The sequence below is a fragment of the Bacillus fungorum genome (genome assembly GCF_002746455.1).
Lineage (GTDB): Bacteria > Bacillota > Bacilli > Bacillales > Bacillaceae_G > Bacillus_A > Bacillus_A fungorum.
The window spans coordinates 1-51,777 of sequence record NZ_NWUW01000027.1; the positions used below are offsets into that span (position 1 = coordinate 1).

The following is a 51,777-nucleotide window of genomic DNA, read 5'->3' on the forward strand; positions in this document are numbered from 1 at the left end:
ACATGTACCAAAATGGAAAGGAAAAGCGGGAGAGAAACTGGTAAAACGTATACTAAGTAAATTAGATCCAAAAAGTTACTTTGTGTTACATAATGTGACGGTTTATACGGAGTTCGGTGATACAACGAAAATTGACCATATTGTTATCGCTGAAACTGGTGTATTTGTTATAGAGACAAAAAACTACGAGGGCTGGATCTATGGAAATGAGAAGTCTGCAAGATGGACACAGGGTATTTTTAGAAAAAAATCCTCTTTTCAAAATCCATTTAGACAAAACTATAAACATATAAAAGCAATCGAATGGGTAATGGAACAACAGCTGCCGTCCATCTCTATTGCAGCGTTCCATCCAAAATGCAGTCTAAAAAGAGTACATGTTCAATCTAAAGATAAACATGTCTTATATTATAACGACTTAAAAAGTTGTATTGAATCATATACTGAGGTGCAACTAACAAATGATGAGGTCCAGCATATCTACCAAACAATATTGCGAGCGAACATTATCGATAAGGATATTGAAAAGAAACATGTGAAGTATTTACACAATAAGTTCGCTAAACAATAAGAAATGGAGAAAAACACATGATATATGTAATAGGTTTTTTGGTAATTTGCGTAGTAACTATTCGTCTTAACATGAAGTATTATAAGTTAAAAGGAAATCCAAAAGACTTTGTGATAAAAAAGAATGAATAATAAAATATTTTGGAAATATAAGATGTATTTTTGGTTGTCTGATGGAGTAAATATTATCCGTGATGATATAAATTAAATTGAGTGAGAATATAAAAAGTGTTATAATTAAAGTAAGTTAATATAATGATATTACATTGCAAAAGGACACACCTACGCAGACCACTGCCATAGGTGTGTCCTTTTTTAATGAAATATTATTTGAAGAAGCAATGTATAAGTGATTCTAATTATACATTTTGAATTTTGTAGAAATTGAGGTATAACCTTTAAGCCCAAAAAGGTTATATATTGGGAGGACTGAGTTGTGCAAGGAGTTAAAAAGTGGATTAAGGATTGGGTAGTGGATAATATACGTTGGATAATGATAACTGTACTTTGTATAGAAATCATAGGTCTAATAGTATTAAAGGCCAGTTGGTGGTGGCAAGTGTACCGGGATATAAGTGACTTGTTCCAATAACCAATCCAACATTCTTTGATTTCTTATTATGAAGGGTTTTGAAGCCTACATAATAAGAAAGTAGGGTTTAATCAAATTTGCATTTTGTATAGAAAGGTGTGGAAATATGGAAGCAAAAGATAAATTAGAAAATATTATTTGGCACATTAAAACAAATAGATTGGTTTTGGGTGAAGAAAGAACATTAAATGATGTATTAAAAGCGCTAGAAAACATGGTAGAGGAAAACTAGACAATAGGGTTATATAAATAACGTGTTATAATAGAAATAATCCAATACTAATAAACATATTGCAAAAGGACACACCTACGCATAACCATAGCGTAGGTGTGTCCCTTTTTGCTTAAGGAGGAAAAATTTATGGGGAAAACGTTGTTTATTGCAGAAAAACCAAAAGTGGCCAATGAAATTATGAAATCACTTTGATTCTAACTTTTAAATGGAACAGACACCCTAAGATACCTGTTTACCCTGTAACAAATATAAATACATAGTACATGAGAAATAATAGAGATAGACTTGCAATTCTGCCAGCAATCGACTCTTTCATAAATTTCATAAGTATAACTTTGACAATTAATGCTAGGAATAACGGTATAAATAGTACCATGGCAAGTTTGATTGCTATGTCATTCATAACTGGACTTAATGGCTCGAAATTAATTATGATATACACCTCATTTACTTATAATTACTATATATTTATAATATAATTTATATTACTTTGTCCATAAGAAAAGACACTCATTTGAGTGCCTTTTCTTCGACTTGATAACCACTTTAAATTTAATAAGATGTATACGAGCTACCATCCAAATATAATCATATCATATTTTCTGAGAAATGAAAGCGGATTCTTTGACTTGCTTAATTACTTTGTCCATTACTTCTTTATATTTTTTAAATTGGGCATCTTCCATGTCACCATTCATTTGTAAAAGAAAATTACCCTTTGCGTAAGTATGAGAGAATAACATTTGATTACCGTTACCTAAATCGTCATAGTACTTTTTCGCTTGTTCAAGATCCTCTTTGTTTTTAAACTTAAATATTCTACCGCCACTATCTTCTCCTAGTGCTGTAACAAGAATACGTTTCGCTTCTTTTCTAGTATTCCCAAATTCTTTTTCCGGTAGATCACTAGGCTGTTCTGCTTCAAGCCCTGCAGCCTTAAATTCTTCAATTACTTTTCCTACTGTAACATTGCTATTCACTGATTTTATGCTATCACAGGATGCTAAACCAAATAATAGAAAAGTATCAATAAGAAATACTGATAATTTTTTAACATATCTATGCATTCCTCCTACTGTAGATAAATCCATCGATATCATAACAAAATGTTAATTTGTAAAATATTATATATTGTCAAATGGATGTTTATATGGCATTTTTTTTCGAATTAGAAGAATGTCCTTACATTTATGATAAATAATCGTCTTTTTTTAATATTAAAACATTAGTTCAGTTACGAGTGGGACATGGTACTACATTTTGGTTTATATGTTTCTGCAGCGCAAATAAGGATAAAAGCTAAAAAGAAACGTACTCTTTTGCTTAGTATATTTTTTAATAAAAAGGTTATATTGATGTAATGATTAATATAACGGTGAGGTGAAATATTTGAGTACAGTTGTAAAAGTAATGAAATACCAAATAATTTGTCCTGTAAATATAGAGTGGAAGGCGTTTGAAACGTATTTACGTACACTATCGTATCAAGTTAGGACAATTGGAAATCGAACTATACAAAAACTTTGGGATTTTGACAATCAGTCGTTGAATCATTTTAGAGAAAATGGTGTATATCCGAGTGCCCAACAATTATATGGATGTACCCAAAAAACGATAAGCGGATATATCTATGATCAGTTAAAAGAGGAATATCAGGATATGAATAAAGCTAATATGTCCACAACTCTACAAAAGACGATTAAGACTTGGAATAGTAGAAAAAAAGAAATTCGAAGTGGTGAAATGTCCATTCCTTCTTTTCGAAACAATTTACCAATCGATATCCATGGGAACTCTATACAGATAACAAAAGAAAAAAGTGGGGATTATATCGCAAGCTTATCTCTATTTTCATCAAACTTCATAATAGAAAATAATTTGCCTAACGGTAAAATACAGGTGAAATTATCAACGAGAAAACAAAATAGTATGAAGGTCATTTTAGATAGAATAATTGAAAATACATATGCTAAAGGTGCTTGCATGCTTCATAAGCACAAAAATAAATGGTATTTGTCTATTATTTATAAGCCGACTGTAAAGGAAGAACATAAATTTGAAGAAGATTTAGTCATGGGTATTGATATGGGGAAAATAAACGTACTTTATTTTGCTTTTAATAAAGGATGGATAAGAGGGGCAATTAGTGGAGAGGAAATTGAGGCTTTTCGGAAAAAAATTGAACATAGACGTATAAGTTTGTTGCGTCAAGGTAAATATTGTAGTGGAAACAGGGTGGGGAAAGGGCGAGAAAAGCGAATTAAACCCATTGATGTATTGAATAATAAAATAGCTAAGTTTAGAAATGCAACGAATCATAAATACGCAAATTATATAGTACAACAGTGTCTGAAATATAATTGTGGCACTATACAGTTAGAGAATTTACAAGGAATAAGCAAGGAACAAACATTCTTGAAAAATTGGACGTATTTTGATTTGCAGGAGAAAATCAAGCAGCAAGCTCATCAATACGGTATGAAAGTAGTTACAATTGATCCCTCATATACAAGTAAACGTTGTAGTGAATGTGGGTATATCCATAAAAATAATCGGAAAAGTCAATCTACTTTTGAGTGTCAGCAATGTAATCTAAAAGTACATGCAGACTATAATGCGGCAAAAAATATATCTATATACAATATTGAAAAAGTGATACAAAAACAGTTGAAGTTACAGGAGAAGTTGAATTCTAAGAAGTTTACAGAACAGTATATAGAACAGGTAGAAAATATTAATTAGTTTAGAATTGTTATATGAAATAATTTGGTGGATTTCCACACCATAAATGGAGAAGTGACACACGGTAAATGTACCAAGTGTAAACGCTCCATAAGGTAGTATCGAATGTTTAAAAACATTGATACGTAGGCGTTATGAATGCCTTGAAGGGTGTAACACAAAGACCGTTGCACAATACATAAATTTGCTGGTAAAAAGGCAGGATATTATTGATTTACAAGGGATATTCGCAATCTTTATTGTTACATATCCCAATGTTCTTGGGAGTTTAAACCAAACAATAGATGTATTGAAATCAAGATACTAAAACTTTGCTTGTAGTCCCTATTTTAGTTTAAACCAAACAATAGATGTATTGAAATACTAAATCCACAGCTGGTAAAGATTCGATTAAAATTGTTTAAACCAAACAATAGATGTATTGAAATTCGTAGTTATGACGCTTATTCACGTCACTTAGGCTTGTGTTTAAACCAAACAATAGATGTATTGAAATTGGGGAGAGTGCGCGAAAGGACATTTGAACTGATAAAAAAACTTGGATGAAAGATTGTAAATCCTAAAATGTTTGGTGGATTTCCACACCATAAATGGAGAAGTAATACATGGTAAATTTACCAAGTGTAAACGCTCCATAAGGTAGTATCGAATGTTAAAAAACATTGATACATAGGCATTCTGAATGCTTTGAAGGGTGTAACACAAAGACCGTTACACAATACATAAATTTGCTGGTAAAAAAGAAGGATATTGTTGATATACAAGGGATTGTTGTAATAATCATTGTTAATCATCCATATATTATCGGGGTTTAAACATAACAATAGATGTATTGAAATTCTATAAGAGTAGGTGGAGATTGATATGGGCTTGAAGTTTAAACATAACAATAGATGTATTGAAATTTTACGCCTGCTGGCTTCGTTTCAACCTTAAATGGTTTAAACATAACAATAGATGTATTGAAATTCTGTAGCGTCAGTGCGTCCAGTAAGCACGTCTAAGTTTAAACATAACAATAGATGTATTGAAATAAAAATCAACGTTGTAGCTGATTTAGAAAAACAAGAGGTTTAAACATAACAATAGATGTATTGAAATGTGGCTAGGAGAGAAGCAAAAGCTCCTCCAGGAATTGTTTAAACCAAACAATAGATGTATTGAAATTCTTACGCCAAGTCGATAGACCGAAAAGCAGGGTTGTTTAAACCAAACAATAGAAGTTTAGGATTCCAGTGGTGTCTCATTTCTATGTGTATATAGATAAAGGCAATGTTATGATATAAGTAATCTAATATTAAAAAATCATATTGCAAAAGGACACACCTACGCATAACCATAGCGTAGGTGTGTCCTTTTTTTGTTTAAGGAGGAAAAAGTTATGGGGAAAACGTTATTTATTGCAGAAAAACCAAAAGTGGCCAATGAAATTATGAAATCGCCACGATTCCGTCACTCACAAAAGTACATTGGTAGCAAACCATATTATGGTTATTATGAAAATGAACATTATATTGTCAGTTGGTGCAGTGGGCATCTGCTGGAACTAAAAAATCCGGAAGAGATGGATCCAATGTATAAAGTGTTTAAATTAGAACATTTACCATTAATTTATCAGCCAGCTTATAAAGTGAAACAAGAAAATGATGAACAATTGCAAATCCTTGTTAAACTGCTGCAACGTCATGGTGTTGATCACGTGGTTAACATATGTGACGCGGATTTATCTCTATAAAATATAATTGCACGTAAATCCTAAAATACCTTTCATCCTTGATTTAACAATGATATCTAATCCTTTATACAATTGCACATAAAAAGAAGCACATAATTTTTCTTTAAATTATGTGCTTTTTATTTATTAAATGAAGTATTTTACATTTAAATATTATAAAATTAAACTGGATATAATAGGAATTATCGAGGAGGATTTTATGTATATTTCAGAGTTAACAATAAGCAATTTTAGATCGTTTAACAAAAAAACAACGTTAAATTTTAATGATGGAATTAATGTAATTATTGGACAAAATAATGCTGGTAAAACAACTGTAATAAAAGCATTAGATATCCTTTTTAACAATTCTTCTAGTAAGAGATTGAACATTAACGATTTTAATCGTAGTGCCTCGATTGAAGAACTAAAAGTATGCCCACCTAAAATATATATATCTGCTAAACTACAAGAATCTGAAAATGAAGGTGAATACTCAGATGAATTAGTGACAGTAGCTACCTGGTTAACAAGCCTTAATAAACCGTATGAAGCTACAATTACCTATGAATATTTCTTACCTGAAAAAGAAGTAGCTGAATATACAAATTTAATGAAAAAAATATCGACTGAAGATATTAATCACTATTGGAAAGCTATTGAACATAATTTCTTAAAAAAGTATGTTCATAGAGTATACGTTGGAAATCCTGAATTCAAAAATTCTGTGCAGAATGATGAAATAAATCGTTTTGATTTTCAATTTTTAACTGCAATTCGTGATGTCGAAAGAGATTTATTCAAAGGAAATAACAGTCTTTTAAGAGAAGTAATAGACTTTTTTATGGACTACGATATTAAAAGTAACAGTGAGTTAGAAAAAAAGGAAAAAATAGAACAAATTCAAAAGAAAAAAAGAGACTTTTCAGTTGAATCAAAGAAGATAATTGAATCAATTCAGCAACGTATGAGAAACGGTGAAGAACAAATTTTAAAGTATGTCAATAATACTGGGGCTGGAATTGATGAATCTAAACCTTCATTTGATGGAGAAATTTTGGACACCGAATTATATTCAGCATTAAGACTCATTGTCGAAAAAGAATCTGGAATTAAGCTACCTGCCATTAGCAATGGGCTAGGCTATAATAATTTAATTTATATCTCCCTTTTGCTATCAAAAATGCAAAAAGATGCTTCTGGAGAATATTTAGGGTCAAATGCTAAAGTGTTCTCCATATTAGCTATTGAGGAACCAGAAGCACATTTACATCCAAGTATGCAATATAAGTTTTTACAATTTCTAAAAGAAAATAAAGATTCAGATGTTAACCAAATATTTATTACTTCACATTCTCCAAATATAACTGCTGCAGTTGATTTAGAAGATATTTTAGTTATTCAAAAAATTAATGAAGAAATTAAAATAGCTTATCCAAGTAAAGTATTCAATGATTCAAACGAGGAAGATATCATATCTCGAAATTATGTGAAAAGATTTTTAGATGTAACAAAAGCAGATTTATTTTTTGCGCAAAATGTAATTCTAGTAGAGGGTATTGCTGAACAGCTTGTACTTCCTGAATTCGCAGCCTCAATGGATTTGAATTTAGCGGACAGCCATACCACAATATTGAATATTGGTGGAAGATATTTTAATCATTTCTTAAAATTATTTGATACTAACCGCTGCAAATTTGCCTTAACAAAAAAAGTAGCATGCATAACTGATTTAGATCCAGTTAGAAAACTAAAAGACGCTGCAGATGAGGATAGCAATTGGAAAAAGTGTCTTCCCATATTTTTGAACTTACAACCAGAAGACTATGAATATAAAAAAACTTCTAATTCACTCGTGGGGACATATAGCCATAGTGATTCAAAAATTAAAGTTTTTACCCAGACACACGGACAAAGCTCTACATTTGAATATGATTTGATTTTGAAGAATCCGAGTTGCGAAAAATTAGTAACCCCTTCAGTTTCTAATGCTCAAGAGATTAAAGAGTTAATGGACCTTGTTGCAAGAGATAAACCTATAAAGGAAATAGTTGCAAGAATAAGAAAGAATGCCTTTAAAGACGAGCTTTTAAACTTGCTTACTCTTGGATTGTTAAAAGATGAGTTAAGCGTAAAGAAAGGCATAATTGCTAGTCGATACCTATTATCTATCTCTAAAGGAGAAGCGGCTCAGGAGATTGCTTATGTCATAAGTACAGCTGAGCAGGGCTTAATTGAGCCACCAGATTATATAAGCGAGGCGATAAAATGGATTTGTCAGTAGCCACGGAATTAGAAAATAGTAACAGTATAATACCAATTGATGAGCATTTTAAATTATATGCTGGACCGGGTGCAGGAAAAACCACTTTTTTAACCAATCATATTAAAAGAATTCTACATCAATCAACTAAACTTGGAAAAGCAAAAAAAATTGCTTGTATTACTTATACAAATACTGCCGTTAATACTCTTGTCAATAAACTCGAAGATTCTATTGAATCATTAGAAATATGCACAATACATAGCTTCTGCTATAAGCACATTGTCAAACCATACATTTGGATTTTAGAAGATTCACCTTTACCTATTGATAAAATAGATGGGCATGAACAAATTAAACTACGGCACAGTCAAATCAATCAATTAAAAATTGAAATTGGACAAAATTATTTAAATGATGTGAAATTATGTGAGGCGCTAAATAAACTTCAATGGGTTTTAGATGATGAAATACCAACATTAAAATTTTTAAATGCTTATGATGGTAAGATAGAAGGTTATTTCCTAAAAAAAAGTGCTTATTATAAATATAAACAATTATATTGGTCCGAAGGAAAATTAAGTCATGATGATGTCCTTTATTTTGCGTATAAAATTTTACAAGAAAACATACGAATAATAGATATTATTAGAGCTAAATTCCCCTATATTTTAATTGATGAGTTTCAAGACACTAGTCCATTACAAACAGCCATTATTGAATTAATTGGGCAAAAAGAAGTTAATATAGGAGTAATAGGTGACTTATGCCAATCAATTTATTCTTTTCAAGGGGCAAACGTAGAATCATTTGAGATGTTTTCAATTGAAAATATGAAATTATATATTTTAAAGGATAATCATAGATCAAGTAACGAGATTATAAATGTACTTAATCATATGCGTAAAAATAAAGACTTTGAGCAATCCTCTCCCACTCATAAATCTGGTAACCTTCCTACTATACTGGTAGGATCTAAGAAAAGTGCTTATCATTACTTGAATGATAAATCAATAAATCCAGTTGTACTATCATATAAAAGTGAAAACTCAAAGTCCGTTGAATATGAAACAGATTTAATTGAAGATATGGATTTCAATATTATTCTTCAAGATTCAAATAATGAAAGAGGCTGGAGAATTTTTCATATAATCCAATCTATCGAATTAGCTAAACAGTTTCAATTAAAAGAGGCTTTAAGATTAATGAAAATTGCTTATCGAAAAGATGAGCCTTTTACTGATAAAGAGGCTTTTGTTAACTTAAAAAGATTTTTAAATATGTACAATGAATTTGAAACCAAAAGCATTACTTACTTCCACAACGAGTTAATTGTAGGGCAATACAATGTTAAGGGACGTATTTCCAGAGGAGCAGCAAAAACATTATATGATGGTTTAACTTATAGAAAAGTTGCCCTCCAAATGAAAATTTTAGATGACTTAAGTGATTTTAAAACAATCCACCAATCTAAAGGAGATGAATTTGAAAATATTTTAGTAATAATTCCTCCCCAAAAACAAGGAACAGAGCTAAACTTTCTGCTTTCACCTAATATGAATATAGAAGTGCATAGAGTTTATTATGTTGCATTAAGTAGGGCAATCTCGGGACTCTATATTAATGTTGAGAGCTTAAAAGAACAAGAAAAAGCAGCACTCATAGAAATTGGTTTTGAAGTAATACAGGTAGACCAATCAAATGAATTAAATATTACTACTAAGGAGCTAGTTAAATCCTTATAAGTCCTAGATATTTTAACTAAGAATAAAATTTAAAAGCATATTTATGAAATATCAGCAGTCCCTGGTTTTATTTGTAAAATAAAACCAGGGACTTTAATGCTATAAAATACAATCAATTTAGTACGCAGAGGAATTTGTATATTTTTTCCTAGAATAATAAATCTTATATAATTTAAATATAGAACCCGTTTGAATTAAATAGATGCATCTTGACTCTATATTAAATATCTTGTAATCAAACTAGTTTATAGTTAATAGGAGAAGTAAGGTAAGTGATAATGATGGAAGATGTACTTTTGGAAAAGAGGGACTTAATAAGTGAGGTAATCTTTGGGGTATATGGAAATTACCGATAAAATTAATTTTTCAATAGGTGCAGTTATCAAATATTTAAACGAAGAAGGAGATACTCTATATATAATGCTTAAATCTGTAACAGATTTTCCTTCGATGTGTAAATTTACAATTTCTTTTTTTTAATGATCATCACTTTTTTGATGACTATAGTCGGTCGATTGAAATGTCATGAGAATCCCAAAAGCTTTCGGTGAAGAGCATAAAAAAAGGCTGATTTTTCTCAAGAACTATTAGTTCTTTAATGTGATATAGATAGAACTTATATTAGATTACTTGAGTGTACTCAAAGACAATTAAGCATATCTGCCGTATTCGTCATATGTAAGGTATTAAATATTGCTCCACATGAATTAATTAAAGAAGTGGAAGAACCTATAAATTCCTAATAATGAATCTGTCTAAAGAAACAATCTAACATTCTGGTTATTTAATGCTTCTTTTTGTTTTTTGGTATAAGATATATTATATAAAGACCATCCGTATATCTAATTAATTAGATGAAGAATTTCCACCAAGGACTTACAACATTTTAAAAGTATTTTAAGGAGTGAGGGAATTATTTTGAAAATCTATGTCCCAGCAGTTCAAAAATGTATTTTAAAAGAAACAGGTTGTAAAAATTCTATATACCACCTTCTTGAAAACGAAAAGGAGATTACTGGTGAAATTATCAGAATTGAAAAGCACTTTTTTAATTTTAAATGTGGAGAAGATTTATATTGCTTTACAACTGACAAAAAGAAGAGCGATTTGTCCGCTACATATGTATTACTAATTGAGAAAATAACAATTGAACAGAACATAAATGTTAATGAAATTGTGATAAAGCATTGGCTTAAGCACCCTTTACTATCTAGAAATTTTACTAATGAAGAAATTTTAAATAGCTGGAGTAGAGCATTCAATTTTATTGAGGAAAATATAGAGACAGATGAGAAGGGGCTACGTAGACCACAAATTGGTGCTCTATATTCTATTTTAAGCCATTTAAAAGTTCCAAATAATGTGGCTACAGTGGTGATGCCTACTGGTACTGGAAAAACCGAAACGATGCTTTCAACATTAATAGCAGCTAAGTGTGAGAAGTTATTAATCACTGTTCCAAGTGATGCTTTAAGAACGCAAGTCGCTAATAAATTTCTTAAATTGGGCTTGCTCAAAGAATTTGGGATTGTTAATTCAAGTGCGCTATTCCCAAAGGTGGGACTGATTTTTGAGAAGTTTCCTTCTGCAGAATCTTTTGAAGGATTTCTAGAAAACTCTAATGTAGTTGTTACTACCATGAATATTTTATCTCGGATGGATAAAGGTAACAGAGCTTTACTCTCAAAATATTGTTCCAATGTATTTATAGATGAAGCACATCATGTAAGAGCAACTTCATGGGAAGATGTTAGAAAGACATTTGATGATAGTAAGGTAATTCAGTTTACTGCTACTCCATTCAGAAATGATGGTAAAAACTTAGATGGTAAAATTATATTTAATTATCCCTTAGAAGAAGCACAAAAAGAAGGATATTTTACTGAGATAGAGTTTATACCTGTTAAAGAGTATGATGGTCACAAGGTAGATAGGGTAGTTGCAGCAACCGCCATTGAAAGACTAATTAAGGATAGGGATGATAATGATTTCCCTCACATTCTAATGGCTCGATGCTCTAATAAAAATAGAGCACTACAAGTTTTCAAAATATATCAAGAGCTAACAGAAAACACGAATCTTATCCCTGTTTTAATATATTCAGGAATTGAAAATCAAAAAAATATTTATCAAGAAATTATAAACAAGAAATATAACATTATTGTATGTGTGGATATGTTAGGAGAAGGATTTGATTTACCAGAATTAAAAGTTGCAGCACTTCATGATATAAGGAAGAGCTTACCAATAACATTACAATTTATTGGGAGATTTACTCGTACTAAACATGATGAAAGTTTAGGTAAAGCTGCATTTATTGCTAATATTGCTGAATTAGAAGTAACAGGTGTTCTTGAAGATTTATATAGTAATGACGCAAACTGGAATAATTTGATTAGCAACATAAGTTCCACTAGTGTTGAATCCGAAATAGAATACAAAGATTTTTTAGAGGGATTTAAGAATATAACTCAATCTAACTTTGCATTCAAAAATATACATCCCAAATTAAGCACAGTCGTATACAAAGGTAAAAGCATGTTTTGGTCACCTTTAGTATTAAAAGAATACTTTACAAAAAACACTAATTATGAATATGTGTTTTTTGATATAAACCAAAATGAAAATATGGTTGTTATTGCTTATGCAAAGAAAAATTCCTTGGATTGGTTAAACGATAAAAACACATTTAATTTATCATGGACATTGATAATTTTAATTTGGGATTCTGAAAAAAAATTACTATACATTAACAGTTCGGATAATTCTAGCCTATATAAAGAATTAGCAACTCAAGTAATAGATCAACCCATACTAATTAACGGAATGGAAGTCTTTAAGTCACTTTATAATATTAACAGATTAAAACTTCAAAATGTTGGTATGAAACTTTTCTTAGCAAAAGATATCAGATATCGTATGAGCGTAGGTAGTGACCTTAGTGAAGCTATCCCCTTAATGGAAAAACAGCGAAGCCAAAAATCATATGTGGTTGGGACTGGATTTGAAAATGGAGAACCAGTTAATATAGGCTGCTCGTACAAGGGAAGAATTTGGACTAAGTTACAAGGGAATTTGATGAATTTAAAAAAATGGTGTACTAATGTTGGGGATAAATTATCAAATTATTCAATTGATCCTAATCAAGTATTAGTTGAATGTCTAGTTCCCACAAGAATATGCCAGCTTCCTAATGAAGTCCCAATAGGCATTGATTGGGATTACGAAGTGTATATGGAAAATGAGACCAAATTCCGTTTTAAGGTTGGACATATAGAAAAAAACTTAAGTGCAGTAGAATTAAATATTAAAAACTTTGAAATTAGGGGTTATTTAGAAATAGAGTTAAAAATTGACGAGATATGTATACCTATTAAATTTACAGTTTTTAATGATCTTTCTCATGGTTACGAAGAAGGTTTACCCAACTATAAATTTGAAGTCTTGAGCGAAGACAAAGTACTCGTGGAATTCGGTTCTAAAAGGATGCCACTTATTGACTTTCTAGATTACTATACACCTACTATTTGGTTTGCAGATGGATCTTCTTTAACTGGGAATGATCATATTATTCTAAAACATCATATTAATTTATATAATAGGGAATTATTGATGCCATTTGATTGGACTGGTACTGATATTTCGAAAGAATCTCAGCATGTCAATCCAAAAATTGAAGATTCTATACAATATAGAATGATTCAATATTTAAAAGAAAAAGATTATAGCGTTATTTATGATGATGACGGCAGTGGTGAAATAGCCGATATTGTTACAATTAAAGAAACTGAAGATGAATTAAAAATACAACTATACCATTTAAAATACGCTAAAAACGGAAGAGTTTCCGAATCTATAGCAAATCTTTATGAAGTGTGTGGACAAGCACAAAAGTCTACACAGTGGAAATATAAATCTGGAAAAGAATTTTTCAGTCATTTACTAAGAAGACATACCAAAACCTATTCGGGTCAACAATGTAGCCGATTAGAAAAAGGTAATCTAGAATTATTGGCAACGCTACAAGATAAAGCAAAAAAGAAAATTCCGATGTCTTATGAGATTTTTATTGTTCAGCCAAGTATTTCAAAGAAAAGTGTGCGAGATGATATTTTAACTTTATTAGGAGTTACAGAAAACTTTATTAAAGAGACAACAGGTATAGAGTTAAAAGTTATTTGTAGTTATTAAAATACGTAGGAGTCTTACTCTAGCGTTTCGTAAGACTCCTAATATTATTTATAAATTTAATCTAGCTATCTTCCAAATCTAAATTGAATAACTCATTAAGTTTTTCTATTTTTTTATCGTTTACATCAATAGTATTTGAAATTGCTGATTCATTTTGCAAAACCTTATTAGGGTTATTTAATTCTAAAACTTGTGAAGCCTGATTTGGTAAAGTAATAATTGCTGCCTTCACATTAGCTTGTCTTAATTTTTCTGATTGTCCGTATAAATGAGGAAAATAACTTTCAGCAACAATTTGATTATACAGTGTTTCGTAGTGAGTTCTCTGGACAGTTACTTTAGATAGCTGTTGTTTCAATTGCTGAATTTCTAACTGCAGTTTTGGTACAGATTCTTCAAGTGTTGCTAATTTTTTAAATCGAAAAAAAAAGGAAAATCGTTTGGTGCAAAATTAACATATGACTCCGCACAGAAGAGAATCACTTTTGTGTATGAAAAAAAGAAATAATATTATTAAATCTTAAATTTCATATATAAAATTAATAAGAACTATGATATGATGAAAGTAACAAAATAATCTAAATCTATCTTGCAAAAGGACACACCTACGCATACATATGCCGTAGGTGTGTCCTTTTTTTGATATTTATTCATATAAAGGAGATGTTGATATGTTTCAGCGCTTTGCAGGTGGAGTGGTAACACTATCTATACCTTCATCAATTGAAGACAAGTTCCGGAAATATAGAAAAATGAACAATATGAAAGAGATAGAAACAATATGGTCAGGTCAAGATTCAGCTGGTTCTTTGTTAGATAGTGAAATATTACGCAATATACGAAAAAAGTTAGAAATGGGTAAATTGCAATTGCTCAGTAGAGAGAAAGTTGAGATATTGCAACTCATAAATACTATCTTACTGCTTTCGCAATCGATAAAAGTAGAGTATTGGAATATAGGATATTTTTGTATGGTATCTGCTGATGAAGAACGGTTGCATAAGGAAGAGAAGACAACGATTTTAGAAATGCTTATCAACTACGAAGGGGTATTATATCCTACATTATCTGAAGAATATAGGTATCAGGAACTCACTGCACTTGAGTATTATACAGAGAAAGAGCAAATGGAATACGAAAATTTTATAACTAATTATTGGAAAGTAAAATACGTAGGAAAAATGGAGATGGGTAATCTATGAAAATCAAAGTAGAGTGCTTATTATGATTAAGTTTTTAATAAAAGTAAGTATAGTTCCTTCCTGCATTGTGATGTTAACAGCATGTAGCAGTACCGCACAAACAAATGATTCGAGACCTGTACAAACCGTACAAAAAGGAATACAACAGCATGCAGAAGGGAAAAGTATTGTCGATATTCCAGAAGCGTATAAGGATAAATTAAAAGGCTTAGAGACCGTAAAAGGGAAGGTATTACATATAAAAGACGGCGATACGATAGACGTGAACGTAAAGGGGCAGAAACAGACGGTTAGGTTACTGTTATTGGATACCCCGGAATCCGTATCACAAAAGATTCCACCACAAAAGATGGGAAAGGAAGCCTCTTCCTTTTTAAAGAAACAGCTAGAAGGGAAAAGTGTAACCTTGGTTTATGATCGGGGACCAAAAGAAGACAAATACGGCAGGAAATTGGCATATGTATTTTGCGATGGAATACACATCAACGAATTAATGGTCAAGTCAGGTTATGGCATTGTAGCTTATATCTCAAAGCCAAACACTACGCTGTTTCCACAAATGCTAGAAGCAGAGAAAGAAGCCAGGGCATCAAGAATTGGCGTGTGGAGCATAAAAGGTTTTGTAGATGAAAAGCAACGACATTATAACCGTAATGATGCAGCCTAATAAAAAAATGGAGGTTTCATGATTGAACGAGAACAAAAGAAATATGCTCTTATCCTTTATCATTTCAATTTTATTTATTTTCGTGAGCCTATTGCCATTTAGTAATAACGAATATGTGTATGTTATCTCCAAAATTGGTGCTGTAGCTGGAGTAATAAATATTGTCATGATGAGCGTATTCTTATACTTTCAAAGAAAAAAAACGAGACATCTCTTGAATTAATACGGAAAGAGCGCTTGTTTTCCTTACTCGTATACAAAAGAAAAGGGTAAGGAAAACCGAAAGGAGAATATTTTAGATGAGTCAAATACCAGGGTTCTTGAAGTTTGTTTTAGCAAAGGAAAGAAGATATGTATATTTGGCTGTAGCAGAAAAGAAAAACAAAAAAGTACATACACACATGGTATATGGATTTGGTCCGCTTGAAAAAGCATTAGAAACCATGTACGAAATGCGTGATGATTTTGAAAATCTTTTTCCTCTAGAATTAAAAGAGAGGGGATACGACTGGGAAGATATTAATAATTGGATACTTTCTATTGAAACAGGGTACTCGAAACACGGAAATAAACTAGTCATATATTAGCAAATGTTTTGCATTAAAAAAACAGGTGAGGCGAAAATAAGATGTCGATCATTCAAAAGTATCACATTGCAATTGCTTGGACGATAGCTACTAGTGCAATGCTCATAAGTTTGATTTTTAGTGAATGGATGAAGTTGCCTCCATGTGATTTGTGCTGGTATCAAAGAATGGCCATGTATCCGTTAGTATTAATATTGGGGATAGGAATGTATAGAAGAGATCCGAACGTCAGCACGTATGCATTCCCATTTGCGTGTATCGGCTCAATGTTATCTGTATATCAAATTACAATTCAAACGTTTCCAGCTAGTGAACTGAAGATATGTACAGTAGGTGTTTCTTGTACAGAAGATCATTTGAATTTGTTTGGTTTCATCTCGATTCCTATGCTATCTTTTGTTGGGTTTTTAGCCATCATAATACTTCTATATATTAAATCTGATAGGGAGACAAAAGAACAAACAACATAGTGGTTATGAAAAATGTATTCAAGCAAACAAAACATATTTAAAAATAGATAATTAAAATAAAATATAATTATAAAAGGAGAAATTAAAATGACAACAATGCAAGTAAGTAATGAAATGTACAAAATCCCAGAGGCGGATGTAGAATTATTAAAGATTATGGCCCATCCAGTTAGGTTACAAATTGTGAAGGAGCTAGAACATCGTAAAGTTTGTAATGTAACAGAGTTAACAGATCTATTAAAAGTACCGCAATCAACCGTATCTCAGCATTTATCCAAGATGCGTGGCAAGATTCTACGCTCGGAAAGAAAAGGGTTAGAGATGTACTATCATATTGCAAATTCCAAAGCATGCCAGATTGTTAGTGTACTAGGTTTATAATTAGCTCAAACTAAATAGCAGATTATAAGATTAAAGATAAAATAAGGGCAGCCTGATATGGCAGCCCTTATTTAATTTGTGATTTTGCATATATTTTTGCACATTTAGTATAGCAAACATTATTCTTTCCTATCAAACTTCAATCTAATTTTTTTTCTCAATATGTTTCGTTTACTTTTATATTATAATAAAATTAATTCTTTTTATTTACGTATATTTCCTGGGGTGAATCCTTATTATAAGGATTCCTTTTTTGTTTTATAATCAATTAACAATATTTAAATGAAATTTTCAGCTGATATATATTTATAAAGCTACTGTTGAAATAGCATGTTTATAAATGAATTGTTGCTTTCCGTGACTGGAAACTAGCACTGAAAATTTATCAACAGCGATAATAATTCCAGGTACTCTAACGCCGTTTATTAAGAATATCGTTACTAATCTTTTTTCCTCTATTAATTTGTTGTAAAAATCTTCTTGTGTATGCATGAATAGTTTCTTCCTCTCTTTAAATGTTTTAATCTTTTTAAATCCTTCTTATGGATGCAAAAGAAATAGTTTAATTATATCACTGTTATTGTATATAAAGATTTTAAAATAATATTTTTATGATTTTTATAAGGAGCAACTTCATATAAAAACAAAAGCCCTCACCATAAAGTGAAGACTTTTGTTTGTTTATTATCCACCATGATTTCCGTGTGCATATTGAACAATATCAATAGCTTTTTGTGTTTTTGTAGGGGATTGGGCACCAAACATTAAAGTAAAAATAGTAATTACACCAACTAAACCGAGAATTGTCTTTTTCATTTTAATGCCTCCTTCTCAAAACCTTCAATCTAGGGGTACTTTCTCATCCGTTCTTTTTAATTTTATATATGTTCTCCATGATCCATGTAAATATCACCGTATTCGTATGCTGGTGCAGGTGGTCGTCCGTGGTCAAAAGCAACCAATCCAGTGTTTCCATCAGCAGTATTGTCAGATACATTTACGTTTTCATAACTAGAAATATAATCTGGTCTTTGTGGTGCAGGTGGTCTGCCATGATCTGCTTGCGATGTATAAGATTCTGTAAAGCTTCCAATAATCAAAACAGCTGCAAAACTAACAAATCCCATTAATACTTTTTTCATTTTAATGCACTTCCTTTCTGAAGTAATTGCTTGGCATCATGAGATATATTAAAGTATTTGCTAGCTTTCTCATGATTACCTTCTTGATAAAATTTTTTCGCTAAAACTCCAGAATATTCTTCGACAAAGCCATATGATTTTTGGGATTCAAAATAACTAAGCCCATCTGTAACAGCTGCTTCTAAACTTTGTTTGCAACTTTCATCGTACTGTGCTTGAAGTATTCGGAAGTGATGTGTATATTCAACATCTGCTAATTCAAAACCTTGAAGTAAGAATTCATACGCTTTCTCGATTTCATTTACTTTAAAATATTCTCGTGCTAATAAGAATACAGTTTTATGATAAGGTCTCTCAGATGAATAAACCTCCATTAAATGCCGAATCGCAGTTGCAGATATGCCTTGTTTCGCATAAAGAAAACCTAAGTTGTATTGAATTAAGGTAACTAATCGAGCACAGTTATGCTTTTTAGCCATATCTAAGCACTTAACAAAAAGTTCTTCTCCTTGTTCGAACTGACTTAAAGTAACACTTGCCAATCCTAGGATAGTATCGCATTCAATTTGATGTATTATATAATCTTCATGTTTTTTGTATATGTCTTTTGCTTTCATTACATGCTTAATTGTCAATAAAGGTTGTTGCAGATGGTAATATAGTTCACCAAGTTTATAATTAAATTCAGCTCTTTCAATATCGCTAGGAATATACTCTAAAAGTCGTGCTGCTTCTTCAAACTGTTCCATTGCTTCCATATAGTTAGCAATCATAGTGTTATGTACAGCTTTATAGAAATGATAGTAGTATTTTAAATAATCATCGATAGCCTTTGTTGTAAGTTTTTCAACAGCATCAAAATCACCATGAGATATATATGATTTATTTATTAACACTTTATAACTATAATCCAATAAAGAATAGTACAATAAAAGATTTTGGTCTTGTGAGTCGCGATTCTGTTCTACCATTAATACACTAATTTTTTCGTCGATTTCTTCTTTCATCTTCGTTGCTTTCGTAATTTGCTTTGATAGTATGACTTTGTACCAGTCATTTAATAATTTCGTAACTTCTTCGTTATTCAGAATTACTTGCATATAAATCCCCCTTATCTTTTTTATCTTTATACTAAATGATAGCAGAGTTCAATTGTAATAAGTTGTAAAAGGAAAATTTATAAATATTATTCATAATAATGAAAAAACTTTATATCAATTGACAGAAAACACCTATGAAGAAGAAACGGAACTTTGGTAAAACCCCCTATAAAAATACGTCCGTAATCCCAGTAACCATCTAGTTTAACAGCTATTTGTCGAATTGTTTTTTTATCAATTTAGTCAGAAAAGTGTTTATTTTTAGTGTTTTATGGCGTAACATCTGAACCATGCTAACAAATACCGGTATAAAAGCATAAAAATAGGTTTTTTGTAAGAATAAGGGCTTTGAAAATATTATATAATAAGGGGAAATGTACTATGAAATTCAAGAAAGCTATTGTTGGTACTTTAAGTGTTTCTTTATTATCTGCAAGCCTGTTGTCAACAACTAGTGCGTTCGCGGCCGAAGAAAAAGCTGCAGATGTAAAAACGCATGCTACTACTTCACTACCAGTGGTTAATGTACATGCTGAAAATAACACTATTAATCAACAAGAAATTGATAAAGCTGTCGCTTCGATACTCAATGAGGTAGGACAAACAGCACCGCAAGTCCAAGTGAATGAAGATTCTATGCAAGAACTCGGGGTAGTCAGTATTGGCACGAAACTGATTAAAAAATTTGGGGGTGGTTATGTAAAATCAACCCTACCTAAGAAAATCTATGGGAAATTCCCAGCTGAATTAACAGCAAAAGTATCTGAGGCACAGTGGGTAGGTATTTGGAATACGTATATTTTAATGGGACCTTTAGATGAAGTTCATGACGTAGTAACGGATGCTTTAGACCCGTATGTTTGGCATTGGGTAGCAAGTACGTGTGGCTACATTGCACAAGGAGTAGTGTACGCTTTAATTTAAGTTTTAATTCAGAAAGGATAAACTATGAAAAATAAATTTATAGACATTAAGTTTATCTTAATAATATTCTCTGTATATGCTGTAGTTCAATTAACTAGTGGATTAAAATTAAATAATTGGTTTATGACGGAGTTACTTCGATTATTGCTATGTATTAGTGTGGGAGTAATAGTATCTATAATTTTAAATACTCTTTTTAAAAAGAAATAGTGTAAAAACAAAAAGCCTTTCACTCGTTATGCTGTGAAGGGCTTTTTGTCGTAAAAAAATGACAGTTGAAATAGGGTGTTTTTGCCCAAATCCCCAAAATGGGGTATAACGTCTAAATAGCAGAAGCTTATTCCCCTTTTTGTGGGATGGGCAAAGATACATATGATATTTTCATCGGAATTCAGAAAAAACAGTTTAATCATATCGTTTTTCTTTATATTAATACTTTAATCTGTACCAATTCACGCAAACGTGATAAGATTAATTTAATTAATTCACGTTTGCGTGAAAGGAGAGTGCTTAGAAATGAAAGCAGAACGAATTTTTGAGTGTACTAGTGAAGATGGTATATGGAATAAGGCAATATTCAAGACGAAAGAAGGTATCTATTATTATGTGTCAGAGAATAGTACGATTGAGATAACTGGCCATGAGTATATAGATTTAGACATATTAGAAGAAGTCCATCAGGGAGAGGATCATAATTTGTTTGCGGTAAAAGGAGACGAAAGAGACATGCTGCAGCAGTTAGAGTTGGATGGATTTAATTTTGAAGATGTTGATTGGGGAGACCTTAACCTATTGGATAACGAAATTATGAGTAGTACGGATGCAATAGAAGAGTGGGGAATTGAATCATCGACATTACGTAAACGAATAAATGATTTCCCAAGAGGCTCAATCCGTAAAATTGGCACGACATATGCTGTGACTCGATTTGGAATGCGCAGTGTTTTCGGTTCGAATAAGAAATAAGTAAAAATATAATAGGGAGGTAGCGTTCAATGAAGAATCACACAAGGAATTCTAAAGGGCAATTATTGCAAACTAATAAGAAATGGTCTCACCTAAAGCAAAAGCAGCGTGAAACCATTTCAACTTGGCTGAGAGAGGCTTATATCGAGAAGATTAAGGTTCATAATCGTAGATTGAAACCAAGAGAACATGAGGATGTTTTAGAAAGCGTTATGAGTAACATCTATGATCGTGAAATTTGGATTCCGGATTACGAAGTCGAAAAGTATTACAAAGGAAAAATAAATAAATGGTATAACAAACATATTTCCTTGGAAGAAAAAAATGATAAGGAGGAAAAAATATGAAATATAGTATCGGAGATATTAGTACTTCATATATAATCCGTCTAATTTTAGATGATTTAAACACATTTATTACAACAGGAAAAAGGCAATTTAATTTCTGCTCAGAATCCGGAATATCCTCAGTAGAGGAACTAATTTCGGATTGGTTGGAATGGTTTAATGATTACCCGGAAGGTATGTCACCAGATGAATTAAAAGAAATTGAACAAGAAATAGGAGAATTGCTGGGTAGTATGTCAATATGGTCTCATGATACAGAAGAAAGAGAAGAATTTATAGAGCAATTTAGCGATTATTTCGGGGAATATATAGGTTTCTTTAAATTAGTTAGTGATGTATATCTTGAAGAATTGAAAGATGAGTTGTCATATTAATATCTTATATTCATGATATTTTTATAGAAAGAAGTATTAATGTATATTCTTTAGGTGATGAAAAAGTGAAAGGAAAAAAGAAAATGAAATTAGAGATTGAAAAGTTTATTAGTGAAATAGAATTTCCGGAAGCTGCTATGAGACTTATTGAAGAGGGGATATTATGTTATAAATCAGGAGCTTATAGGTCAGCGTATATCATGTCATATTTATTTTTCTTAAGTGTAGTGAAGCACAGAGCATTAGAAAGTTCATATGCTCCCATTGGGTATGGTAGAGAACGGAAGAAGAAAACAGACGAAATTTCAAACGATGAATTCTGGGAAAGAAAAGTATTCGACTTATTTACTACAGAAATATCACATAGTTGTTATTTTGAAGTTAGCAAATCAGTAATTGCGCAAATGGAATATTGGAGGACTTTGAGAAACGATTGTGTACATTCTAAAGGTAATAAGTTTGTAGCAGCGCATGTTGAATCATTTTGGTTATTCATACAATCAACGCTCCCTGAGTTAGTAATTAACCGTAGGAATATCATGATCATGTCTAGAGAGCTTGATGAGTTTTTCGAAAATTGATGATTTTATAATTCTAATAAGGTTTAAGAAATGCTAATCAAGATCAGGAGTAATGTGACTTCTTTAATAACTTATAAAGTGAACTAATCACCACTTAGCAGACACTTGAATTATCCCAAAACTATTTTAAATGAGATAAAAAGTGAAGAGATTTAATCAGATACTTTAATGAAGAGGAGGAAGCTATAACAATGTAGCTTCCCCAAAATAATTGCACAAAATGCTGATTTTGTGCAATTATTAGTATTTTTTATTCAAATTGTCTCCGTTCTAGACGTTCAATTTCTTCTCATTTCTTTTCATTATTGATATTCGTATAGATGCTTGTGTTACTTCTACAGAAGTATGGCCTGGCTGATCGCACAGCAAGATCAGGTCTGTATTTTCTTTATAATGATTTGTTGCATATGTGTGCCTTAATTTATGAGGACTTCGCTTTTCATCAAAAGTACTTGTATATTTTCCAATTAAATTCTGTATAGCACGGACTGAAATTTGAGTATAATTACTTTGATATCTTGTAACAAACAATATATCTTCATCCTGAGGACATTTATATTTTCTTATCGAATCTTAATGTGTTCCAGGACATCATCTAAACATGATTGTGTCGCCAGAATGGATGATTTTTTATTACCTTTACGAGTTATTCTGAGGGTCCCCTGACGGAAATTAATGTTAGAAACAGTATAAGGTTTATTATGGATATGTCACATTCCTTATCTCGTAAAAAATAACTGTATTTACGAGGAGAAGTTTCTTTTAAGATTGTTCCGTAGTCATTTGCAATGAATCTTAGAAAAGTAACATCCTCATTATCATTAAATATGGTATTAACTACTTCATCAACCCTTGCAGCGGCATCCATTTTTCCTTGTGCATTTCAATTTTATCCATAACATTACGAGATAAATAAATTTTCCCGTTTTCAGCTTCTGTATTTCGTTTTAAATACTCGAAGAATAATTTTAGAGCAGACACCGTACTATTGGATTGTTTTTTTCTCAATTTCTTTACTTTGTTTAATGATAGTGTTTCTAAAGTTTGGATAGGGATATAGCATATTGCAATCTCATCTAGGGGTACGGAAACGATTATCGGTATGAGGGGCCACTCTGGGATTTAATTACAAATCAAAAAAGAACTTTATTCAAGAATTTTGATAAGTGCTATTGATAGTCTGCGAACCCTTTATTATCAATAGGGTACACTCTATTGAGAGGGGAAATATGCAATTATGCATATTTATATTTTTTTATTTTAATAGCAATGAAACTTAATATATAATAGAAAGGTTTTTTACGAATTGATAAGGAGATGCGAGTATGAAGAAAATCATAGGACTTATATTATCATTATTTTAATTATTTTCTACCTATGCACCATTGTTTACAGAGGAAGTCGAAGTTTTAAATCAAATAGGTCGCGTCAAAGAGAAAGGAGACTGGTATTATTATGGATCTTGTCAACATAATGCGAATTTTACACTAAGGGATTTTTAAATTGAAAAACTTGGTTTTACTGTATATTAAGAAGGTTCTATAAACGGACTACTCCATTTAAAAAATGAAACATCTTATGAATCAATTATAGGTTAGACAGAATGACTTAGGTTGTCCTTATGCGAAATATCAGTATGAATAGAAATTTGATAATTATATAAAACGCCGTAAATGAAGGATAAAATAAGTGCTGATTTTGCAATTATATTTTTAACAATTGAATAGGAGATATTATGAATACAATTAAGAAATTATTTTTAAGTTTTATGGTATGTATTTTATTATTCAGTACAGTAGGAACAGCGTATGCAGAACAAAATGGTCAAGTGAATTCATCATCTTTTATTGACGTTCCTAAAACTCATTGGGCGTATAAAGAAATGATGTATATGGTGGAGAATAAGATTATAACAGGATACGGAAATGGGTATTTCGGTGCAGCGGATCCTATTACTCGCGAACATCTCGCTGCTTTCTTGTATCGATATTTAAAACCGCAAGATAGTACAAATAATCCATTTGTTGATATTGGTGACAGCAATTTCAAAAAGGAAATTTTGGCACTAACAGCACGTGGTATTTTCAGTGTAAATGCTGAAAAAAAATTCAATCCGAAAAATAATATGACACGTGCCGAAATGGCAACTGTGCTTGTCAAAACATTCGATTTAAAACCGCAAGGAAATGTAGAATTTACGGATATGAAAGGTCACTGGGCCAACGAATATGTCAAAATATTAGCCGGTAACAACATAACAAGTGGTACAGGTGACGGAAACTTTAATCCAAATGGCATTGTTACTAGAGAGCAATTTTCTATGTTCTTATATAGAACGATTATGAAAGTAACAGATATGCAAAATGATGAATCAGTTGGCTGGGTGAAGGAGAAAGAGAATTGGTACTATTACAACAAAGATGGGAGTAAGCAAAGAGATAACATTACGTTAGATGGAATAGAGTACTCCTTTTTTAAAGATGGAAGGCTATTCCAAGGAAGAAAGCAGGTAGGGAAAGATACTTTATATTATAGTGAACCTGGTAAACTAAAGACTGGATGGAGTTTTTCTGCAACTTCATGGAGCTATTTAAAAGATGGGAAGTATGTGACAGGAACATTTACCTATCAAGGAAAACCATTTGAAATTAATAAGTACGGGGATATGGAAAAGGGATGGATTACTCTACGTTCTGCTGTTAAAAGAATCTATCCAAAGCCAGAAACAAAATTTCTATTGAAATCTAAGCCTGTAAAGGATGGAGATGTTTTAGAAGTCATATCCAAGCAAGGTTTATGGTATCAGGTCAAATATCAAGGAGAGGTTGGATATGTTCGAATACTGGAGTCTGTTGTAATTGGGGAATCACCAGTTCGTTCATGGGATGTAACAAAAGAAGCAACGAATTTGTCTCAGTTTATGATAACTGAGTATCATAAAGATCCTGAAAAGTACTTTCCGTCCAATATTCAAAAGAAATTTGATAAACAATTAGATAGTGACACAGAGGTTCTTGCGAATGGATTACAATGGATTGATCAATTAAAAGAAGCACTTTATTTAGATAATCAAAAAGGTTGGGTACAAGAAGAAGGAAAATGGACGTATTATAAAAAAGATGGGCAAAGAATAACAGGTTTCCAATCAATTGATGGGAAACGCTATTATTTTGGTGCCGATGGTTTTATGCAAACGGGCTGGTTACATACAGGTGGATATGATTATTATCTGGGAACCGATGGTGTAGTGCAAACCGGAATCCAACATATTGATGGCAAAATCTATTACTTTAGTCCATTAGGTTCTGTACAATCAGGTTTTACACATGTTGATGGGAAACCGTATTATTTTGATGCTTCTCATGAATCAAGAAATGGTTGGATGAAGCAAGAGTTTAACTGGTACTTACTACAGCCTTCAGGTGCATTACAAACAGGAGATTTTACATATAAAGACAAGAGATTCTCGTTTAATCAAGATGGAGAAATGATTAAAGGGTGGGTTACATTAGAATCCCTTGTTAAAAAAGTATATCCAGAGCCAGACTTAAGAAAAGCATTACGTGCAAAAAGTGTGAATAAAGGTGAAGTGATAGAAGTAGTGGGGAAAGTCGGTTCTTGGTATGAGGTTAATTACCAAGGTGAAAAGGGATATGTACGCATTCATGATGCTATTATTTTTGATCAGGAGACTAAAAGTCCACTCACTTTGCTTAATGGAAAAGTAAAGATATTTGAAGGTGTATTAGATTACTTAAAAAGTGACGAAACATACATAAATAATACGATTAAAATTTTAGAAGAAGAAGAACAACGTTGGGTAGATGATGCAGAAAACTTAGAGAATCTTTCCAGAGATATTAATGATGCAAAGCAAGATGTACAGTATAAAAGGAAAGTCATTAAAGAAGCGCATGATAAGTTAGAAGAATTAGTGAATGCCATGAAAGGTGACATAAGAAACTTAACGGTTACACAAAGGAAAGAGCTCGTAAAATTGCTTGGAGCCGATGGGAAAGAATTACTAGATTTTGGTATGGATACATATGTTTTTATACTTCAACAATATGTATCTATGGCTCAAGCGTATGAGAAAACCTATCAAGAATTAGATGTGGTTGCGGGTAAAGTTCTTGAATTGCAAAAAGATATTAACGCACTTACTCATCAAATCACATTGGATATGCAAGAATTATCGAAGGGATTATCTGGTGTCATTAAAGACTTAGGACCAGTGGTAAATAGCTCCATTCGCTTGAAACATTCCATAGATGAGGCGAAACCTGGGATGGAGGAACTTGTACAAGTAACAAGAAAAAATGTTCCAGTCATTGCACAAGACTTACAAGCATTGGATGCGAAAGTCCCAGGATTCTTCACAGATTTCAATATGGGAATAGATCTTGCAAATATCTTTATGGACTCGGCTAATAAAATAGCAAGTCATAAAGTTGATGTATCTGCTGCTGCCATTAATATTGGAAATATTGACTTGAGTAATGCACTACGTGATTTAGGTGGTGATCCATCTAGAGTATATGATCGTAAGAATGATGGAGATGTATCATTCTTATTGGGTATTACACCTATAATTGGTACAGGAAAAGAAATTGGACAACTTATCAAAGGTGAAGACTTAGTAACAGGTCAAAAATACGGTCCAGATGATTATGCATGGGGCACATTGGCCGTCGTATCTGGTGGTACAACACGAGTTGTTGGTAAAGTTGTAGGGAAGATTGGAGACCTTGAGAAGAAAGGTAAGGCTTTAGAAACGGCTGCAAAAACTACTAATTTCACAAAATATCCTACTGGTTTTGATGAAGTTGCTAAATATGTAAAAGAACATAAAAAATTACCGGATAATTATATCACGAAAGAACAAGCACAAGCACTTGGTTGGGTTAGTAAGGATGGGAACCTTCATAAAGTAGCCCCTGGAAAAAGCATAGGAGGTAATATATTCCAAAATAAAGGGAATCCCTTACCAAGTGCTCCAGGTAGAGTTTGGTATGAAGCTGATATTAATTATTCAACAGGGTATCGAGGTAATGATAGAATTCTTTATTCTAGTGATGGATTGGTATATAGGACTTCAGATCATTACAAAACGTTTACTGAAGTAAAGTAGAAAGGAATTTAGTTATGGAAAAAATATATTTAGATGGACGGATGTTTACAAGTAAAAATGCACTGCATAAAACATTAAAGAGCAAATTAGATCTTCCAGATTACTATGGTGAAAATGCTAATGCGTTGTGGGATTGCTTAACTGCATGGGTTACTCTTCCTTTAACAATAGAATGGGAATTTTTCAAAGAAAGTCAGAATATGTTAGGAGAAGAAGCAGATTTGATTCTAGAAACATTTCAAGATGCACAAAATGAAATGCCAGGTAAGTTCTATATTGTTGTAAAATAATTAAAAGGATCTTAGATAAAAATAAAAACCGTGGAAATATTTAATTTCTACGGTTTTTATTGTATCAATTAGGTTTTCTTTCATAGTGGCCCCTCATACCTCGAATCGTTTCCGTACCCCATCTATAACAACTAATTACTTAACATAGTCCATTTTAAGAAGTTTCGGTATTCTTAAAGTATCCATACAGAGTAACAAGGAGAGCTTTTTCCTTATTTTAAAATATTAAATATTATAACGTAATATAACGATTTTATTATTTTTATTAAAATTTAAATTGTCCTTGTATTTTGATATTTTCTAGATTATATGATATATTGTTATCAACCGATAACAATATATGTTTTTAATGAATAAAATGTAGTGTCGGGGGATAACATAATAATGGATGTGGTGTTTTGGCTTCAAAAGAGCAAGTCGAGAGTAAATTAGCAATAATTAAATCCTGTATCTCTCGTGGAAGTGATTATTTCACTTTCTTATCTAATCGCCCTGACAACAGGCAGACACTTCATGATTTAGGATTCAAGTTATGGGATGCAAAGCAGATTATATTACAACTAGATGTTTCAGACTATTACGAAGGTCCTGAACCTAATGAAAGTCCGAATGTACCAGCAGCATTTGCTAATAGTGAGATGTGGATGTTTGGTAAAGAAGTAGAGGGTCTTGTAACATTTGAGGTTTATATAAAATTCAGTTTTATTGAAACAGCTGAAGGTCCCGTCACTTGTTGTGTTTCTTTCCATAAGGCGAAAGAAAAAATTGTGTATCCCTTCAAGTAATGTGAAGGGATACACACACTAGGGGGAACTAATATGACTTTAAGAAAATTTTGTGTAAATTGTTTAGAACGGACAGCGGTAGAACTTGTGACTGTACCAGAAAAAGCAGAAATACAGGGTGAAACTATAACATATGATGCTAAGTATTATCTCTGTGCTAAATGTAATCTGCTAACTCCTAATGATGAACTTACAGAAGAAAATTTGGAAATGGCCTACAGAAAGTATCGTGAAAAGAAAGGTATGCTTCAATCAGAAGACTTCTTATATATACGCGAGGAATTGTATCAGGTTAGTTTACGGGTAATGGCTAAACTACTTGGGTGTAGTCCTGCTACATTATCTCGTTATGAAAATGGAGCATTACAATCTAAACAGCATGATCTTCAGTTTAAAACATTGCGTGATCCAAAAGTTATGAAAACCATTCTAGAGAGCGGTATAGATGATATTCCTGATAAAGACAGAAAGGCACTCCAGGAGAGGTTGTCATTTTTGTTAGATATTGTTAAATCAGCAGATATTTTAAAAGGATTGGAAAATGAACTCCATTTATTAGATATACCTTCAGAGATAGTGTGGGAGGAAGCGTCTATTGAGGAGGTTGAAGCATTTTTCATTATAAAAGGGCAGGAATTAGATGATGAGGATGATGATCTGAGAGTGTCACCATTGAAATTACAGAAACTCATGTATTATGCACAAGGATGGACATTTGCATATACAAGCTGTAACCTTTTTAGAGATGATTTTCAAGCATGGGTGCATGGACCTGTAGTTCCTGATTTGTATTTTAAGTATAAAGAATACGGTTCTAAACGTATCGACAAAGATTTAGGTACTAAAATTGAAAATTTAAGATTAACCTTTGAACAGTTGCAGATTTTGCATTGGGTTTGGAATAAGTATAGTAAATTTGAAGCTAAATTTTTAGAAGATTTAACTCATATGGAATTTCCTTGGCGAGAAACACGCGGTGATCTTCCTAATGATCAAAATTGTAATTGGGTTATAAGGCAAGAGGACATAGAAAGATTTTTTGGATCTATGTATAAAACGATAAAGCTTCTAAAAAAAGTATAAAATACCATACCATTATTATTTACTAGTAAATATCAATTAAATAGTTAAGGAGGGGTATAATGACAGGGATTGAAATGAATAAAAGTATTGAAGAATATTTAAATGTTTTAACCGGTAGTACATTTATTAAAATAGCAGAGGTTCATGGTAATCAGGTGGTACTTGAAACATATTCAAGTTATGACGAATATAAAATTAATAATTCTGATAGTTTGATTACAGAGAACAGTTATGAAATTTATTATTCTACAGGAGATGCTATTGAGAAAATATTGGCCGGAGAACCTGTAAGGATTTTACGATCATATCCACAAATCAATGAAGTTCTATATACCATAAGATTTAGAGAGGTTTCTTATACAATAAATATTACACGTGACGCTTTAGATGAATTTTTAGGGTTTAATATTATAGACTTAAATGGCAGTAAAGAATTATGGAGAAATAGATATGTTAATGTCTATTTAAGTGGATTGAAAAATAAAAAAAGAAAAGGATTGGTAAGAGCGTTCTCTAAATAACAACTGCTTGTTTTAAGGATTTAATAGAGAGTGTAAATCAATAATAAATAAAAGTACTTTTTTGTTTATGCAGAGAGTACTTTTATTTATTTAATTTGCATAAGTGCTTGTAATAAATTAAATAAAGATCAAAATGAGTCTAGTGATATGATTAATGAAATCGGTATTTTATTAATACTAAGGGAATTTTGCATAAATAAAAAATTTTTTAATTTTAATATATTAATTTTATATGTTTATAATAAAGGAGTGCGGTGAGATGAGTAATATTAAAGAGTTTATTCCCTTTATAATACCTATATTAACAGCTGTGGTAGGCTACATATTTGGACAAAAAACTACCAAAGTTAATCTTTTTTACAGCCAAAATGAAAAAAATTTAAAAAATGTTATTGAACCTTTGTTTTTGAGTATAAAAGTTATAAAGAGAGAAGAAAGTTCGTTTAAAAAAGAACAATTACTTAATAACCTATTTGAATCTTATATATCTGAAAACAAAGGTATCCATCAGATAGGAAGTAAAGATTTAATAGATGCTTTTTTAAATTTAGAAGGCTTATACCATGATTTTAAAGCAGAAAAAAAAGATGAGAAATGGGATAGATTTTGGATTGAGTTAGAATATTTTTATAAATGGATTGAAAAAGAATATTGGTCTAATTTTTATACTTTATATAGAGAATATCCATGGTATTTAAACAGTTTGAATAGAAATATATTTATTAGAATTTCTTTTGATGTGATTAGGTTTTCAAAAGATACAGTTAATTTCTTATCATCTTTATCATTAGGGTTTCTTTTGTTCAGCCTTTATGATAAGGTGCTAGAAGTAATGTTTGATAAAGGAATTATGCCTGAAGGTTCTATCGTATTTAGTATTCTACTATTGGCATTTTGTATAGCCTTGTATGGATTTACTACTATGTTTGGCGCATTTAGTCCTAATTCCTCACAACAAAAAGGCTACATAGATAAGCTAATAAGTAAGAATACAACTAAGAATAAAGAATTCGAAAAGAAAATTAAGATACCAAAAATGTACGAATGAAAAATATAAAAGTACATAAATTTAATCAATTTGCAAATGTCGCATCTCCAGATAAAGGAATTAGAAATGTTAATAACGAGAAATTACTAATATTCAAATCGATTTTCCATTCCTTTTCATAAGCAATAGCAGATAACTTTTAAGGTATTAACAAAATTAATGTTTTACTAATTGTCCATATAAAACTGCAAAAAGAATTTCAAGGCCGTTCTTATGACGGGCTTATTAGCCATACTACTATTGTATTTTCCTGGGAAAACCGTTGTAACAACGACCAATGTACGCTCGGTGGTCTTTTTTACGAAATGTGTGATGAAGTAAACGAACTGGATTGGGCTGTCACATTACAGCAATTAATTGAGCTTCTTTAAGATACACTAAAACAAACAAAAAGCAAACTCATAAAAATGATTCAAAGTCATCTTTAACAATGGATTGCGGGCCTTCCTAGTTATATCAAGGCGTATTTACCGATTTCTCTCTGCGAAAGTTGAGTTAAATAAAAAGCAAGAACTCCAGGGAAACATATGCTTTCTGTTATTATAACTCTTTTAAATCCTTATATTTTTTCAGGATTCACATTATATGTATAGTATTATTACTATACATATAATGTGAGATTATGGGAGCCATGAAAAAACAATTGCTCAAAGCAAGAAATTTGAGCAATTGTTTTTTGATTTTTTATTCAAACTGTCTTCTTTCTAGTCGGTCAACTGCTTCTCGTTTCTTCTCATTATTGATATTCGTATAGATACTTGTTACTTCTACAGAAGTATGGCCCAGCTGATCGCGCAGCAATACCAAGTCTTTATTTTCTTTATAATGATTTGTAGCATAGGTATGTCGTAGTTTATGTGGGCTGCGTTTCTCATCAAATGCACTTGTATATTTATCGATTAACTTCTGTATAGCTCTAACTGTTAGCTGCGTATATTTCCCTTTATAATTTGTTACGAAAAGTAAGTCTTCATCTTGAGGACAGTTATATTTACTAGGACGAACCTTAATATATTCCTGAACATCATCTAAGCAGGAGCGGGTGGCTAATATGGAAGATCTTTTATTACCTTTACGAGTCACTTTAACCGTCCCCTGACGGAAGTTTATGCTAGAGATAGTAAGACTAGCTACCTCAGAAACTCGAAGCCCAGTGCCTAAAATAAGGCTTATAATGGCAATATCTCTTTCTTTATCCCGCTGAAAAAAACTGTATTTTCGCGGTGATATATCTCTCAACATTTCTCCGTAGTCATTTGCTAAAAATTGAAGAAAGGCTACATCATCCTTTTCATTAAAAATCATGTTCGCAACATCATCTGCTCTTGCTGCTGCATCTACTTTCTCTTTATGAAGCTCAATTTTCTCCATAACATTACGTGAGATGTAATTTTCTCCTTTTTCATTTTCTGTATTCTGAGCTAAATACTTGAATAGTGATTTTAAAGCAGAGAAAGTTCTGTTAATAGCTCTGGTTTCAATACCTTCTCCCTGAAGATATCTTTGAAAAGTTCTAGCTTCATTTAATGGTAAATTTTCTAGTGTTGTAATTGGTACATCACATATATTTGTGACCACATTACCATTTTCAACGGCTAGTCGATTACTTATAAGCCATTTTAGAAACTTTTCAAACTCAGTAATGTAAGCATACAATGTAGCGGGGGAGAGGGCTGTTTTCATTTCTGCATACTCTATGATATACCAGGGCATTTTACTTTTATGTTTATCTATTAGTATTTTAAACTTTTCTTTTTCTTGGTTACTCATGTTGTACACCTCAAATCAAATCAAATCAAATAATGTAAATTAATTTTTAAACTAATACTTAAACCGATATTTAAACCAACTATTCGAATTTTTGAGCTAGAATGCTATTTTAATAAATAACTTGATTACATATATGGATACCATACTAATTTTTGAAAAAGAAGAGAGGTATCAATATATAATTGATACCTCTACTATACTCAATTCTATGAAATCTATCAAACTGTTCGTTAAATACACTTTTAACGAACAGTTTGAATTATATTTATTTATTGTAAACACTGATTATTTCACATGATAAGCGTTTTTGTACTCATCGAGAGTATAAATGGTTTTAATATCTCGGAAGGGGATTGATACATGTCCTTTTAAATGTGAATAACAAGTTTCTTTATATCCATACCTTTGATTTTCTAATACTTTGTCTATGATCCAGATCCTTTTTTCTAATTCTTGATCGTCAGATTCGACACCTCTAAAGCTCATGCAATCAAAATTACTTAAATGTGATTGGAATTTTAGTACATAGCAACAATGCTTTTCCTTCCAATCATTATTAATCTCAGGGGCATCTATTAATTCCGATAGATTTTTTAAAAATTCCGGCCGCTCATGAACTTTTGCGTCATAATTGGTAACATCGTCAGTTGTAAAAAATGCATTTATTGCATAGTCTGTAAATAACTTAAAGGTAACCCAACCTAAACTGTCAAATGTACCATTAAATTTTCTACTTATATCAATTATTTGTCCATTGTAGCCAATAGTTTTCCTTTCAATATCTATCGAAATACCTTTTTTCAATAAATAATTTTGTATAGGTGTTTCTAATGTAACAGCTTGTTGCAGATTTACTAGCCCAAACCTTTTTATTGAATCCAGTTGATCATTTACTGTTGTAACGTGGAGGGAAGTAAGATAAATTTCTTTTTCTAAAACTCTAGCACTATCTATTTTAAAATATTTAAGAAATGATTCTGCATTAGATTGAATCCCATTTAAAGCAGTTGCATCAAAAAATTCTAAAATATCCTCTTCCTCAATATTGAAATGTGTGCATAAACCTTTTAAATCATACGTAGTAACATCGTATAGAACGTTATTATTCATACATTTGCTCCTTAATTCTCATTAGTAATAATAAATTCCCTCATCATCTATAAAATTATGATTTGCGAATTTTTTTCTTTTTCTTTTCTTATATGTATTTATTAATTTTTGAAGGGTTGTCTTTTGACCTTCACCTTTTTTAAAAGAACAGACTCTACATATTCCATCATTATACTTAAATGTATTTAAAGTTAAGCTATCTCGCTTTATTGTTTTTGCGATGCAAGTCCGGTGCTGACCGCTAGCCAATGCCACATGTCCACACTTATAGTGATCGGCATCAATTAAAGTATTCTTCTTAAACCAATCTTCTTTAATCATGTGAGAAGCAAAGAGTCTACAGTAATCAACTGATCCTGCTTTAAAATCTTTATTTTTTTCACGTTCTTTAATTTTTTGATACTGTTCATTCGTTAAATGTAAAGAACAAATTCCTGTTCGCACTTTAAAACAGTCGTATCTGCTAAATCTAAATGCATACGAGTAATCTTGAGGATTAATGCGAGTGTCTTCTTTCAAAATTGCCACCCCTATATATGATTTTAATAGTTTAATTATAGCATATACTTTCCAACCTCTTGAACTGTTCGTTAAATATGAATTTAACGAACAGTTGGATGAATGCGAGTTAAACTCCCCTCCTATCTTAATGTATTGTACAAGGACATGAAACTCCAAATTACTTAGACATGAAACTCTAAACTTTCGCTTTTAGATATTGGTTGGGACAAGAAACCCTAAACTGAAACTTTATATATAGTTACAGAACCACCCCCATTTAATCTTGTGTAAGATGCTCTCATTCTTACCAAATGACCTATATAAATCATTAATAAAAATATAATGATTTATATAGGTTATGAGAGTTACATTATCTTGAAGGAAAACTTTTCCCCAACAATTCATATATGATTCAAAAGGCGTACTTTTTGAAGTGCAAGATGCATGCCTCTTCTTATCTAATTCTGAAATTAATTTTTGGAATATCCCTAACCTTTGGTATTGCATCCTAAAAAATTATATATAAAAAACAGAGCGTTGGCTTCTTTATAAAGATGGAAATATACCCCTAAATATGTACCTTTCTGAACGAAAATACAATTCTAATTTCACAAAAAAATTCAGAACTAAGCGAAATCTTCATATTACACGGGGGGTGAAAGTAAAAACTATTGATTCAGATAAAACTTATTCTTCCAAGTTCTTTATGATATGATGGAGCAAGTAGAACTACTATACGTTACGCATAATCTGTTTTGAATAAATAATCAAGGAAATCTAATTATAAGTATGGGAGGATAAAATGGCTTATAAAACATTTATTTCATATAAATATAGTGAGACACAAGATTTAAGAGATAGTATTTTAGAAGCTTTAGGGGAAGATGCGAAATACTATCAAGGGGAAACAAGTGATTCACCAGATTTAACGGATACAACAACTGAGAATATTAAAAGGCATTTACGTGATATGATATATGGAACTTCTGTAACAATTGTCGTTATTTCACCAAATATGAAAAACAGTCAGTGGATTGATTGGGAAATAGAGTACTCATTAAAAGAAATCTCTCGTGAAGATAAAACTTCGAGAACCAATGGAATTGTTGGTGTTATCATGAAACATAATGGCGGGTATGAATGGATTGAATCAAAGAATACAAATGAAGATGGTTGTAAACCGAGAGTAATTAGTAATGATAAATTATATAGCATTATATATAACAATAGATTCAATGTAAAAACACCTAAATACACTTGTGAAAAATGCCAAACTGTTAACATGCTAAGTGGTTCATATATCTCTCTTGTAAATGAAGAGGATTTTATATCAAACCCTAATAAATACATTGATAATGCATTTGAGAAAAGTAAAGAGATTCACAACTTTAATATCGTTAAAAATCGCAAGTGATCTACCACAAACATGTTAAAAAAATACGAATTGAAATCCTTTTACATCAAAGGATTTCAATTTGTATTTTTTGAAACGAACAAGGCTATTGTATAAAAAATTTTAAGGGTTCAAGTGGTTCGAAAACATTTATACCCTTCTTCTAATTACTTCAATTATTTTATTTATTTCAGAAATTATATTCTGTGGATCTGTATCAGACTCTAGAATATCAATTGAATTTTTTAGGTACCAATACTTCTCTAAATCACTCTTAATCTCTTTAAAAATTCTTTCCGTGATATAACCCGTTGAACCTATTGGTATAATATATTTATTGTTATCTTTTGCAATCTGAAATTCCTCAAGCATTCCACCAGCTTCCACTATTTCCCCATCAACCAACTTATTACCGAACAAAAAAATCATAACTCCAGCATCACTTATCATTTCTTTTCGATATTCTGTCCAAAGTTCTTTTAATGAATTTCCACCAGATTCAAATTGTGGAAAAGGACGTAGTGTTAAGTAGTCATTAATTTTTTTACCTTTATTCTCAAAAATTTCTTCAAGTGCACCATTAATCACATAACTTCCTACCCCTAAACCAAATCCTGAAATAATATGATGATTATTTGAGATTAATGATTTAGAAAGATTATGTAATAAACCTCTAGCCTCATCTTCAGAATAATTTCCATATTCTTCTGCACTACCAGATATAAATACTTTATTGGCTTTGAACTTTTTTTCGATATTACTTAAAATATTTGTAATATCTTTATATTCATCAACAAGAATAGATTTAATACCATATCTTATAAGGTCTTTTATTTTCAAATCCTGTTTAACCTTGTCATAGTAAAAATTTTCCTCGTTAATCGAACCATCAGGGTTTTTGTAATGCTCATCTGATTTATTTACTTTTCTAAAGAAACAATAATGATTTTTAGGACTATCTCCTAATAAATCTATACGAATTTTACTTAAAATTTGCTCTAAGTTGGGATCTTCAAAACTAAAACCGATGAAAATAAAAGTTTTAGCTATAAGTTCACCTTTCAGTTGAGTTGTAAATGCAGATCTCTCAACATTATACCTTTCATAATCATCCCTTGTTATAACAGCGTTATCTGGGAATTCTTTATCGCCATGCATCTTATAAACTACAACATCACGATTAGGCTTGTAATTTTTCATTTGACTAGAATCTATTTTTTTATCTACTATTTTACCGGAATCATTTAATGTATCCTCAATTATAGAATCATAATTTGTAGTCCAATAAGTATCGATTGGTAATTGAGCTAAAAGATTCATATTGGCATTTCTTGTTGCGTTTCTTTGAAACTCCTCTACAATTGCTTCGTTAATAGTTTGTCTACCATTCGCATTAAAATGATATTGAGCGACTGAAACTAAATCGAACTCCTTATTAATATCCAATTCTAACTCTTCAGCAATATCTCTAAGAAGACCACGCCAATCAACAAATCCTGAACCCCTTGAAAGTCCAGCTCCTGCAAAAATTGCTAGATTATTGTTACGAAGATCTTTTAATGCCGCTCTTTCAAATGTTCCTACAGATATACTCATCCCAATTTACATCTCCTTAATTTTTATCAAAATATAAAAATTCAAACTTAGAATTATAACAGCATAATTACAGTATAAATAGTTAATCATTTCTTTAAAAGATATAGTCTTATACTAACGGGAGATTATGTTAGTTATATAGACTCTTTGCATTATTTACAGAGAAATTGTTAATTCTTTATTTATAGAGTTAATTACAATACTTACTTTTTCAAACATTTTATTTATAAAAAGTAAAACTCAGTTTATGAATTTTATAATTTTTAAAACGGACTCAGAAACTTCTATACAAAAAGGTGATATCAGTACATACACAAGCTATCACTGATTCTTAGGAGTTTAACATTTTGTATGTTTTGTAAAACCACCATTTACTTTACAAATAGTAAACATGTTCAAAAATATTGTACTTTGCGGATAAAATACTTTTGATATAGAGATTCTAATTAAATTCACAACCCTTATGATTCTATAGCAGTTTGATAAGAGCTTAATAATGGGTATCCATCAAAATACATTTCTCTGTTCAAGTCTTCAGTTAATCTTTCTAACGACTTTTGAAAATTTTCTATACTATTATCAAATAATTCTAATACCGACCAATTCTCTTTCTCTTCAGCTCCCGAGTTTAAGAAATATGAAATATATAACTTATCATCTTTATAACCAAAAATACCGCTAAAAAATCTATCTGTGTTTAAATAACGATGTTTTAAGGAAAGTAGCAATTCAAAGGTATCATAGTGGTTATTCAGTTCCTGTTCATCAAATGTAAGTTTATTATTAGCATATATCTCACACATATAAGGTTGTATAAACATTTTTTCAAACGGAAGGTGCCACATTTTCTCTGAATATAAATCCCTAAAAGTAATATATAAATCACCATTTGATCCCGTGAATTCTAAGAAATTTTCTGGGCGATATAAATTTGTTCTTACTCTTATTTCCGTAAATAATTTATTTAATAGTTTGTAATTTTTTTTCATGACTGCAGCAATCCCAGCACTATAAAGACCAATTATTACTGGCAATTTTGATAAACAAGTAAATGTAGTTATACCTTCCTGTGCCATTGCAGTAGTTAATCTTTCTAAAGTTTCAGTAATAATTGATTCATGTTTTTTGTTTCTCGAATAATAAGTTAGTATTGTTAACATTATAGATAACGTTCGTGAGTTCTCTTTAATTTCTTCAATATATTCTTTCATAGTCTCGGAAGTTGCAGATACCTTGAAATCTAACGATTTAATGAATTGAACTAACACTTGAGTTTCTTCTGTAATCATCTCATATAATTCAATTTCTAAATCATTTGTAATAAATTTCTTTAATTTATTAATTTTCATCTGTATGTTTTCCGGACTAGATTTCTTTAATTTAGAAATGCTTTCTACGTTTTCAGAAAGTAAACTAAAAAAGCTATCAGCCCCATTACCATTTACTATCTTAATTCCATCTCTCCAATTTAATAATAATTCCGCTTGCTCACATAGTGTTTCATTATAAGCATGCCAATACCAAGAATAACGGCGCCCTTTTACTGATTTTATAGTCTCTCTTAATGCAGTATCCCATTCTGCAGACCAACCAGACGTAATAATTCCATATTCATCAAATACTTGTTTTAACAAACTTGATAAGACTGGGGGATACTCCTTCAGTTCATCACTGACATTTTTAAATCTAGTGTCTCTATAGTCACCATGAATTTTTAATACAGTACAATTAGCATGCGCCAAAGGTTTCATCCCAGCTATATCTGATTCGTGATATAGAGTTTGGTATTGAATATCTAACTCATCTAAAGCTTGCTCCATCAATCGATCAAAATTTGTAGTTACTATAACTTTGATATACCCATCCTTTACTAGCCGCGCAATTTCTTTATGTGCTTTAGTTGGCCTTTTTATATAAGCTTCATCGCCTTCTTTTGGTTCAAAGAACTCAGCTAATAAGCCTACCCTTTCAGTTGAAGTTTTAGCTAACATTTCAATTACTTCATCATATGCTGGAGATTGACCATAATAATTTCGATACCATTGAATCGGATCTTCATGTGTCTCCGCTTTTAACTCCATTATTCTCCTGCATAATTCTTTAAGTATCCCCCATCCAGTAGGAATGTCAGCTGAATATGATATTCCAGAACCCAGTAACAAAGCATAAACACCTTTATTCGCTTCCATTGAAAAAGATAATGACATTAATTGGTTATCCATGTAGTTCGCCTCCATTTTTTTCTTATATATAATCGTATCACACTTTATCTATATCCATTTCAACTTATACAAAAGAAAAATCTATCTTCACTTGCAATGATCCTAAAAAGGGAAACTTCTTATTTCATAACAAAGCTTTTCACTTATATCTATTTACTTTTTTGTTATTAGATTAACATTTTATATTTCATAAAAATATATAGAATTATAAATGTTAAATATGTTATAAAAACAAAAATAAGGTGTTAAAAAATGTTATTTCACCACATCTTTTCTTTTTATTCTATATAATAAAAGTAAGAATATCTCAGTATTTGTATTGTTAAGAAAAAGGCAAGAATTGATGGCACAGGTGGATTGTGACTTAGTATTTTAATTTTTAGGAGGCTCTGATATGTATTCAATAGAAGAAGCACAAGCTATGGATTACCTTTTAAAGAAATTGCATTATAACGGGTTATTAGAACATATAACCGGAAATAAGAGCGAATTAAAATTAGTAATTGCAATTAATAATCGTTATATATCAGGGGATTTTATTATGTTTCAAAAAGGTTCTATTGAACAAAATGAAATCGTTGGTTCATATGATTATGAAAAAGTTTATTATAATAACCAGTCATTTTCTACCTACGCTAAATTATGGTCATCGTTTTGTAACAAATATCTACCCACAGGGTCAGATTACAGGTTCAAACAAATATTAGATTTAACCGTCATTTTTGATCTTCTTAAGGAGACAGTGGGAACCATATCTTTTGTAAATGAGCCAATTCCATTAAGACCTGTTTTTATGAATATTGAGTATTTTAATGAAGAAAAAGGACCGGAATTTCTTTACTTAGGAGATCAGCAAATTGAAATTGTATCAATTATGAAAAGGGAGAAGGGTTTAAATGCATAGTAGTCCTGAAAAAGTTTTTATTAGTTATAGTTGGGATTCAGAAGAACACCAACTATGGGTATTAGAGTTGGTAAGAAAACTTCGTTCGGAAGGTTATGATGCAAATTTTGATCGAGGTATTACATCTACTTCAACAGTCAATTTGAATCAGATGATGATAGAACATATGCGAGATGATGATTATATTATAATGGTATTAACTGAAAAATATACAGTCAAAGCTGATGGATTTGCAGGCGGAGTGGGGTTTGAAACAATTCTTTCATTGCCTATTATTCAACAACATCTAGATAAATTAATCATTTTAACTCGGCAACCTGCTGTTCTTCAAAAAGTTATTCCATTTCATTTGCAAGGAATAAATTATATCGATTTTTCAAATCCAGCTGAATTTGATAATAAGTTTGAAGAATTGATTTATCGATTACAAAAAGTTCCAATGTTCGATTTAGGTCCTATTGGCGAAAAAAAACTAAGAAAACCTAAATCACATGGTAATACTGCTGCAACTGTTTTAAATAATGTGAAGGTTTCTAGATTAAGTCCACCAACAGATTTAGAAAGAAATTCTTTTATCGAAGAAAACTTTAATCTTATTATTAATGGCTTAGATGAAATATTAAATACTTTACAAAGTCAAAATCCAAACTTTATTTATCAAAAGCAAAATATAACAAACGATAAGGTCATGTATTCATTTTATTTGAATGGTCAAAATTCCGTTAACTTAAAAATATGGTTAGGAAGCTTATTTAGTTCAGACAAACAAATTCAGTTTACAGTTGGCCGTTACGTAGATATAAGTAATGATAATAGTATGAATGGCTCCGTAAATGTAGAGATAGATCGGGAGTACAATCTTTCTTTATCAATGCCTATGAACATGTTTTCGCCTAACACTAAAAATATGAAATATACTGAGGTTGTAAAGGAACTATACGAACACCATATACTTCCATATTTAAGGTAAGAGTATTATCGACTTAGAATATTTATATGGGATATCATTATAAATACATACTATTTACGAACCGTTTGATTCATGGTCATTTAATTAAAGTATAAGATAACTCCATTTCTTCCTCCTTGGGAGAATAGTCTATGCAACACCTCCTATAGTTTTAATATGCTAAGAATCATTGAAAATTATTTATACTTTTTATGGTAAATGGTTGTTCGAAAGTTTTATTGTGTATTGAGCTAGAAGAACAAAAAGAACTTGTAGAAATCACTACAAGTTCTTTTTTAGATAATGTAAAAAAGGTGAAACAAACTATCTTATTATTCATAACAAGGAAACTATCTTACTTACGGCTTGGTTTCATTATATAACAAATATTTAAAATGTAGAGATTTTATTTTTGAATATTGAGAATATTAAAAAATAAAGATAAAGACAAAATCCTGTCTTTCCCTCCTGAAAATCACATTTTATATTTTGTATAAAACATCTTAATTCAATATCTATTTAATAATAAATTGGTGAAATATAGATAAAGGTAAATGAAGAACAAAAGTGGAGTTATGTTTACATATCAACTATGAAATAGAAATTTGTTAGCTATCTCCATTCTTTGGCTGGCAGTACCCCTAACTTGCCCTCATACCTATTAAAGAGCGAAAAAAACATTGGTTTATCAAAAAATAAGTCAGGATTAACCTGACTTGTCGTTTCCTTTTCCTGCAATAGTTAAGAGAATAGCTAATGTGAGCGAGGTATATTCCGAGTAAATTGTGGATGCACCGAGTTAAAACTGTTGTATAATGCCTAAGAAACCTGCCATATATAACTAGAGTGTAAAATTCGGTCATAGTAATACATATTTTTACTCGAGGCTTTTTTTCAGTGCTATTAGTAAAACATCTTTTTTGTTGCACTTAAACCTGATAATGGAAATAAAATGCAGAATATGAACCAAAATCATGTATCTCGGCTGCCCCCCTAATAGAGCGTATGGTATGAGCAAAATAAAAAGCCCTCACATAAAGAGAGGGTTCAAATTCATTATTTTGTATCAGGAACTACTATGTAATCTTTTGCACTAAAATCGGACACATCAAGAATTTTAATTGCCGAATTCTCTATAAAATCAGTAGTTAACACCATTACAGTTCCTCCATTTTTTTCAAAAGCTACCATCCTCTTTTGATTATATTTAATAGCCAACCAAGCTGTTATGAATTGAGGGAAAATCACAAAACATGATTCAATTTTCGCCATTTGTTCTGGGATTACTTCCATATAAAAATTCCCATCATGAATAACTTTATGTCGGATATTAAATGCTTCTTCAAGCGTATCAAATATTTCCTTCTTAACTAAAGCTATATTGCCTTGTTGCAGCCAATGCAATATATAATTAGGTCGACTACATTGAAATGCACCGATAGCGTTAATTGCTTCATCAAAATAATCTGTTATTTTTTTTTCAGTTCTATCAAAGAGGAAATTAAAAGCTTCACATGTTTGTGCTAAATCTTGAAAATTAAATTGCTTGGACATATATTCACTTACACTTATATCCATAGCATCAACGGCATCTAACTCAATATTTTTTTCTTGCAAAAAAGAATAAATTCTATCATATATATCGTTATCGTTATCAACTATAAATACGAACAAATCCCGAAACAAAGTTTCCCAACAAGTTACTAAAGAACTAACGTATAGACCAACAGATACTTGAAACGGTTTAGAATCTTTAAGATTTCCGTTATCCGTAGGCCTATAGTTCTCTCTCAAAAAAACCATAGATTCACTACGATGGCATAGATTAAGAACAAAATTAGTTAAAAAATGTTGCATCTCTCCTCTGCTTTTTTGTAGTTCTTTCAATTCTTGGATTAACTTAGGTTTTAACTTCCTTATTTTTTTTGACATAATACATTCTCCAATCTCTATTTTTTGTATATTACTCTCTACTTTGTTAACTTATCCTTCTCTACATGGGTCCTGACTGCATTCCGCGACTAATACAAATTTGTCTACAATTTATATAAAATATTTTGTATTCCCTCCTTTTTCAGGGACTGATCAAATAAACTGATTATTAAAATTAAGATAATCCAAGTCTGAGGAGCACCTTAGGGCGTCTTTTTTTTAAAATATATAATGTATTACATTTATTTATAGATGCAACTTCGAAAGAGGGAATAATATGAATTTTAATACACTAGAAATACAATCACAAGTAGCGGGATTATCGAATATTGTATTATTACTGGCTAAGTAGTTTAGAGTTTCTTGTCCTATGTTCAAAAAGTTTAGATATTGGTTGGAACAAAAAATCTAAACTACAATTTTATAGATTTACAGAACTAAATTCAATTAATCTTGTGTAAGAAGCTCCCATTTGTACCTAATAATCTATACCATTATTCTCTATAATTCATTCATATAAAAATGATGATTTATATGGATTCTGGAGGTTACATTATCTTGAAGAATAACTTTTCCCCAACAATTGCAATATTCATCTTAATAAAAGAGGTAGCTATAACTAGCTACCTCTTTTTATTTTCAATTATCTATCTATTTTCATCATTGCACCCAAGAGGCAAAATTATTATATCCATTATCATCAATCCAATCATACACACGATAAGCCAATGACAATCTAAAGAATTTTCCTCTATGTGATTCAGGAGCGATTTGATTCAAATTATATGGCGCCAAATCGGTAAATTCTACCCATTTCCCCCCTGCCCACTCATACAAATGTAACTGTTTACCATCTTGACTATATTGATACCCTAGATAATCGAAGGGATTAGGTCCTTTACTTTTAATATTTCCATATTTATCTTTAAAACCATTAATATGAATCCCTAGTATTTTATTTCCTTTTTCTATACTTTTCATAATTTCATATCTCACCCATCTTCTATTAAAAGTCTGGGATCCGATTAAAACACATGTAACCGAGGTATTGTTAAGTCCACTATTTATTAATCTTTTGAGAGCTATATCACTTGTTTTTTTTGCATCTTCCCAAAGAGATGCATCAAAGACTCCCGCAGCACTTTGATTTAATTTTGTTACCCAATGATTTCTTACAACATTTACTCTAAAATCAATTACATCCTGATAATGAAAACTAAAAAAAACTCTTTTCGCCATAATTTCATGGTCCTCTCTGATTAATAATGGTAATGATTATTTAGATAAAATCTCTACAAACTCTAGTATAGTACTAATCAATTATTCTACCTCTGTTTCCCTGATTCTCATTACAATAATATTGAGCAATTCTTACAAAATCATTTTCTTTATTAACATTTAATCCAATTTCTTCAGCGATAGATTCCAAAATCTTTGTCCAACTAACATAGCCGGCAGGCATTGATAAATCTACACCTGCAAAAATTGCGGCACTCTCTTCCGTCACCTCTTTTGTAAAATCCTTAATATATTATTCAAAATCTAGTTTCATCTTAATCCTCCTTGCCTAATATACAAATAAACATCTCTTATATAAATATTTTATCATATCATTTGTCTTTTATTACTAAGATCGCTAAATCTAAAGTGTCCCCTAATACCCAGAATCATTTACGTATCCCAATAATTTTATACATATTAAGTATAGAAAAGGATCGAATATCATTGAATATAAATTTATATTTCTAATTATACTTATACATGATAATATTGATTTTATTTATAAAAAGGAGATAATGAAATGAAGACCCATTTACAAGAGTTAATAAAATTTTATGGAGATAACATAAGCAATTCTAAAATATTAAAAAAGGAAAGATTGTATGCTTGGTTTTGTATAATTTTAACATTGGTATTCTTTATGGCAATGTTTTTTAATCAAAATACAACTGTATCGACCACAATTATAATTTTAATGTTACCTGTAACGCTTACATCTTATATAGTTTTAGTATATAAACTAGAAAAAAATTTAGGCGGCCTTGAAAATTTAACAACTGGACAAAAGATTTTGGTGTGTTGTGACACTATTTTAACAACAAAGTTTTTAGTATATTTAAATGATACTAAATCTCTAAGAGAAGTAAAGATAAAGCAATTACGTAATTATTTTGAAGAAAAAGGATTTTATAATGAAAAACATTTGAAAATTTTTATGGATGTATCAGAAAAAGAATGTCAAAATCGTTTCCTAAATATTTCATGGCTCTCATTATTAGTAGGTTTTTTAATTCCAATTTGGACGTATTTAATGCAAAATATGTTTAAACTTCCAAATTTCAAGTTTGATATCACCTATCTTATTGATATAAATACGGTGAAATTTATTTTTATAATAATTGCAGGTCTTGTTAGCCTCTACTATATTGCTATAAGACTTTTTTGGGCAGCTATCAAATCTATAATTTTATTGCTATTTCCTGTAAGAAAATATGAGATGTTAGATCTAACAAGTCTGATTAGAGAGTTATATCTTGAATGCTATATAGAGGAAAACCAAAAGGAAAAACCTTTAATTGTGAAGGGATTTTGTGAGAAAAAATAAATAAAGTGTAGATTGTTCATGTTTTCCCTTCCCTTTTATTAATTATACTTTTATAGTACATTTTGAGGATATTAGGAGATTTGATGTAAAGTTAATGATTTCAGAGGAACAAAAGTAAACTTTTTATTGTATTATTACCGGCTAAGTAGTTTAGAGTTTCTTGTCCTATGTTCAAAAGGTTTAGACTTTCATGTCCCTTTATTGAGACATGAAAGTACCTACAAAATTTATGATAATGGCTATTTATCAACGATTGTTTATGAGATTTTAGTTTAGACTTTTATGTCTTTCTACAACAAGTTCCTAAGTTATTAAAATTAGCAAGCCCAGAATTTAAAAAAGATATTATTCAATTACTAAAATACTTATAAGATATATATTACGGAAATAGATTTAGATATTAGTAATTCCTTGAACTACCCCCACTTTCACTTCGTTTAGAAGTGAGGGGTTCCTAAGTAAAGAGTTCTATCGAACTCTAATTGATTAGGCTATCCCCGCAGTCCTTGCGGTTAGAAGCCTTATCGCCTCATTCTTTAGATTGATACTTGCGTTAATATCCCTATCATGGTGTGTACGACAAGAAGGACAATCCCATTCACGTAGGTTTAGATTTTTAACGTCTTTGTTTTGATATCCACAACAAGAGCATAATTGGCTGGAAGCAAATGTTTTCGATACGACAATGACTTGTTTGCCATACCATTTTGCTTTGTATTCTAACATGAATCATAAGCTAATAGTACTGGCAACGACCTATCATCTTTGTTTAAACGCATTCTTATCATCTCCATTAAAAAATTATCATATAATAATTATACATTTTTAAAATGAAGATGCCTATATCACTAACAGATAATGCTTAAAGTTTAATTATGTTCCAATACAATAAAACCGTAGAAATTTAATATTCCCACGGTTTTTATGCATACCAAGTCCTATTTGAGGCACTTGGTAATAGCCTTTCGTTATTATAGTAAACATTGCCACTTGGAGCTACTTCGTGGAGATTTCCTTTCCTTTTATCCTATCCCTTATTTTTGTATATTAAGAAAATTATAACATATCCGTTATTACTGATATAATTTGAAAATCTGTATTTGAAGTATGCTACCAACGGTCTCTTCATTGGACTATAATAAAGACATCGATTAATTATGGTTTCTTCAATCTGCTGAAATATATACTATAAATTTTAATATAACTATATACATATTTAACGATTTAAATTATAATTAATATGTCTGTTATTTGTTTTAATTCATTTGAAAAGGCAATTCCTTTTATAAAGGAATTGCCTATCTTTTTTATAAGCTAAAAAAAGATTGATCATCTATAACAAAATAGTTCATTCCCCCAATTTATAATTGGGGGAGTCATTTAATTTATTGAAAGCTCTTTGGACGAAAGTCTTCTTTTTCTAGAATAATTGATGGTGATAAATTAATACGCTTTGAATCTGTGAACTCGACAGTTGCTGCACCGTATTCATTAATGAAATGCGTTTCTATTCGCTCGTGTTCTTCTTTACTACATTTACCACTGCATCCCCAATCTGTACATAAAGGTGATTCTATTTTTTTGGTTCCTTCATGAAAACTGTACAATTCGTTATATTGTTCTTCATCTTTATAGGGAAATTTAGTTTTTAAGTTGTTAGTATCTTTCCATCGTTGAACTAACTCCCGATAAAGCCTCTTATATGATTCTGTGACATCTGGTTTATATATATAAGGAACTTCTTCACTTTCCGCTATTTTTCTTAAAAAAGCCCTTTGTTGTTTGATTATTATTTTATTCTCTTTGTTAGCGAGGATCTTAAAAGCTATAAAATTCGAAAAGTCGAAGAGAAAAATGAAATTGCTACAGTAACTGTTGATGCTGTATATAAAGGTAATCCTAAAAAAGTAATCGTAATTGAACTAGAGAAAACGGATGATGGTTGGAAAATAAGTAAATCATAAAAAACGTTCTAGAATTCTAGGTTCTTATAGCGAGCAATTTGCACATAGATATCGATAAATTGATTGCTGTAAAATATATAAAAGACTATCTATCAAGAGGGTTTACTTGTTTTCAAAACAAGCAAACCCTTCACTATAAAACTACTTTTATTTTTATATCACTTACATTAGGAATCACAGTATAAACCTCTTAATTAAGCCCCTCATATTTCCAAACGTTGACCAAAAAATAAAAATATGGTATGTTTACTTTAGATTAGTTATATATTGAATGCATATCCAATATATATAAAGTATAGTACTTAACTGAATTGCATATACTAAAAAAGACGAGATGCTGTCAACATCCCGTCTCATAACTGCTACCGTCAAGGTGGTTGTTATTAAAAGGTTTTATTTTTTTCTAAGCCCACCCTTGTGCTTCCGACGGCTACGAAGAGTGGGTTTTTTGCTGTCTTCATTTAGAATCTGCTTTCTCAGAAGATACGCTGAAACTTCGCGTACCACTGCTTTTGCAATTTCTTTTAAAAGTTCAAACAAAAAATCCATGTTATGATCACCTCCTTTCCTTCCAAATGGAAAGAAGGGATAATAACAACCCACCTTCACAATATACAGTTATACTTCTATTTTAGCATAATTCGAATCTCTTAAATAGTTAATTCCTCCATTTTCAAAGTCTTTCTAATGTCATAGTATCGTAATGTAGCAGATATTTAGTTTACTATAATTTAAATATGTATACTGATAGTTTGGTATACATTCAGATTAAAAGAGTGAAGTTACAAATAACTAATTACTCATGAAAATAGTTATATTTTTATAAGTAACATTAAAATTCACATAAATCACGCGAAAACAGCCTCTCAGATTCGTTTGTATCGCATTTTATCCATTAACTTAATGATATTATATGCATCGGTCTTTTCTTCCTTGTTTATAGCTTTTAAGTTAATTTAAAAGAAACCGGCTGTTTTTAACCGATTTCTTTTAAAAATTCCTATAAAAAATATATGCTAGTTTTTTAATTTTTCATCTAGAATCTCTTCTAAGACTTTTTTGTATCCTTTATACCCCTTTTCTTTAGCTATTTGCCTAGCATTCTTAATTATGCTGGGGTCTAAGTATAAACTGACATGTTCTTTATTATTTGTGAAATATATTCTATCTTTCTTTTGTTGTAAGTGACCACTTATTAAACAAGTGTTAAGAACACTAAATATATGAGTATCATATGGCATATTTCCTAGCTTACATTTCATCAAGTATCCTTCATTTTTTTTAGAAACCAGAACGTTTGAAACTCCTAAATGACATATGACATACAACATAACATCATAAGCAGTATATATTGGGAACAAGAAGGAAACATCCCCAGGTTTAGTAATTCTGTTAATCTGAATACATATTTGTGAAAAATGATTCGATGAAACTTCGTCTGGAATCGTCATACGTTCATTCTGCAGATTGATTCCATCCCGTTTGGTTACATCTATTACCCTTACAGGTTGTCCATCTAATGTCACGGAGTCAAACAATAGGAGATTGTTAGTATACAATGGAAGATGATCATACATCCTTTGACTTTCCTTATTTAAATTATCCATACTTCTTCTATACTCTTTTAAATCTTCTATATGGTAGAGTTTTTCTCTTCGTTTACCTTTTAATACTTCTTTAAATGGTAAGGCGCCCTCTTTTGCCATATTTGAAACATATGTTTTTGATTTCTGTAAATATGTAGCTGCCTCTTTTAAAGTGTATAGATCTTTATAAATTTCAGATATTCTCTTCGCATCTTCCTCATAGAATCTATATCCGCCATCTGCTTTCCAACTTTTTAAATTAGCTGGCTCAATTTGTTTATGTTTAATTAAATAGCTCAATTGTCCCTTACTTAACTTTGCCATTTCGCAAAGTTCTTCAAAAGATATGTAATTCAAGGTTCCACCTCATATATCATGAATTATTCCATTTTAGTCTGCAGCATTCCCTGTTTCATTCGTTTTCTCAATTCATATTTGGATATACCTAATTCCGTTATAATAACCTCAATAGGATATTCTTTGTACTGCAGCAACAAACTTGGATTGTCCATATATTTTTGTTTTATTGTATTAAATGTACCTTGTTTTGATAATTTATTCAATCGTTCTCCTCTCTCTCTTATTTCTTTATACACTGGACAGCCCTCACATAATTTATTATTCCTTATTTTTTTCTTTCGTCTTTTTTCAGGTGCAACTTCTTTTGAAGTATATAAAGGACATTCCATACAATGTTTCAATTCTAGATAGGAAATTTCATTGATAATGGTTCGGCGTTCCTCTTTCACAAGTAATCCTCCTCTATCTTATAAATAAAAAGAAAAACCTAAATAAAATAAAAAGGTGTGATATTTTGATTATACATTTTAAAGAGAAACATTTCATCTATTCATAAAATAATTAACTTGTATATATTTATCTATACCACAATAAATAACGGATTTATTGTGGTATAATTAGAATGATAAAAATTTATATAAAAATATTTGTTTATATTTCATTCTGTCAAAGGTTGTGTTTATATTTGAATATCATAAATTACGAACATAATAACCAAATTGTAAAATCAAAATCAGATTTTTTTGATAGCAGTCATTTTGAAAAAATTATGGGTATGGGTATCCGAAATGTTGATTACTCCCAATTGAGTGAAGAATCATTGGTTTACTTATTTTTACATGACGAACCTTCTTTAACGAAAAAAAGAAGTGAACGAACTAAAAAAGTATACCTCCATGATCTTTCTCATTTTCTTCGGTACATAAAAGAAAAAATAGGAACCATTCAGGAATTATCCCATAATGAAATGGAAATCTATTTCTATGAATTAAGTAAGAAATATGCGGCCACTTCATTACGCCGTAAGAAAACAGTAGTTCAGCAATTTTTAAAATATGTTTATGATAATAATGGACTCTCAGACGATTTTAGTAGTCGTATAAAAAAGGTATCTGTAAAAAAAGAAGAGTTGGTCAACCGCGATCTATTTCCAGAGGAAGTGAACGGAATTTTAGATACATTAAAAAGAACAAATTTCTTTATGTATTCCTTGTTCTTCCTCCTTACCACTACTGGTCTACGAATTGAAGAAGTCGCAAATGCAAAATGGGCTGATCTTGCGTTCCACCCTTCT

Annotated in this window: 47 protein-coding genes, 5 pseudogenes and 1 CRISPR repeat array; of the genes and pseudogenes, 31 read left to right on the top strand and 21 right to left on the bottom strand. The window is 30.8% G+C overall.

The features are described from left to right. Both CO726_RS25005 and CO726_RS32880 read left to right on the top strand, forming a co-directional pair. The coding region (locus CO726_RS25005) for a nuclease-related domain-containing protein (RefSeq protein ID WP_099686042.1) at positions 1-571 on the top strand (571 nt) is incomplete at its 5' end. Positions 572-1,268: 697 nt separating this feature from the next. Next, positions 1,269-1,394, top strand: a complete 126-nt coding sequence (locus CO726_RS32880; RefSeq protein ID WP_281259855.1) for a hypothetical protein — start codon at positions 1,269-1,271, stop codon at positions 1,392-1,394. 235 nt (positions 1,395-1,629) lie between these two features. Here CO726_RS32880 and CO726_RS32610 read toward each other — a convergent pair whose 3' ends face one another. Both CO726_RS32610 and CO726_RS25015 read right to left on the bottom strand, forming a co-directional pair. Then, on the bottom strand, positions 1,630-1,839 hold the full coding sequence (locus CO726_RS32610) for a hypothetical protein (protein ID WP_099686043.1): 210 nt from the start codon (positions 1,837-1,839) through the stop codon (positions 1,630-1,632). 151 nt (positions 1,840-1,990) lie between these two features. Then, positions 1,991-2,464 carry a stress protein gene (locus CO726_RS25015; protein ID WP_099686044.1) on the bottom strand — a complete coding sequence of 158 codons (474 nt, stop codon included), beginning with the start codon at positions 2,462-2,464 and terminating at the stop codon, positions 1,991-1,993. Between the two features lie 322 nt (positions 2,465-2,786). On the opposite strand from CO726_RS25015, the gene CO726_RS25020 reads away from it, so the two are divergent. The 5 genes and pseudogenes from CO726_RS25020 to CO726_RS25045 all read left to right on the top strand — a co-directional run bounded on the left by CO726_RS25020 (position 2,787) and on the right by CO726_RS25045 (position 14,052). After that, positions 2,787-4,139 carry an RNA-guided endonuclease InsQ/TnpB family protein gene (locus CO726_RS25020; RefSeq protein ID WP_169513082.1) on the top strand — a complete coding sequence of 451 codons (1,353 nt, stop codon included), beginning with the start codon at positions 2,787-2,789 and terminating at the stop codon, positions 4,137-4,139. Positions 4,140-4,948: 809 nt separating this feature from the next. Then, positions 4,949-5,306: direct repeats of the CRISPR family, unit length 30 nt; unit sequence GTTTAAACATAACAATAGATGTATTGAAAT. A 214-nt stretch (positions 5,307-5,520) separates the two neighbouring features. Further along, positions 5,521-5,862 (top strand): annotated as a pseudogene (locus CO726_RS25025) (toprim domain-containing protein); the annotation flags it as partial. Positions 5,863-6,073: 211 nt separating this feature from the next. Beyond that, positions 6,074-8,137, top strand: a complete 2,064-nt coding sequence (locus CO726_RS25030; RefSeq protein ID WP_099686046.1) for an ATP-dependent nuclease — start codon at positions 6,074-6,076, stop codon at positions 8,135-8,137. Further along, positions 8,122-9,861 carry an ATP-dependent helicase gene (locus tag CO726_RS25035; protein WP_097796864.1) on the top strand — a complete coding sequence of 580 codons (1,740 nt, stop codon included), beginning with the start codon at positions 8,122-8,124 and terminating at the stop codon, positions 9,859-9,861. Before CO726_RS25030 ends, CO726_RS25035 begins: the two co-directional genes overlap by 16 nt. 918 nt (positions 9,862-10,779) lie before the next feature. Continuing rightward, a complete protein-coding gene (locus tag CO726_RS25045; RefSeq protein ID WP_099686047.1) occupies positions 10,780-14,052 on the top strand; it encodes a DEAD/DEAH box helicase in 3,273 nt (1,090 codons plus the stop codon). A 61-nt stretch (positions 14,053-14,113) separates the two neighbouring features. Here CO726_RS25045 and CO726_RS25050 read toward each other — a convergent pair whose 3' ends face one another. After that, positions 14,114-14,410 (bottom strand): hypothetical protein, encoded by a 297-nt coding sequence (locus tag CO726_RS25050; protein ID WP_245916749.1) that lies wholly within the window; start codon positions 14,408-14,410, stop codon positions 14,114-14,116. A 313-nt stretch (positions 14,411-14,723) separates the two neighbouring features. On the opposite strand from CO726_RS25050, the gene CO726_RS25060 reads away from it, so the two are divergent. The 6 genes from CO726_RS25060 to CO726_RS25085 all read left to right on the top strand — a co-directional run bounded on the left by CO726_RS25060 (position 14,724) and on the right by CO726_RS25085 (position 17,359). Then, entirely contained in the window at positions 14,724-15,254 is a 531-nt protein-coding gene (locus CO726_RS25060; RefSeq protein ID WP_099686048.1) for a hypothetical protein, read from the top strand. A gap of 22 nt (positions 15,255-15,276) precedes the next feature. Then, positions 15,277-15,921, top strand: a complete 645-nt coding sequence (locus tag CO726_RS25065) for a thermonuclease family protein (protein ID WP_099686049.1) — start codon at positions 15,277-15,279, stop codon at positions 15,919-15,921. Positions 15,922-15,943: 22 nt separating this feature from the next. Further along, entirely contained in the window at positions 15,944-16,144 is a 201-nt protein-coding gene (locus CO726_RS25070) for a hypothetical protein (RefSeq protein ID WP_099686050.1), read from the top strand. 76 nt (positions 16,145-16,220) lie between these two features. Continuing rightward, positions 16,221-16,508 (top strand): hypothetical protein, encoded by a 288-nt coding sequence (locus tag CO726_RS25075; RefSeq protein ID WP_099686051.1) that lies wholly within the window; start codon positions 16,221-16,223, stop codon positions 16,506-16,508. Positions 16,509-16,549: 41 nt separating this feature from the next. After that, positions 16,550-16,978 carry a disulfide oxidoreductase gene (locus CO726_RS25080; RefSeq protein ID WP_099686052.1) on the top strand — a complete coding sequence of 143 codons (429 nt, stop codon included), beginning with the start codon at positions 16,550-16,552 and terminating at the stop codon, positions 16,976-16,978. An 87-nt stretch (positions 16,979-17,065) separates the two neighbouring features. Next, positions 17,066-17,359, top strand: a complete 294-nt coding sequence (locus tag CO726_RS25085) for an ArsR/SmtB family transcription factor (protein WP_000210395.1) — start codon at positions 17,066-17,068, stop codon at positions 17,357-17,359. A gap of 306 nt (positions 17,360-17,665) precedes the next feature. Here CO726_RS25085 and hfq read toward each other — a convergent pair whose 3' ends face one another. The 4 genes from hfq to CO726_RS25105 form a co-directional block, all read right to left on the bottom strand. Continuing rightward, complete coding sequence (gene hfq, locus CO726_RS25090) at positions 17,666-17,851, bottom strand: RNA chaperone Hfq (RefSeq protein WP_099686053.1); 186 nt, start codon at positions 17,849-17,851, stop codon at positions 17,666-17,668. Positions 17,852-18,043: 192 nt separating this feature from the next. Further along, positions 18,044-18,175: a Phr family secreted Rap phosphatase inhibitor gene (locus CO726_RS25095; protein WP_099686054.1), complete on the bottom strand. Its 132-nt coding sequence runs from the start codon at positions 18,173-18,175 to the stop codon at positions 18,044-18,046. Positions 18,176-18,237: 62 nt separating this feature from the next. Further along, complete coding sequence (locus CO726_RS25100) at positions 18,238-18,501, bottom strand: hypothetical protein (protein WP_099686055.1); 264 nt, start codon at positions 18,499-18,501, stop codon at positions 18,238-18,240. Continuing rightward, positions 18,498-19,601 carry a response regulator aspartate phosphatase gene (locus CO726_RS25105; RefSeq protein ID WP_099686056.1) on the bottom strand — a complete coding sequence of 368 codons (1,104 nt, stop codon included), beginning with the start codon at positions 19,599-19,601 and terminating at the stop codon, positions 18,498-18,500. The genes CO726_RS25100 and CO726_RS25105 overlap by 4 nt, the downstream gene beginning before the upstream one ends. A 381-nt stretch (positions 19,602-19,982) precedes the next feature. Here CO726_RS25105 and CO726_RS25110 point away from each other — a divergent pair, with 381 nt between their 5' ends. The 5 genes from CO726_RS25110 (at position 19,983) to CO726_RS25135 (ending at position 22,793) form a co-directional block, all read left to right on the top strand. After that, the gene (locus CO726_RS25110) at positions 19,983-20,525 is read left to right on the top strand and encodes a hypothetical protein (RefSeq protein WP_099686057.1); all 543 of its coding nucleotides are present in this window, start codon (positions 19,983-19,985) and stop codon (positions 20,523-20,525) included. Positions 20,526-21,041: 516 nt separating this feature from the next. Continuing rightward, positions 21,042-21,491, top strand: a complete 450-nt coding sequence (locus CO726_RS25120) for a helix-turn-helix domain-containing protein (RefSeq protein ID WP_099686059.1) — start codon at positions 21,042-21,044, stop codon at positions 21,489-21,491. Positions 21,492-21,520: 29 nt separating this feature from the next. Beyond that, positions 21,521-21,838: a transposase gene (locus CO726_RS25125; RefSeq protein WP_099686060.1), complete on the top strand. Its 318-nt coding sequence runs from the start codon at positions 21,521-21,523 to the stop codon at positions 21,836-21,838. Continuing rightward, the gene (locus CO726_RS25130) at positions 21,835-22,212 is read left to right on the top strand and encodes a hypothetical protein (RefSeq protein ID WP_099686061.1); all 378 of its coding nucleotides are present in this window, start codon (positions 21,835-21,837) and stop codon (positions 22,210-22,212) included. The genes CO726_RS25125 and CO726_RS25130 overlap by 4 nt, the downstream gene beginning before the upstream one ends. Positions 22,213-22,277: 65 nt before the next feature. Continuing rightward, entirely contained in the window at positions 22,278-22,793 is a 516-nt protein-coding gene (locus tag CO726_RS25135) for a hypothetical protein (RefSeq protein WP_245916751.1), read from the top strand. Positions 22,794-23,082: 289 nt separating this feature from the next. On the opposite strand, the pseudogene CO726_RS33050 reads toward CO726_RS25135, so the two are convergent. After that, positions 23,083-23,858: pseudogene (locus CO726_RS33050) on the bottom strand (tyrosine-type recombinase/integrase); the annotation flags it as partial. 670 nt (positions 23,859-24,528) lie between these two features. Here CO726_RS33050 and CO726_RS25145 point away from each other — a divergent pair. The 7 genes and pseudogenes from CO726_RS25145 to CO726_RS32620 form a co-directional block, all read left to right on the top strand. After that, a complete protein-coding gene (locus CO726_RS25145; protein ID WP_099686062.1) occupies positions 24,529-27,924 on the top strand; it encodes an S-layer homology domain-containing protein in 3,396 nt (1,131 codons plus the stop codon). Positions 27,925-27,938: 14 nt separating this feature from the next. After that, positions 27,939-28,214, top strand: a complete 276-nt coding sequence (locus tag CO726_RS25150) for a barstar family protein (protein ID WP_097815842.1) — start codon at positions 27,939-27,941, stop codon at positions 28,212-28,214. A gap of 398 nt (positions 28,215-28,612) precedes the next feature. Beyond that, positions 28,613-28,999 (top strand): type II toxin-antitoxin system MqsR family toxin, encoded by a 387-nt coding sequence (locus CO726_RS25155; protein WP_099686063.1) that lies wholly within the window; start codon positions 28,613-28,615, stop codon positions 28,997-28,999. A gap of 33 nt (positions 29,000-29,032) precedes the next feature. Continuing rightward, positions 29,033-30,082 (top strand): type II toxin-antitoxin system antitoxin SocA domain-containing protein, encoded by a 1,050-nt coding sequence (locus CO726_RS25160; protein WP_099686064.1) that lies wholly within the window; start codon positions 29,033-29,035, stop codon positions 30,080-30,082. A gap of 59 nt (positions 30,083-30,141) precedes the next feature. Further along, on the top strand, positions 30,142-30,603 hold the full coding sequence (locus CO726_RS25165) for a hypothetical protein (protein ID WP_099686065.1): 462 nt from the start codon (positions 30,142-30,144) through the stop codon (positions 30,601-30,603). A gap of 259 nt (positions 30,604-30,862) precedes the next feature. Then, complete coding sequence (locus CO726_RS25170) at positions 30,863-31,651, top strand: hypothetical protein (protein ID WP_099686066.1); 789 nt, start codon at positions 30,863-30,865, stop codon at positions 31,649-31,651. A 179-nt stretch (positions 31,652-31,830) separates the two neighbouring features. Next, positions 31,831-32,145 (top strand): annotated as a pseudogene (locus CO726_RS32620) (IS4 family transposase); the annotation flags it as partial. A gap of 190 nt (positions 32,146-32,335) precedes the next feature. On the opposite strand, the gene xerS reads toward CO726_RS32620, so the two are convergent. The 3 genes from xerS to CO726_RS25190 form a co-directional block, all read right to left on the bottom strand. Then, positions 32,336-33,421 carry a tyrosine recombinase XerS gene (gene xerS, locus CO726_RS25180; RefSeq protein ID WP_099686067.1) on the bottom strand — a complete coding sequence of 362 codons (1,086 nt, stop codon included), beginning with the start codon at positions 33,419-33,421 and terminating at the stop codon, positions 32,336-32,338. A gap of 285 nt (positions 33,422-33,706) precedes the next feature. Further along, positions 33,707-34,531 carry a hypothetical protein gene (locus tag CO726_RS25185; RefSeq protein ID WP_098412715.1) on the bottom strand — a complete coding sequence of 275 codons (825 nt, stop codon included), beginning with the start codon at positions 34,529-34,531 and terminating at the stop codon, positions 33,707-33,709. 21 nt (positions 34,532-34,552) lie between these two features. Continuing rightward, entirely contained in the window at positions 34,553-35,050 is a 498-nt protein-coding gene (locus tag CO726_RS25190) for a hypothetical protein (RefSeq protein ID WP_240523606.1), read from the bottom strand. A gap of 784 nt (positions 35,051-35,834) precedes the next feature. On the opposite strand from CO726_RS25190, the gene CO726_RS25195 reads away from it, so the two are divergent. After that, positions 35,835-36,446 carry a TIR domain-containing protein gene (locus CO726_RS25195; protein WP_099686068.1) on the top strand — a complete coding sequence of 204 codons (612 nt, stop codon included), beginning with the start codon at positions 35,835-35,837 and terminating at the stop codon, positions 36,444-36,446. Between the two features lie 129 nt (positions 36,447-36,575). Here the strand turns inward: CO726_RS25195 and CO726_RS25200 are convergent, their stop codons facing one another. Beyond that, entirely contained in the window at positions 36,576-38,021 is a 1,446-nt protein-coding gene (locus tag CO726_RS25200; RefSeq protein WP_099686069.1) for an SIR2 family protein, read from the bottom strand. A gap of 461 nt (positions 38,022-38,482) precedes the next feature. After that, the gene (locus CO726_RS25205) at positions 38,483-40,243 is read right to left on the bottom strand and encodes an SIR2 family protein (protein ID WP_099686070.1); all 1,761 of its coding nucleotides are present in this window, start codon (positions 40,241-40,243) and stop codon (positions 38,483-38,485) included. A gap of 394 nt (positions 40,244-40,637) precedes the next feature. Here CO726_RS25205 and CO726_RS25210 point away from each other — a divergent pair, with 394 nt between their 5' ends. Both CO726_RS25210 and CO726_RS25215 read left to right on the top strand, forming a co-directional pair. Further along, complete coding sequence (locus CO726_RS25210) at positions 40,638-41,147, top strand: hypothetical protein (RefSeq protein ID WP_099686071.1); 510 nt, start codon at positions 40,638-40,640, stop codon at positions 41,145-41,147. Then, positions 41,140-42,117: a toll/interleukin-1 receptor domain-containing protein gene (locus CO726_RS25215; RefSeq protein WP_099686072.1), complete on the top strand. Its 978-nt coding sequence runs from the start codon at positions 41,140-41,142 to the stop codon at positions 42,115-42,117. The genes CO726_RS25210 and CO726_RS25215 overlap by 8 nt, the downstream gene beginning before the upstream one ends. Before the next feature lie 1,035 nt (positions 42,118-43,152). Here CO726_RS25215 and CO726_RS25220 read toward each other — a convergent pair. The 3 genes from CO726_RS25220 to CO726_RS25230 form a co-directional block, all read right to left on the bottom strand. Continuing rightward, positions 43,153-44,028 (bottom strand): hypothetical protein, encoded by an 876-nt coding sequence (locus CO726_RS25220; protein ID WP_099686073.1) that lies wholly within the window; start codon positions 44,026-44,028, stop codon positions 43,153-43,155. 660 nt (positions 44,029-44,688) lie between these two features. Beyond that, complete coding sequence (gene thsB, locus CO726_RS25225) at positions 44,689-45,267, bottom strand: Thoeris anti-phage system ThsA activator ThsB (protein WP_099686074.1); 579 nt, start codon at positions 45,265-45,267, stop codon at positions 44,689-44,691. Positions 45,268-45,340: 73 nt separating this feature from the next. Next, on the bottom strand, positions 45,341-45,535 hold the full coding sequence (locus CO726_RS25230) for an SIR2 family protein (protein WP_245916753.1): 195 nt from the start codon (positions 45,533-45,535) through the stop codon (positions 45,341-45,343). A gap of 294 nt (positions 45,536-45,829) precedes the next feature. On the opposite strand from CO726_RS25230, the gene CO726_RS25235 reads away from it, so the two are divergent. Then, the gene (locus CO726_RS25235) at positions 45,830-46,633 is read left to right on the top strand and encodes a hypothetical protein (RefSeq protein WP_099686075.1); all 804 of its coding nucleotides are present in this window, start codon (positions 45,830-45,832) and stop codon (positions 46,631-46,633) included. A gap of 486 nt (positions 46,634-47,119) precedes the next feature. Here the strand turns inward: CO726_RS25235 and CO726_RS25240 are convergent. Then, positions 47,120-47,359 (bottom strand): annotated as a pseudogene (locus CO726_RS25240) (zinc ribbon domain-containing protein); the annotation flags it as partial. Positions 47,360-48,018: 659 nt separating this feature from the next. Continuing rightward, a complete protein-coding gene (locus CO726_RS25245; RefSeq protein WP_099686076.1) occupies positions 48,019-48,240 on the bottom strand; it encodes a hypothetical protein in 222 nt (73 codons plus the stop codon). Between the two features lie 198 nt (positions 48,241-48,438). On the opposite strand from CO726_RS25245, the pseudogene CO726_RS25250 reads away from it, so the two are divergent. Beyond that, positions 48,439-48,597: pseudogene (locus CO726_RS25250) on the top strand (DUF4878 domain-containing protein); the annotation flags it as partial. Between the two features lie 393 nt (positions 48,598-48,990). Here the strand turns inward: CO726_RS25250 and CO726_RS31950 are convergent. The 3 genes from CO726_RS31950 to CO726_RS25265 form a co-directional block, all read right to left on the bottom strand. Beyond that, complete coding sequence (locus CO726_RS31950) at positions 48,991-49,146, bottom strand: hypothetical protein (protein ID WP_169513083.1); 156 nt, start codon at positions 49,144-49,146, stop codon at positions 48,991-48,993. Positions 49,147-49,613: 467 nt separating this feature from the next. Continuing rightward, positions 49,614-50,540 carry a helix-turn-helix domain-containing protein gene (locus CO726_RS25260; protein ID WP_099686077.1) on the bottom strand — a complete coding sequence of 309 codons (927 nt, stop codon included), beginning with the start codon at positions 50,538-50,540 and terminating at the stop codon, positions 49,614-49,616. A gap of 23 nt (positions 50,541-50,563) precedes the next feature. Beyond that, positions 50,564-50,932 carry a transposase gene (locus CO726_RS25265; RefSeq protein WP_099686078.1) on the bottom strand — a complete coding sequence of 123 codons (369 nt, stop codon included), beginning with the start codon at positions 50,930-50,932 and terminating at the stop codon, positions 50,564-50,566. Positions 50,933-51,168: 236 nt separating this feature from the next. Between CO726_RS25265 and CO726_RS25270 the strand changes: the two genes are divergently transcribed. Beyond that, positions 51,169-51,777, top strand: a 609-nt coding sequence (locus CO726_RS25270; protein WP_169513084.1) for a tyrosine-type recombinase/integrase, incomplete at its 3' end; no start/stop codon positions are given.

What these genes read in the sequence shown, in the direction of transcription:
- CO726_RS32880 (WP_281259855.1), top strand. Translation starts at nt 1,269, where the DNA reads ATGGAAGCAAAAGATAAATTAGAAAATATTATTTGGCACATTAAAACA.
- CO726_RS25015 (WP_099686044.1), bottom strand. Translation starts at nt 2,464, where the DNA reads ATGCATAGATATGTTAAAAAATTATCAGTATTTCTTATTGATACTTTT.
- CO726_RS25030 (WP_099686046.1), top strand. Translation starts at nt 6,074, where the DNA reads ATGTATATTTCAGAGTTAACAATAAGCAATTTTAGATCGTTTAACAAA.
- CO726_RS25035 (WP_097796864.1), top strand. Translation starts at nt 8,122, where the DNA reads ATGGATTTGTCAGTAGCCACGGAATTAGAAAATAGTAACAGTATAATA.
- CO726_RS25060 (WP_099686048.1), top strand. Translation starts at nt 14,724, where the DNA reads ATGTTTCAGCGCTTTGCAGGTGGAGTGGTAACACTATCTATACCTTCA.
- CO726_RS25065 (WP_099686049.1), top strand. Translation starts at nt 15,277, where the DNA reads ATGATTAAGTTTTTAATAAAAGTAAGTATAGTTCCTTCCTGCATTGTG.
- CO726_RS25075 (WP_099686051.1), top strand. Translation starts at nt 16,221, where the DNA reads ATGAGTCAAATACCAGGGTTCTTGAAGTTTGTTTTAGCAAAGGAAAGA.
- CO726_RS25080 (WP_099686052.1), top strand. Translation starts at nt 16,550, where the DNA reads ATGTCGATCATTCAAAAGTATCACATTGCAATTGCTTGGACGATAGCT.
- CO726_RS25085 (WP_000210395.1), top strand. Translation starts at nt 17,066, where the DNA reads ATGACAACAATGCAAGTAAGTAATGAAATGTACAAAATCCCAGAGGCG.
- hfq (WP_099686053.1), bottom strand. Translation starts at nt 17,851, where the DNA reads ATGCATACACAAGAAGATTTTTACAACAAATTAATAGAGGAAAAAAGA.
- CO726_RS25095 (WP_099686054.1), bottom strand. Translation starts at nt 18,175, where the DNA reads ATGAAAAAGACAATTCTCGGTTTAGTTGGTGTAATTACTATTTTTACT.
- CO726_RS25100 (WP_099686055.1), bottom strand. Translation starts at nt 18,501, where the DNA reads ATGAAAAAAGTATTAATGGGATTTGTTAGTTTTGCAGCTGTTTTGATT.
- CO726_RS25105 (WP_099686056.1), bottom strand. Translation starts at nt 19,601, where the DNA reads ATGCAAGTAATTCTGAATAACGAAGAAGTTACGAAATTATTAAATGAC.
- CO726_RS25110 (WP_099686057.1), top strand. Translation starts at nt 19,983, where the DNA reads ATGAAATTCAAGAAAGCTATTGTTGGTACTTTAAGTGTTTCTTTATTA.
- CO726_RS25120 (WP_099686059.1), top strand. Translation starts at nt 21,042, where the DNA reads ATGAAAGCAGAACGAATTTTTGAGTGTACTAGTGAAGATGGTATATGG.
- CO726_RS25125 (WP_099686060.1), top strand. Translation starts at nt 21,521, where the DNA reads ATGAAGAATCACACAAGGAATTCTAAAGGGCAATTATTGCAAACTAAT.
- CO726_RS25130 (WP_099686061.1), top strand. Translation starts at nt 21,835, where the DNA reads ATGAAATATAGTATCGGAGATATTAGTACTTCATATATAATCCGTCTA.
- CO726_RS25145 (WP_099686062.1), top strand. Translation starts at nt 24,529, where the DNA reads ATGAATACAATTAAGAAATTATTTTTAAGTTTTATGGTATGTATTTTA.
- CO726_RS25150 (WP_097815842.1), top strand. Translation starts at nt 27,939, where the DNA reads ATGGAAAAAATATATTTAGATGGACGGATGTTTACAAGTAAAAATGCA.
- CO726_RS25160 (WP_099686064.1), top strand. Translation starts at nt 29,033, where the DNA reads ATGACTTTAAGAAAATTTTGTGTAAATTGTTTAGAACGGACAGCGGTA.
- CO726_RS25165 (WP_099686065.1), top strand. Translation starts at nt 30,142, where the DNA reads ATGACAGGGATTGAAATGAATAAAAGTATTGAAGAATATTTAAATGTT.
- CO726_RS25170 (WP_099686066.1), top strand. Translation starts at nt 30,863, where the DNA reads ATGAGTAATATTAAAGAGTTTATTCCCTTTATAATACCTATATTAACA.
- xerS (WP_099686067.1), bottom strand. Translation starts at nt 33,421, where the DNA reads ATGAGTAACCAAGAAAAAGAAAAGTTTAAAATACTAATAGATAAACAT.
- CO726_RS25185 (WP_098412715.1), bottom strand. Translation starts at nt 34,531, where the DNA reads ATGAATAATAACGTTCTATACGATGTTACTACGTATGATTTAAAAGGT.
- CO726_RS25195 (WP_099686068.1), top strand. Translation starts at nt 35,835, where the DNA reads ATGGCTTATAAAACATTTATTTCATATAAATATAGTGAGACACAAGAT.
- CO726_RS25200 (WP_099686069.1), bottom strand. Translation starts at nt 38,021, where the DNA reads ATGAGTATATCTGTAGGAACATTTGAAAGAGCGGCATTAAAAGATCTT.
- CO726_RS25205 (WP_099686070.1), bottom strand. Translation starts at nt 40,243, where the DNA reads ATGGATAACCAATTAATGTCATTATCTTTTTCAATGGAAGCGAATAAA.
- CO726_RS25210 (WP_099686071.1), top strand. Translation starts at nt 40,638, where the DNA reads ATGTATTCAATAGAAGAAGCACAAGCTATGGATTACCTTTTAAAGAAA.
- CO726_RS25215 (WP_099686072.1), top strand. Translation starts at nt 41,140, where the DNA reads ATGCATAGTAGTCCTGAAAAAGTTTTTATTAGTTATAGTTGGGATTCA.
- CO726_RS25220 (WP_099686073.1), bottom strand. Translation starts at nt 44,028, where the DNA reads ATGTCAAAAAAAATAAGGAAGTTAAAACCTAAGTTAATCCAAGAATTG.
- thsB (WP_099686074.1), bottom strand. Translation starts at nt 45,267, where the DNA reads ATGGCGAAAAGAGTTTTTTTTAGTTTTCATTATCAGGATGTAATTGAT.
- CO726_RS25235 (WP_099686075.1), top strand. Translation starts at nt 45,830, where the DNA reads ATGAAGACCCATTTACAAGAGTTAATAAAATTTTATGGAGATAACATA.
- CO726_RS31950 (WP_169513083.1), bottom strand. Translation starts at nt 49,146, where the DNA reads ATGGATTTTTTGTTTGAACTTTTAAAAGAAATTGCAAAAGCAGTGGTA.